The 41,400-nt window shown below is 53.4% G+C and carries 33 protein-coding genes, 2 tRNA genes, 3 rRNA genes and 1 pseudogene (1 of these 39 running past the window's edge); 24 read left to right on the top strand and 15 right to left on the bottom strand.

What is annotated here, in order from left to right:
* Window positions 1-2: 2 nt before the first annotated feature.
* Window positions 3-779 (top strand): annotated as a pseudogene (locus VW41_23685) (LysR family transcriptional regulator).
* A gap of 6 nt (window positions 780-785) precedes the next feature.
* Here the strand turns inward: VW41_23685 and dkgB are convergent.
* From dkgB to VW41_23655, 6 genes are all read right to left on the bottom strand, one after another.
* Complete coding sequence (gene dkgB / locus VW41_23680) at window positions 786-1,592, bottom strand: 2,5-diketo-D-gluconic acid reductase (protein AJZ91801.1); 807 nt, start codon at window positions 1,590-1,592, stop codon at window positions 786-788.
* Between the two features lie 177 nt (window positions 1,593-1,769).
* Window positions 1,770-1,846: transfer RNA gene (locus VW41_23675), tRNA-Asp, on the bottom strand.
* Window positions 1,847-2,038: 192 nt separating this feature from the next.
* Window positions 2,039-2,154, bottom strand: a 5S ribosomal RNA gene (locus VW41_23670).
* A 72-nt stretch (window positions 2,155-2,226) separates the two neighbouring features.
* Window positions 2,227-5,170 (bottom strand): 23S ribosomal RNA (locus VW41_23665).
* 203 nt (window positions 5,171-5,373) lie between these two features.
* Window positions 5,374-5,449 (bottom strand) — tRNA-Glu (locus VW41_23660).
* 76 nt (window positions 5,450-5,525) lie between these two features.
* Window positions 5,526-7,076: ribosomal RNA gene (locus tag VW41_23655) — 16S ribosomal RNA — on the bottom strand.
* The 16S, 23S and 5S rRNA genes sit together here with 2 tRNA genes alongside, the layout of an rRNA operon.
* 471 nt (window positions 7,077-7,547) lie before the next feature.
* Here VW41_23655 and VW41_23650 point away from each other — a divergent pair.
* Window positions 7,548-8,246 (top strand): GntR family transcriptional regulator, encoded by a 699-nt coding sequence (locus tag VW41_23650; protein AJZ91800.1) that lies wholly within the window; start codon window positions 7,548-7,550, stop codon window positions 8,244-8,246.
* 30 nt (window positions 8,247-8,276) lie between these two features.
* On the top strand, window positions 8,277-9,671 hold the full coding sequence (locus VW41_23645) for a major facilitator transporter (GenBank protein ID AJZ91799.1): 1,395 nt from the start codon (window positions 8,277-8,279) through the stop codon (window positions 9,669-9,671).
* On the opposite strand, the gene VW41_23640 is transcribed toward VW41_23645, so the two are convergent.
* The 7 genes from VW41_23640 to trkD all read right to left on the bottom strand — a co-directional run bounded on the left by VW41_23640 (window position 9,668) and on the right by trkD (window position 17,605).
* Window positions 9,668-10,660 carry a transcriptional regulator gene (locus VW41_23640; GenBank protein ID AJZ91798.1) on the bottom strand — a complete coding sequence of 331 codons (993 nt, stop codon included), beginning with the start codon at window positions 10,658-10,660 and terminating at the stop codon, window positions 9,668-9,670. The two genes, VW41_23645 and VW41_23640, sit on opposite strands and share 4 nt — an antisense overlap.
* Before the next feature lie 3 nt (window positions 10,661-10,663).
* The gene (locus VW41_23635; GenBank protein ID AJZ91797.1) at window positions 10,664-11,593 is read right to left on the bottom strand and encodes a ribokinase; all 930 of its coding nucleotides are present in this window, start codon (window positions 11,591-11,593) and stop codon (window positions 10,664-10,666) included.
* Window positions 11,594-11,661: 68 nt separating this feature from the next.
* Window positions 11,662-12,549, bottom strand: coding sequence for a D-ribose transporter subunit RbsB (locus VW41_23630; protein ID AJZ91796.1), 888 nt, complete (start codon window positions 12,547-12,549; stop codon window positions 11,662-11,664).
* A gap of 27 nt (window positions 12,550-12,576) precedes the next feature.
* Window positions 12,577-13,542, bottom strand: a complete 966-nt coding sequence (gene rbsC / locus VW41_23625; GenBank protein AJZ91795.1) for a ribose ABC transporter permease — start codon at window positions 13,540-13,542, stop codon at window positions 12,577-12,579.
* Entirely contained in the window at window positions 13,539-15,053 is a 1,515-nt protein-coding gene (locus tag VW41_23620) for a sugar ABC transporter ATP-binding protein (protein ID AJZ91794.1), read from the bottom strand. Before VW41_23620 ends, rbsC begins: the two co-directional genes overlap by 4 nt.
* A 10-nt stretch (window positions 15,054-15,063) precedes the next feature.
* Window positions 15,064-15,483 (bottom strand): D-ribose pyranase, encoded by a 420-nt coding sequence (locus VW41_23615; protein ID AJZ91793.1) that lies wholly within the window; start codon window positions 15,481-15,483, stop codon window positions 15,064-15,066.
* 253 nt (window positions 15,484-15,736) lie between these two features.
* Window positions 15,737-17,605: a potassium transport protein Kup gene (gene trkD, locus VW41_23610; GenBank protein AJZ91792.1), complete on the bottom strand. Its 1,869-nt coding sequence runs from the start codon at window positions 17,603-17,605 to the stop codon at window positions 15,737-15,739.
* Between the two features lie 224 nt (window positions 17,606-17,829).
* Between trkD and VW41_23605 the strand changes: the two genes are divergently transcribed.
* Window positions 17,830-19,323, top strand: a complete 1,494-nt coding sequence (locus VW41_23605; GenBank protein AJZ91791.1) for an ATPase — start codon at window positions 17,830-17,832, stop codon at window positions 19,321-19,323.
* Complete coding sequence (locus VW41_23600) at window positions 19,320-20,771, top strand: hypothetical protein (GenBank protein ID AJZ91790.1); 1,452 nt, start codon at window positions 19,320-19,322, stop codon at window positions 20,769-20,771. The genes VW41_23605 and VW41_23600 overlap by 4 nt, the downstream gene beginning before the upstream one ends.
* 3 nt (window positions 20,772-20,774) lie before the next feature.
* On the opposite strand, the gene VW41_23595 is transcribed toward VW41_23600, so the two are convergent.
* The gene (locus tag VW41_23595; GenBank protein ID AJZ91789.1) at window positions 20,775-21,767 is read right to left on the bottom strand and encodes an asparagine synthetase AsnA; all 993 of its coding nucleotides are present in this window, start codon (window positions 21,765-21,767) and stop codon (window positions 20,775-20,777) included.
* 155 nt (window positions 21,768-21,922) lie between these two features.
* Here VW41_23595 and VW41_23590 point away from each other — a divergent pair, with 155 nt between their 5' ends.
* The 15 genes from VW41_23590 to VW41_23520 all read left to right on the top strand — a co-directional run bounded on the left by VW41_23590 (window position 21,923) and on the right by VW41_23520 (window position 37,249).
* The gene (locus VW41_23590; GenBank protein ID AJZ91788.1) at window positions 21,923-22,381 is read left to right on the top strand and encodes a transcriptional regulator; all 459 of its coding nucleotides are present in this window, start codon (window positions 21,923-21,925) and stop codon (window positions 22,379-22,381) included.
* Window positions 22,382-22,470: 89 nt separating this feature from the next.
* Window positions 22,471-22,920: an FMN-binding protein MioC gene (locus VW41_23585; GenBank protein AJZ91787.1), complete on the top strand. Its 450-nt coding sequence runs from the start codon at window positions 22,471-22,473 to the stop codon at window positions 22,918-22,920.
* Window positions 22,921-23,290: 370 nt separating this feature from the next.
* A complete protein-coding gene (locus VW41_23580; protein AJZ91786.1) occupies window positions 23,291-25,180 on the top strand; it encodes a hypothetical protein in 1,890 nt (629 codons plus the stop codon).
* Between the two features lie 59 nt (window positions 25,181-25,239).
* The gene (gidB, locus tag VW41_23575) at window positions 25,240-25,863 is read left to right on the top strand and encodes a 16S rRNA methyltransferase (protein ID AJZ91785.1); all 624 of its coding nucleotides are present in this window, start codon (window positions 25,240-25,242) and stop codon (window positions 25,861-25,863) included.
* A 619-nt stretch (window positions 25,864-26,482) separates the two neighbouring features.
* On the top strand, window positions 26,483-26,863 hold the full coding sequence (locus tag VW41_23570) for an ATP F0F1 synthase subunit I (protein ID AJZ91784.1): 381 nt from the start codon (window positions 26,483-26,485) through the stop codon (window positions 26,861-26,863).
* An 8-nt stretch (window positions 26,864-26,871) separates the two neighbouring features.
* Window positions 26,872-27,690 carry an ATP synthase F0F1 subunit A gene (locus tag VW41_23565; GenBank protein AJZ91783.1) on the top strand — a complete coding sequence of 273 codons (819 nt, stop codon included), beginning with the start codon at window positions 26,872-26,874 and terminating at the stop codon, window positions 27,688-27,690.
* A 47-nt stretch (window positions 27,691-27,737) separates the two neighbouring features.
* A complete protein-coding gene (locus VW41_23560) occupies window positions 27,738-27,977 on the top strand; it encodes an ATP F0F1 synthase subunit C (protein ID AJZ91782.1) in 240 nt (79 codons plus the stop codon).
* Between the two features lie 61 nt (window positions 27,978-28,038).
* A complete protein-coding gene (locus VW41_23555; protein AJZ91781.1) occupies window positions 28,039-28,509 on the top strand; it encodes an ATP F0F1 synthase subunit B in 471 nt (156 codons plus the stop codon).
* Window positions 28,510-28,523: 14 nt separating this feature from the next.
* The gene (locus VW41_23550) at window positions 28,524-29,057 is read left to right on the top strand and encodes an ATP F0F1 synthase subunit delta (GenBank protein ID AJZ91780.1); all 534 of its coding nucleotides are present in this window, start codon (window positions 28,524-28,526) and stop codon (window positions 29,055-29,057) included.
* 12 nt (window positions 29,058-29,069) lie between these two features.
* Window positions 29,070-30,611, top strand: a complete 1,542-nt coding sequence (locus VW41_23545) for an ATP F0F1 synthase subunit alpha (protein ID AJZ91779.1) — start codon at window positions 29,070-29,072, stop codon at window positions 30,609-30,611.
* Window positions 30,612-30,661: 50 nt separating this feature from the next.
* Window positions 30,662-31,525: an ATP F0F1 synthase subunit gamma gene (locus tag VW41_23540; protein AJZ91778.1), complete on the top strand. Its 864-nt coding sequence runs from the start codon at window positions 30,662-30,664 to the stop codon at window positions 31,523-31,525.
* A 157-nt stretch (window positions 31,526-31,682) separates the two neighbouring features.
* A complete protein-coding gene (locus tag VW41_23535) occupies window positions 31,683-33,065 on the top strand; it encodes an ATP synthase F0F1 subunit beta (protein ID AJZ91777.1) in 1,383 nt (460 codons plus the stop codon).
* A gap of 19 nt (window positions 33,066-33,084) precedes the next feature.
* Complete coding sequence (gene atpC, locus VW41_23530; GenBank protein AJZ91776.1) at window positions 33,085-33,504, top strand: ATP synthase F0F1 subunit epsilon; 420 nt, start codon at window positions 33,085-33,087, stop codon at window positions 33,502-33,504.
* Window positions 33,505-33,801: 297 nt separating this feature from the next.
* Window positions 33,802-35,172, top strand: coding sequence for a bifunctional N-acetylglucosamine-1-phosphate uridyltransferase/glucosamine-1-phosphate acetyltransferase (gene glmU / locus VW41_23525; GenBank protein AJZ91775.1), 1,371 nt, complete (start codon window positions 33,802-33,804; stop codon window positions 35,170-35,172).
* A 247-nt stretch (window positions 35,173-35,419) separates the two neighbouring features.
* Window positions 35,420-37,249, top strand: coding sequence for a glucosamine--fructose-6-phosphate aminotransferase (locus VW41_23520; protein ID AJZ91774.1), 1,830 nt, complete (start codon window positions 35,420-35,422; stop codon window positions 37,247-37,249).
* Between the two features lie 103 nt (window positions 37,250-37,352).
* Here the strand turns inward: VW41_23520 and VW41_23515 are convergent, their stop codons facing one another.
* Entirely contained in the window at window positions 37,353-37,769 is a 417-nt protein-coding gene (locus VW41_23515; GenBank protein ID AJZ91773.1) for a hydroxyisourate hydrolase, read from the bottom strand.
* 398 nt (window positions 37,770-38,167) lie between these two features.
* Here VW41_23515 and VW41_23510 point away from each other — a divergent pair, with 398 nt between their 5' ends.
* The 4 genes from VW41_23510 to VW41_23495 form a co-directional block, all read left to right on the top strand.
* Window positions 38,168-39,208 carry a phosphate ABC transporter substrate-binding protein gene (locus VW41_23510; protein AJZ91772.1) on the top strand — a complete coding sequence of 347 codons (1,041 nt, stop codon included), beginning with the start codon at window positions 38,168-38,170 and terminating at the stop codon, window positions 39,206-39,208.
* A gap of 64 nt (window positions 39,209-39,272) precedes the next feature.
* Entirely contained in the window at window positions 39,273-40,235 is a 963-nt protein-coding gene (pstC, locus tag VW41_23505; GenBank protein ID AJZ91771.1) for a phosphate transporter permease subunit PstC, read from the top strand.
* Window positions 40,232-41,122, top strand: coding sequence for a phosphate transporter permease subunit PtsA (pstA, locus tag VW41_23500; GenBank protein ID AJZ91770.1), 891 nt, complete (start codon window positions 40,232-40,234; stop codon window positions 41,120-41,122). Before pstC ends, pstA begins: the two co-directional genes overlap by 4 nt.
* Window positions 41,123-41,169: 47 nt before the next feature.
* Window positions 41,170-41,400: the 5' end (the start) of a phosphate ABC transporter ATP-binding protein gene (locus tag VW41_23495; GenBank protein AJZ91769.1), read on the top strand. It continues 543 nt past the right edge of the window; the window shows 231 of its 774 coding nt (coding positions 1-231); its start codon is at window positions 41,170-41,172; the stop codon falls past the right edge of the window.

Here is a 41,400-nt window from a genome sequence, read left to right as displayed (position 1 = left end):
AGATGAAGCTGGGGGTGAGCCTACTCAACCGCACAACCCGGCAGCTAAGCCTGACGGAGGAAGGCGAACGCTACTTCCGTAATGTGCAGCAGATTCTGCAGGCGATGGCCGCCGCCGAAAATGAAGTGATGGAAAGCAAACAGACGCCGCGGGGATTATTGCGTATCGATGCCGCAACGCCGGTAATGTTGCATTTACTGATGCCGCTGATAAAACCGTTCCGCGAACGCTACCCGGAAATGACGCTCTCGCTTGTCTCTTCAGAAACGTTCATTAACCTCATTGAACGTAAAGTCGATGTGGCGATTCGCGTCGGCAATTTAACCGACTCGAGCCTACGTGCTCGTCCGCTCTTTAGCAGCTATCGCAAGATTATTGCTTCACCTGAGTATCTGGCGGCTCACGGCACGCCGGAGAGTGCCGCCGATCTGGTGAATCACGTCTGCCTCGGCTTTACAGAACCGTCCTCCCTTAACCGCTGGCCGGTTTCACAGGCGGATGGGCAGCTTTTTGAGATAAAGCCAGGGTTATCTTCGAATAGCGGCGAAACGCTTAAACAGCTGTGCCTGTCGGGGAACGGCATCGCCTGCCTGTCGGATTTTATGATTGATAGAGAGATTGAGAGCGGAGAATTTGTCGAGGTGCTTGCCGATAAGCTTTTACCGGTCAATATGCCTTTCAGCGCGGTGTACTACAGCGACCGTGCGGTCAGTACCCGTATCCGGGCCTTTATCGATTTTCTAAGCGAAGCGGTAAAACGGCCCCCTGAAGGGCCGTAATCTGGTTTAGTTATCCCACTCAGGAGCCAGGCCTTCAGGGCTTACCAGGCGGTCATTGCATTCCAGGGCAGCAATGGCCGCCATGTCTTCTGCATCCAGCTTTAGGTTCAGCGCCTGCAGGTTGCTTTCCAGATTCGCACGTTTGGTGGAAGAAGGAATAACCGCGTAACCCAGAGCCATCGCCCATGCCAGAATCACCTGTGCAGGCGTGGCCTGATGTTTCAGTGCAATGCGGCCAATGGTTTCATCCGCAAGTGCTTTACCATACGCCAGCGTCATATAGGACGTGATGTGGATGTTATGCTGTTTAGCCCATTCAACAACGGTGCGGTTTTGCAGGTATGGCGACAGTTCGATCTGGTTCGTCGCAATATTTTCAGCGCCAACAGCGTCAATGGCCTGCTGCATCAGCTCAACGGTAAAGTTTGAAATACCAATCTGACGAGTCAAACCAGCTTCTTTCGCTGCCAACAGCACCTGCATAAATTCAGCGACCGGTACGGCATCGTTTGGCGATGGCCAGTGGATCAGGGTCAGATCGACATAGTCAGTACGCAGTTTCGCCAGACTCTCTTTCAGACTTGGGATCAGTTTGTCTTTGCTAAGATTTTCAATCCAGATTTTGGTGGTGATAAACAACTCACCGCGTGGAATACCGCTCTCCTCCAGAGCCTGGCCAACGGCCGCCTCGTTATCATAGATTTGTGCAGTATCTACCGCGCGATAGCCCAGCTCCAGTGCAGTTTTAACCGATGCGATGACGACGTCGTCTTTCAGGCGGAAAGTGCCCAGACCGAATGCAGGAATTGCCATTATTAACCTCATTATAGGATGTGCGTTTGTATGAGGCTGAGTATGCCGGGGAGCACTTTGGTTAAAAAGACGGATAAATGCAGAAGATTTTTGCTAAATCAGCAACAATGTCGCGGTTGATGATGGAATTTAAAAGACAAAAAAAGCCCTGAGTCTAAGACTCAGGGCTTAAATAAGTGGCGGAACGGACGGGACTCGAACCCGCGACCCCCTGCGTGACAGGCAGGTATTCTAACCGACTGAACTACCGCTCCACCGAATTTTTCTACAACTACCGGTTTGTTGCCCCGGTTTACTGCTTAATTTGATGCCTGGCAGTTGATGAACTTCCGTTCACCCTACGGGCCGCTGCTTCGCAGCGTTCAGACTCACCTTTCGGTTCGTCAGTCCTACTCTCTGAGAGTAGTGAACTGCCTCGTATTACTGACCATTACTGCTAATTTGATGCCTGGCAGTTCCCTACTCTCGCATGGGGAGACCCCACACTACCATCGGCGCTACGGCGTTTCACTTCTGAGTTCGGCATGGGGTCAGGTGGGACCACCGCGCTACGGCCGCCAGGCAAATTCTGTTATTGACCGTCACTTCGTGACCATCAATATAATCCTGAACTAAGCTGAAAATCTCTCTCTAAAAACACCTTCGGTGTTGTAAGGTTAAGCCTCACGGATCATTAGTACTGGTTAGCTCAACGTATCGCTACGCTTACACACCCAGCCTATCAACGTCGTAGTCTTCAACGTTCCTTCAGGACTCTCAAGGAGTCAGGGAGAACTCATCTCGGGGCAAGTTTCGCGCTTAGATGCTTTCAGCGCTTATCTTTTCCGCATTTAGCTACCGGGCAATGCCATTGGCATGACAACCCGAACACCAGTGATGCGTCCACTCCGTCCTCTCGTACTAGGAGCAGCCCCCCTCAATTCTCCAGCGCCCACGGCAGATAGGGACCGAACTGTCTCACGACGTTCTAAACCCAGCTCGCGTACCACTTTAAATGGCGAACAGCCATACCCTTGGGACCTACTTCAGCCCCAGGATGTGATGAGCCGACATCGAGGTGCCAAACACCGCCGTCGATATGAACTCTTGGGCGGTATCAGCCTGTTATCCCCGGAGTACCTTTTATCCGTTGAGCGATGGCCCTTCCATTCAGAACCACCGGATCACTAAGACCTGCTTTCGCACCTGCTCGAGCCGTCACTCTCGCAGTCAAGCTAGCTTATGCCTTTGCACTAACCTCACGATGTCCGACCGTGATTAGCTAACCTTCGTGCTCCTCCGTTACGCTTTAGGAGGAGACCGCCCCAGTCAAACTACCCACCAGACACTGTCCGCAACCCGGATCACGGGTCTACGTTAGAACATCAAACATTATGGGGGGGGTGGGTCGAGGGGGGCTGGCGGGCAGGCTGGCGGGGGCGCGGGGGGGGCTCCGACGGATCCGAGGGGTCAAGGGTCAGTGTGGAGGGTGGAGCTAGAGTGGGGGGGGGGGGGTCTTTCCGTCTTGCCGCGGGTACACTGCATCTTCACAGCGCATTTCAATTTCACTGAGTCTCGGCGTGGAGACAGCCTGGCCATCATTACGCCATTCGTGCAGGTCGGAACTTACCCGACAAGGAATTTCGCGTACCTGTAGGACCGTCTATAGTTACGGCGCGCCGTTCTACCGGGGCTTCGATCAAGAGCTTCTCCTTACGGATAACCCCATCAATTAACCTTCCGGCACCGGGCAGGCGTCACACGCGTATACGTCCACTTTCGTGTTTGCACAGTGCTGTGTTTTTAATAAACAGTTGCAGCCAGCTGGTATCTTCGACTGCCTTCAGCTCCACCCGCGAGGGGTTTCACTTACCCGACAGCGTGCCTTCTCCCGAAGTTACGGCACCATTTTGCCTAGTTCCTTCACCCGAGTTCTCTCAAGCGCCTTGGTATTCTCTACCTGACCACCTGTGTCGGTTTGGGGTACGATTTAATGTTACCTGATGCTTAGAGGCTTTTCCTGGAAGCAGGGCATTTGTTAGCTTCAGCACCGGTAGTGCCTCGTCGTCACACCTCAGCGTTAACAGAAGTCCGGATTTACCTAAACTTCCCGCCTACATGCTTAAACCGGGACAACCGTCGCCCGGCTAACATAGCCTTCTCCGTCCCCCCTTCGCAGTAACACCAAGTACAGGAATATTAACCTGTTTCCCATCGACTACGCCTTTCGGCCTCGCCTTAGGGGTCGACTCACCCTGCCCCGATTAACGTTGGACAGGAACCCTTGGTCTTCCGGCGAGCGGGCTTTTCACCCGCTTTATCGTTACTTATGTCAGCATTCGCACTTCTGATACCTCCAGCAAACCTCACAGTTCACCTTCGACGGCTTACAGAACGCTCCCCTACCCAACAACACATAGTGTCGCTGCCGCAGCTTCGGTGCATGGTTTAGCCCCGTTACATCTTCCGCGCAGGCCGACTCGACCAGTGAGCTATTACGCTTTCTTTAAATGATGGCTGCTTCTAAGCCAACATCCTGGCTGTCTGTGCCTTCCCACATCGTTTCCCACTTAACCATGACTTTGGGACCTTAGCTGGCGGTCTGGGTTGTTTCCCTCTTCACGACGGACGTTAGCACCCGCCGTGTGTCTCCCGTGATAACATTCTTCGGTATTCGTAGTTTGCATCGGGTTGGTAAGCCGGGATGGCCCCCTAGCCGAAACAGTGCTCTACCCCCGAAGATGAGTTCACGAGGCGCTACCTAAATAGCTTTCGGGGGGAACCAGCTATCTCCCGGTTTGATTGGCCTTTCACCCCCAGCCACAAGTCATCCGCTAATTTTTCAACATTAGTCGGTTCGGTCCTCCAGTTAGTGTTACCCAACCTTCAACCTGCCCATGGCTAGATCACCGGGTTTCGGGTCTATACCCTGCAACTTAACGCCCAGTTAAGACTCGGTTTCCCTGCGGCTCCCCTATACGGTTAACCTTGCTACAGAATATAAGTCGCTGACCCATTATACAAAAGGTACGCAGTCACCCCATAAAGAGGCTCCCACTGCTTGTACGTACACGGTTTCAGGTTCTTTTTCACTCCCCTCGCCGGGGTTCTTTTCGCCTTTCCCTCACGGTACTGGTTCACTATCGGTCAGTCAGGAGTATTTAGCCTTGGAGGATGGTCCCCCCATATTCAGACAGGATACCACGTGTCCCGCCCTACTCTTCGAACTCACAGTATGTGCATTTTAGTGTACGGGAGTATCACCCTGTACCCTGCGACTTTCCAGACGCTTCCACTAACACACAAACTGATTCAGGTTCTGGGCTGCTCCCCGTTCGCTCGCCGCTACTGGGGGAATCTCGGTTGATTTCTTTTCCTCGGGGTACTTAGATGTTTCAGTTCCCCCGGTTCGCTTCATTACGCTATGTATTCACGCAATGATAGTGTGACGAATCACACTGGGTTTCCCCATTCGGAAATCGCCGGCTATAACGGTTCATATCACCTTACCGACGCTTATCGCAGATTAGCACGTCCTTCATCGCCTCTGACTGCCAGGGCATCCACCGTGTACGCTTAGTCGCTTAACCTCACAACCCGAAGATGTTTCGCTTCAGATTATGAAAATTTGAGAGACTCGAACATGTCTTAACCTCATTCTTTATTACGGAAGAACGAGACGACATGTCGTTTCAATTTTCAGCTTGTTCCGGATTGTTAAAGAGCAAATATCTCAAACGTGACTCTTTCAAGTCAGTTTTGAGATATAACGGCACGCAACTTTCACTTACATACCAGCAAGTGGCGTCCCCTAGGGGATTCGAACCCCTGTTACCGCCGTGAAAGGGCGGTGTCCTGGGCCTCTAGACGAAGGGGACACTGAAGTCTCAATCGCAAGACGCCTTGCTTCTCTACATCTATCAGACAATCTGTGTGAGCACTACGCGGGTTGTATCTATTAGGTAAGGAGGTGATCCAACCGCAGGTTCCCCTACGGTTACCTTGTTACGACTTCACCCCAGTCATGAATCACAAAGTGGTAAGCGCCCTCCCGAAGGTTAAGCTACCTACTTCTTTTGCAACCCACTCCCATGGTGTGACGGGCGGTGTGTACAAGGCCCGGGAACGTATTCACCGTAGCATTCTGATCTACGATTACTAGCGATTCCGACTTCATGGAGTCGAGTTGCAGACTCCAATCCGGACTACGACGCACTTTATGAGGTCCGCTTGCTCTCGCGAGGTCGCTTCTCTTTGTATGCGCCATTGTAGCACGTGTGTAGCCCTACTCGTAAGGGCCATGATGACTTGACGTCATCCCCACCTTCCTCCAGTTTATCACTGGCAGTCTCCTTTGAGTTCCCGGCCGAACCGCTGGCAACAAAGGATAAGGGTTGCGCTCGTTGCGGGACTTAACCCAACATTTCACAACACGAGCTGACGACAGCCATGCAGCACCTGTCTCAGAGTTCCCGAAGGCACCAATCCATCTCTGGAAAGTTCTCTGGATGTCAAGAGTAGGTAAGGTTCTTCGCGTTGCATCGAATTAAACCACATGCTCCACCGCTTGTGCGGGCCCCCGTCAATTCATTTGAGTTTTAACCTTGCGGCCGTACTCCCCAGGCGGTCGACTTAACGCGTTAGCTCCGGAAGCCACGCCTCAAGGGCACAACCTCCAAGTCGACATCGTTTACGGCGTGGACTACCAGGGTATCTAATCCTGTTTGCTCCCCACGCTTTCGCACCTGAGCGTCAGTCTTTGTCCAGGGGGCCGCCTTCGCCACCGGTATTCCTCCAGATCTCTACGCATTTCACCGCTACACCTGGAATTCTACCCCCCTCTACAAGACTCAAGCTTGCCAGTTTCGAATGCAGTTCCCAGGTTGAGCCCGGGGATTTCACATCCGACTTAACAAACCGCCTGCGTGCGCTTTACGCCCAGTAATTCCGATTAACGCTTGCACCCTCCGTATTACCGCGGCTGCTGGCACGGAGTTAGCCGGTGCTTCTTCTGCGAGTAACGTCAATCACTAAGGTTATTAACCTTAATGCCTTCCTCCTCGCTGAAAGTACTTTACAACCCGAAGGCCTTCTTCATACACGCGGCATGGCTGCATCAGGCTTGCGCCCATTGTGCAATATTCCCCACTGCTGCCTCCCGTAGGAGTCTGGACCGTGTCTCAGTTCCAGTGTGGCTGGTCATCCTCTCAGACCAGCTAGGGATCGTCGCCTAGGTGAGCCATTACCCCACCTACTAGCTAATCCCATCTGGGTTCATCTGATGGCAAGAGGCCCGAAGGTCCCCCTCTTTGGTCTTGCGACGTTATGCGGTATTAGCTACCGTTTCCAGTAGTTATCCCCCTCCATCAGGCAGATCCCCAGACATTACTCACCCGTCCGCCGCTCGTCACCCAGGAGCAAGCTCCCCGTGCTACCGCTCGACTTGCATGTGTTAGGCCTGCCGCCAGCGTTCAATCTGAGCCATGATCAAACTCTTCAATTTAAAAGTGTTTGATGCTCAAAGAATTAAAACTGTTTATAAAATCAGTAGTCACTCTTCAAGACTTGATATTTGTTTGCATCCTAAGATGCTGAGATATCAATCCTGCGAGTGCCCACACAGATTGTCTGATAAATTGTTAAAGAGCAGTGAGTCAGTCGCTTTCGCTTGCTAACTCGAGGTGGCGTATAATACGCTTTCCTCTTTCAGAGTCAAGCGTTTATTTTCGCTTTCATCTGACTGACTCCCGGGTTGTTAAGCCGCTTTTGAAGCCGCTTCGCCGTGTCAGTGGAGGCGCATTATAGGGAGTTCTCAGAGTCTGACAACCCCTAATTTGAAAAAACTTTCTGACCGCATTCTTTTTCACCAGCAGCGCGCAGAAAGCCAGCAAATACGGGATATTTGCTGCATAAATCACCGCAAAATCACTGCCGGTGGCATACTAGGGCAAGTAATACAGCTAAAGGAATTGCGTCATGTCTTTATCCACTCAACAACTCGCTGCCCAAAAAAACCTTTCTTATGTGCTGGCTGAGAAATTAGCCCAGCGAATTCTTAAGGGCGAATATGCGGCAGGCAGCATTCTTCCGGGCGAGATGGAGCTGGGTGATCTCTTTGGCGTCAGCCGGACCGCCGTTCGTGAAGCCGTAAAGACTCTGGCGGCAAAAGGCATGCTGTTACCTCGCCCAAGAATTGGCACTCGCGTCATGCCCCGCAGCCACTGGAACTTCCTTGATAAGGAACTGATAGCCTGGTGGATGACCAAAGATAACTTCAGCCATGTAGTAGAAGAGTTTTTGATTATGCGTAATAGCCTGGAGCCGCAGGCCTGCGCATTAGCCGCTATTAATAGTAATGAGCAGCAACGTACCAGGCTGGCTCAATTGATGACGCAAATGACGGAACTGCAGACGGCCTTTGACCGGCAGCGCTGGATTGAAGTGGATATGGCCTACCACGAGCTCATCTATGAAATGAGTGGTAACCCTTTCATGACATCTTTCGCGAACTTATTCAGGTCTATTTATTACAATTACTTCACCGCGATTACCGATAACGAAGTCATTAAGCTCGATTTACATCAGGCGATTGTTGATGCCATTACTCACGGAGAGGAGCAGGCCGCCTTTGACGCCTGCCTGGCGCTGTTAAAGGAACCCGTCGCTCATCGGTAGTCTAAGGCGTACATAACCTTCAGGATAATAATGACGAAAACAGCACGCAGCATGGCCGGCCTGCCATGGATAGCCGCGATGGCTTTCTTTATGCAGGCGCTGGATGCCACCATTCTTAACACCGCGCTCCCGGCAATAGCCCATAGCCTGAATCGCTCACCGTTGGCCATGCAGGCCGCCATTATTAGCTACACCTTAACCGTCGCAATGCTTATCCCGGTAAGCGGTTGGCTAGCCGATCGCTTCGGCACACGCCGCGTATTTATGCTGGCTGTTAGCTTGTTTACCCTTGGCTCCTTCGCCTGCGCCATGTCCGGATCGTTAACTCAACTGGTCATCTTCCGCGTGATTCAGGGGATTGGTGGGGCAATGATGATGCCGGTAGCCCGTCTGGCGCTACTTCGGGCTTATCCGCGCAGCGAATTACTCCCGGTGCTTAACTTTGTCACCATGCCAGGCCTGGTCGGCCCGATTATCGGCCCACTGCTCGGTGGCGTACTGGTGACCTGGGCAAGCTGGCATTGGATCTTTTTAATCAATATTCCGATTGGCATTCTGGGCCTGCTGTATGCCCGCAAATACATGCCCAATTTCACCACGCCTAAACGCGGATTTGATATGAGCGGCTTCCTGCTCTTTGGTGCGGGGCTGGTGCTGATCTCCAGCGGCGTTGAGCTATTTGGCGAGCGGATTGTTGCCAGCTATATAGGCATGTTGGTTATTCTGGGCGGTGTTTTGTTGCTACTGGCGTATGTCTGGCATGCTCGCCGCGTTCCAACCCCGCTTATTCCCCTGCCTCTGTTTAAGACGCGCACCTTCTCCGTTGGTATCGTCGGCAATATAGCCTCACGTCTCGGCACCGGCTGCGTGCCTTTTTTAATGCCACTTATGCTACAGGTGGGATTTGGTTATTCGGCACTGTTGGCTGGCTGCATGATGGCGCCTACGGCAGTTGGTTCGTTACTGGCCAAATCGACGGTGACTCAGGTGCTGCGCTGGCTAGGCTATCGTAAAACACTGGTCGGCATCACCCTCGTCATCGGCCTGCTTATTGCCCAGTTCTCGCTACAGTCACCGGGAATGGAAGTCTGGTTGCTGATCCTTCCCCTCTTTATATTAGGGATGGCGATGTCGACGCAGTTCACGGCCATGAATACCATCACGCTTGCTGACCTGACGGATGAGAACGCCAGCAGCGGCAACAGCGTGTTAGCGGTGACTCAGCAGCTTTCAATCAGCCTTGGGGTTGCGGTAAGCGCGGCAGTGTTGCGGGCATGGGAGGGTGTTGAGAGCGTCAATACCATCGAACAGTTCCATTACACCCTGCTGACGATGGGTGCGATAACGCTGGTCTCTTCGGCGGTATTTCTGCTGCTGCGCCCCAAAGACGGGCGCAACTTAATTAAAGAACGCCACAAACCTTAAACGGAGCTTCGCTCCACCAGCTCCGGCGTCAGCAGTAAACGCTGCTGCGCCAGATCGGGCTGCCCCATCCGGTGGATAAGCACATCCACGGCCAGTTCGCCAAGCTCATCTTTAGGCTGATGAATGGTCGTCAGCGGCGGCGTCATGTAACGCGCAAGTTCAATATCATCGTAGCCAATCACCGCCATGTCCTGGGGTATGCTGAGGCCAGCCTGATATAAAGCATGGTAGGCCCCAACGGCCATGGCATCATTCCCCATAAATACTGCGTCAGGCCTGTCCGCCAGAGTGAGCAGTTCGCTCATGGCGCTAAATCCACCCTGAAACTCGAAGTCGCCGATAATTTCATACCCGGGATAAATAGTCAGCCCGGCCTGCGCCATTGCTTTCCGGTACCCTTCCAGGCGTAGCCTGGCCGGCGTTTTGTCCTGCGGCCCGGCGATACAGGCAATGCGGGTATAGCCATTGTCGATAAGGTGCTGCGTGGCCATTTCCCCGCCGAGCAGCGAGTTATCCTGAATCACATCGCTTTGCCCTTCAAATGGCGCCCAGTCCATCATCACGGTCGGGATAGTCGGGTAGCGGTTGATGATTTCAGGCGAAGGCTGATGCGTTTCGGTACACAGCAGCAGTAATCCATCGACGCGCTTTTGCAGCAGCGTTTCCAGATTTCGGTTCATGCGCTGCTCATCGCCTTCGGTATTGCACAGCACCAGGCTATAGCCGCGTTCAAAGCAGCTGCGCTCCACGCCACGCACCAGTTCGGAATAGAAGGGGTTGCTACTCGCGGTGATCAGCATGCCAATAGTGTGCGTTTGATTGAGCTTGAGGCTGCGAGCCAGCGCAGAAGGGGCGTAGTTCAGCGTTTTTACCGCTTCCTCAACCTTCTGGCGAATGGCATCGCTAACAAAGCGATCGTTATTAATGACGTGAGAAACGGTAGAAGTAGAAACGCCCGCCAGGCGGGCGACGTCTTTCATGGTAGCCATGGCTTACCTCTGCTGCTGCAGAAACTCATCTATTTCCTGGCGCCACGGCACGGAAGGCTGAGCACCTTTTCGCGTCACGGCGATTGCAGCGGCAGCGTGAGCAAATCGCACGGCATCTTCCATCGACTTTTCTTCCAGCAATGCGGTAACCAGCGCACCATTGAAAGTATCGCCTGCGGCGATAGTATCGACAGCGTTAACCTTAAAGCCCGGCACACGTTTGCCGTGACCTTTTTCGCTTAGCCACACGCCACGGCTGCCAAGAGTAATAATTACTGTATCGATCCCTTTACCGTGAAGCACTTCAGCGGCTTTTGCAGCATCTGCATCGTTCTCAACGCGCACGCCGGTCAGCTTTTCGGCTTCAGTTTCGTTCGGGGTTATCATATCTAACAGAGACAGAAGCTCATCAGAGAGTTCACAGGCCGGGGCCGGATTCAGAATCACTTTGGTCTGGTGCTGATGGGCAATTTTCGCCGCAGCCAGAACGCTCTCAAGCGGGGATTCCAGCTGCATTAATAACGCTGAGGCATCGGCGATTTTCGGCTGTTGCGCTTCCACCAGCTCAGGTGTCAGGGCTGCATTCGCGCCAGCGTGAATGCCAATCACGTTTTCACCTGCGCCGTTGACAAAGATAAGTGCCACGCCGGTCGCTTCATCTTTAATGGTACTGATTGGCGAAGTATCGATATTATCGCTGGCAAGCTGCTTACAAACACGGCCGCCGGTATCGTCATCGCCCACACAGGCAATAAACGCAATGTCTGCCCCACTGCGCCCTGCCGCAACGGCCTGGTTCGCACCTTTACCGCCGAACGCCACCTGATATCCCTGCCCGGTGACGGTTTCGCCTGGCGTTGGGAAATGTTCGAGGTTGAGGATGTGGTCAGCATTGATGCTGCCAAGAACGACGAGTTTGCCTGTGCTTTTCATATCTTGATATCCAGTTTGAGTGCGCCACTCATGCCTGAGTGGCGCGTTGCCCTGCTTTTCTTTGATTCTTATTTGGCGATCAGTTTCAAATCAACCGGGATTTTCGCATCCACTTTTTCGCCTTTCAGCACTTTATCGGCGGTTTCCACACCGATAACGCCGATCTGGTCAGCCATCTGAGCAACTGTCGCCCCCAGTTTGCCGCCTTCAACGGCTTTCACGCCGTCGGCAGTGCCGTCGAAACCGACGACCAGCACATCAGACTTACCCGCAGTTTGCAGCGCACGCAGGGCACCCAGTGCCATTTCGTCGTTCTGAGCAAATACGGCCTGGACGTTAGGGTGTGCAGTCAGCAGGTTTTGCATAACGTTCAGACCTTTAGTGCGGTCAAAGTCAGCCGGCTGGCTGGCCAGAACGTCAAATTTATGAGCCGCCACAGCCTGTTTGAAACCTTCACCACGTTCACGGGCGGCGGAAGCACCGGCAATCCCCTGCAGTTCAATGACTTTAGCGCCGTCGCCCAGTTTCTTAGCGATGAAATCACCGGCCATTTTGCCGCCAGCAACGTTATCAGAAGCGATGTGGCTTACCACGGTGCCCTGGTTTGCCATACGGTCGAGGGTGATCACCGGGATTTTAGCCTGATTTGCCATTTTAACGGCATTACCCACAGCGTCTGAATCCGTTGGGTTAATCAGCATTAATTTGGTGCCGCGCACGGTTAAGTCCTGCACGTTTGCCAGCTCTTTTGCCGGGTTGTTTTGTGAATCCAGCACCACCAGGTTGTAGCCCAGCTTGTCGGCCTCTTTCTGCGCGCCATCTTTCAGCGACACGAAGAACGGGTTGTTCAGGGTAGACACCACCAGCGCGATGGTGTCTTTTGCCATAGCGTTTGCGCTTACGGTGGCGCTCAGAGCGACAGCGGAAACCAGGGTAGCCAGTTTTTTCATGTTCATAGTCAGATGTCCTGTAGGGTTATGGTTTTACTGCTTTTTATTGTCCACCAGTACCGCCAGCAAAATTACCACCGCTTTGACGATCATCTGGTAATAAGAAGAAACACCTAATAAATTCAGACCGTTGTTCAGGAAGCCGAGAATCAATGCCCCGATCAGCGTGCCGACAATCCGGCCTTTGCCGCCCGCCAGGCTGGTACCGCCCAGCACAACCGCCGCGATAGCATCCAGTTCGTATCCCGCACCCGCCGTTGGCTGAGCAGAGGAAAGACGCGCTACTTCGATGATCCCGGCCAGAGACGCCAGCAGACCACACAGAGAGTAGACGATGATTTTCACTTTGTTGACGCTAATGCCTGACAGGCGCGTCGCCGCCTCGTTACCGCCGAGCGCATAGATATAACGCCCCAGGCGAGTATGGTGCAGCATGTACCACGCGGCCAGGAAGACAATCGCCATGATCCAGACCGGCGTTGGGATCCCCAGCGGGCGGCCAATACCGAACCAGCCAAACAGGTCTGCATTGTCCGAGAAGCCGGTGTTCATCGGGCTGCCATTGGTATAAACCAGCGTTACACCGCGCAGCAGCAACATCATCACCAGCGTGGCGATAAAGGCCTGAACCCGTCCTTTTGCCACAATGACGCCCGTTACGGCACCAATTGCGGCCCCGAGAGCCAACGCAGCGGCAACGGCCACCAGCGCATTCACCTCAAAGCCTACAATCGAGGCGGCCACCGCCCCGGTTAGCGCCAGAAGGGAACCAACGGACAGGTCGATCCCGGAGGTCAGAATGACCAGCGTCATCCCCACCGCCATAATGGCGTTCACCGACGTTTGCTGCAGGATGTTGAACAGGTTATTCACGGTAAAGAAATTCGGGCTCAGGGCCGAGACAATCGCAATCAGCACCAGCAGAGCGATCAGCGATTTTTGCTCCATCAGCCACGCTTTGGTGAACCAGCGACGGGTGGACACGGTCTGGGTACTCATTTATCTAACTCCTGATTCACTCGATTAAGCTTACCAACGGCCGCAGCCATCAGCGCCTCCTGAGTGGCTTCTTCACGGGAAAACTCACCGCTCAGTCGCCCTTCGTGGATAACCATGATGCGGTCGCTCATGCCCAGCACTTCCGGCATCTCGGACGACACAAGAATGATGCTCAACCCTTCGGCTTTAAACTGGTTAATTAACTGATAAATTTCTTTTTTCGCCCCCACGTCTACACCGCGGGTTGGCTCGTCGAGGATCAATACTTTCGGGCGAGTCATCAGGCCGCGCGCGATGGCGACTTTCTGCTGGTTTCCGCCGGACAGCAGACCTATTGGCTGCTCCATAGAAGGTGTTTTGACGTTAAACAGGCGAATGAAGTCCTGCACTGCCTGTTGCTCATCTTTATGCTTCAGGCTGCCGGCCCCGCGGCTGAAATAACGCAGCGCGGTCAACGACATGTTCTCCTTCACCGACATCCCCAGCACCAGGCCATCACGCTTGCGGTCTTCGGAGATATAAACGATGCCGTTAGCCAAGCCATCCTGCGGAGAACGAGTCACCACCTCGCGGCCATCCAGCGCCACATAACCGGCGGTTCTCGGCAGCGCGCCATACAGTACTTTCATCAGTTCGGTACGCCCGGCGCCCATCAAGCCAGCCACGCCGAGAATTTCCCCCTGCCGCAGTGTGAAAGAGACATCCTTCACGCCGGGACCGGAAACGTTATCAACCCGCAGTCGAATATCGCCGGGCTGCTTGTCCAGATGCGGATACTGGTCTTCAAGCTTGCGGCCAACCATCATTTCGATCAGGGTATCTTCGGTGAGCGTAGAGACTTCGCGCTCGGCGATAAACTGCCCGTCACGCAGCACAGTTACGTCGTCGCACACCTCAAAAATTTCTTTCATACGGTGGGAGATATACACGATGCCGCAGCCCTGAGCCTTCAGCTCACGGATAACGCGGAACAGCGACTCGGTTTCCGTGTCGGTTAGCGCATCGGTTGGTTCATCCATAATGATGACTTTGGACTCAAAGCTCAGCACCTTGGCGATCTCAACCATCTGCTGATCGCCAATCGACAGCTCGCCCACCAGACGTTCGCTGGTGTAGCGTAAATTCAGCTTCGCCAGCAGCTTGTCGGCTTCGCGGTACATCCTCTTCCAGTCAATATTGCCAAAGTGCCCGACAAACTCACGGCCAAGAAAGATGTTCTCCGCAATGCTTAGCTGCGGGATAAGGTTAAGCTCCTGGTGAATAATCCCAATGCCCGCTTCCTGGGATGCCTTTGGCCCGCTAAAGGCGGTTTCTTTTCCCAGCCACAGCAGCGAACCCGCATCTTTGGTATAGATCCCGGTCAGGACTTTCATCATCGTGGATTTGCCGGCGCCGTTTTCACCCACCAGCGCCATTGCACGGCCGGGATAGACGTTCAGCGCCGCGCCAGACAGGGCTTTCACCCCTGGGAACGATTTATCGATCCCTTTAAGTTGCAGTAAGGGTTCCATGCTGACCTCCTCAGAAGGTTACGCCGGCACAGAGAATGATATTCGCATACGGGGAACACTCCCCGCTGCGAATAACCGCGTGTGCATCCGCGGTGTGCTGCTTGAACTGCTCATGACTGATGTAACGAATAGTTATGGTGTTTCCCTGGTGTTTTTGCAGCTGCTCAATATGGTTGAGCAACGTTTCGTGAAGCGCGGGATTATGTTGTTTGATTTCAGAAGCAATGATTGCCGCCTCAACCTGCATTTCCTGAGTTACCACGTCCACGACCTGCATAAAGCCCGGAACGCCGTGAGTTAATGCCAAATCGATGCGCTGGGTATTGCGCGGAATTGGCAACCCGGCATCGGCAACCACCAGCGTATCGGTGTGCCCCAGACGGGAGATAACGGCCGAAATATCAGCGTTAAGAACGGTACCTTTCTTCATTTTCCTGCTCCACTAGCGAAACGTTTCGCTGATAATGAGTGTAGGAAAAGAGATGGCGGTTAAACAACCACCAGGTTAAAGAAGTGTGATCAACATCGAAACGTTTCGACAGTAAAAGTAAAACGGCAACTTTGGTTGCCGTTTTTAGTGTTTGCACCCTCTCCTGTGGGAGAGGGTCGGGGTGAGGGCATCACCGCGCACCTATAAAAAAATTGCCCGGTAAGCATTGTGCCACCGGGCAATATTAGAGGACTTAAATCTCGACCTGGGTTCCCAGTTCGATAACCCTGTTCGGCGGGATCTCAAACTGGTCAGGCGCGCGCAGGGCATTTCGCTGCAGGGCCAGGAATAGCTTCCCGCGCAGGCGGAGATACCACGGACGTTTGCCGATAATCAGCGACTCATGCGACATGAAGAACGAGGTTTCCATCATCCGGCAGCTCAGGCCCTCCAGGCCACAGCGGTGGAAAATTTCTTCCACGTTTGGCGTTTCACGCCAGCCGTAACTGGCCACCACGCGCCAGAAGGTTGGCGACAGCTGCTCAATAGAAACCCGGCGAACGTTATGCACGTATGGCGCGTCTTCAGTGCGCAGCGTCAGCAGCACGACTCGCTCATGCAGCACTTTGTTGTGCTTCAGGTTATGCAGCATGGCAAACGGGATAACATTCAATGCGCGGGACATATATACCGCAGTGCCCGGCACGCGAACCGGGGGCGACTTCTCAAGGGACGCAATCATGGCTTCCAGCGAGTTCCCGTGCTCATGCATGCGACGCAGCAGGCGGAAACGCTCGCTCTTCCATGTTGTCATGATGGTAAACATGACAAGCCCCAGCGTGAGCGGCAGCCAGCCGCCGGAAACGATTTTCTCGAGGTTGGCAGAGAACAGCGGCACGTCGATAAACAGGAAGCCCACGCACATCAGCAGCACGGCAATTTTATTCCAGTGCCAGTTTTTGCGCGCTACGGTGCAGCAGAGAATCGAGGTCAGCACCATCGTGCCAGTTACCGCGATACCGTATGCCGCCGCAAGGTTGCTTGAGTGTTCGAAGCTAACGATGACGATCACCACGGCGATATACAGGATCCAGTTAATCGCTGGAATGTAAATCTGCCCGGACTCCATTTCCGAGGTATGGATGATGCGCATTGGCGAGAGATACCCCAGGCGAACCGCCTGACGCGTCAGCGAGAAAACGCCTGAGATAACGGCCTGAGAGGCAATCACCGTTGCCAGCGTCGCCAATACCAACAGCGGGATTAACGCCCAGTCAGGTGCCAGCAGGAAGAACGGGTTTTTGATCGCTTCCGGGTTCTTTAACAGCAGGGCACCCTGGCCAAAATAGTTAAGGACTAATGACGGCAGAACCGCAACAAACCATGCGATGCGAATCGGGAGCTTACCGAAGTGCCCCATATCGGCATACAGCGCTTCAACGCCGGTTATTGCCAGCACAACCGCCCCCAGAGCAACGAACGAAACGGCTTTATACTGCACGAAGAAATTCACCGCCCAGGCGGGGTTAAGCGCCTGCAGGACTTCAGGGTTGCCGATAATACTGCGGGCGCCCAGGACGGCGAGCGTCAGGAACCACAGCAGCATCACTGGCGCAAACAGCTTGCCCACGATGCCGGTGCCGTGTTTCTGAATCATAAACAGCAGCGTCAGCACAATAATAGAAAGGGGAACAATATACTGGTCAAGCTGCGGCGCGGCTATCTCAAGACCCTCTATGGCCGACATCACCGATATCGCCGGCGTGATAACCACCTCGCCGTAGAAGAAACTGCCGCCAATCAACCCCATGATCACCAGTACAGAGGTCATTCGCGCCGTCGTATTACGACCGGCAAGCGACATTAGCGTTAAGATCCCGCCTTCCCCGGCGTTATCCGCACGCATCACGAAGGTGAGATATTTGATGGAAACGACCAGTACCAACAGCCAAAAAATTAACGACAAAAAGCCAAACACAGCGTCGCGTTCAACGCCAAACCCAAACTGCCCGGACAGACATTCACGAAGGGTATAAAGCGGGCTGGTACCAATATCACCGTACACAACCCCGATAGCAGCCAGCGTAACGGCCGGCAACGATTGTTTATTATCAGCGCTCATAGACTAATCTTTTGTTGGAATCCCGAAAACGTGTGCTTAGTCCCTTGGCCCACAAAACGGCGCACAGTATGCACGATAATTGTGTAAATCGTACTCCTAAATGCATTTGACTTATCTCAGCTCAAACGCTGCATGCGGCATAATCAGCACATTAACTGGCTAAAAATAAACGCTATACTCGCGTTTCTCCACAGGGTTAACCGCGTAAGGATGCAAAGCTAATTATGGCTCAATCACATTTGCTGGCTGAAAGAATTTCTCGTCTCAGCCAGGCGCTGGAAAAGGGACTTTTTGAGCGTCAGCATGCCGTTCGTCTCTGTTTGCTGGCGGCGCTGAGCGGCGAGAGCGTCTTTTTACTTGGCCCGCCAGGCATTGCAAAAAGCCTGATCGCCCGCCGCCTGAAATTTGCTTTTCGCGAAGCGCGAGCCTTTGAATATCTAATGACTCGCTTCTCAACGCCAGAAGAAGTTTTTGGTCCGCTTTCTATTCAGGCGCTGAAAGATGAAGGCCGCTATGAGCGACTGACCGCCGGCTACCTGCCGGAAGCCGAAATCGTGTTCCTGGATGAGATCTGGAAAGCCGGCCCGGCAATTTTAAACACCCTGCTGACCGCCATTAACGAACGCCGCTTCCGCAACGGCGCCAGTGAAGAAAAAATCCCTATGCGCCTGCTGGTGGCCGCCTCCAACGAATTACCCGAAGCGGACAGCAGCCTGGAAGCGCTGTATGACCGCATGCTGATTCGCCTCTGGCTGGACAAAGTGCAGGACAAAGCGAATTTCCGCTCGATGCTTATCAGCCAGCACGACGAAAACTTCAATCCTGTCAGCGAAAATCTGCAGGTCACCGATGAAGAATATTTCAGCTGGCAGCAGCAAATCGGCGGCGTCACGCTGCCGGACGACGTTTTTGACCTTATCTTCACCCTGAGGCAGTTGCTTGAGGCGACGCCGGGCGCGCCTTATGTATCCGATCGTCGCTGGAAAAAAGCCATTCGTTTGCTGCAGGCCAGCGCCTTCTTTAACGGTCGCGATACCGTGGCGCCTATCGATCTTATCCTGCTCAAAGACTGCCTGTGGCACGACACGGCGACCATGAATTTGATGCAGCAGCAGATTGAAGTTTTGATGACCGGGCACGCGTGGCAACAGCAGACCATTCTTAGCAAACTCAGCGCCATCGTTCAGCGCCGCCTTCAGCTTCAGCAGCAAAGCAGCGATCGGGATGCTTTTACCGTACTCAAGCAGACCGGCATGTTCAGCCGCAAACCGCAGTACCAGCTCCCGGATGAGTTAACCGGCGAAACGCTGACGCTTTTACTGCAAAAACCGCTGAAGCTGCACGATATCGAAGTGATCCATATCACTCTGGCGCGAGAAGCGCTGGCACAGTGGCTTAATAAAGGCGGTGAGATCCGCGGTAAGCTGAACGGCATTGGCTTTGCGCAGTTGCTTAACCTGGAAGTGGACAACAGCCTGCACCTGACTATCCGCGATGTCAGCCTACAGGCCACGCGGCTTGCGCTACCGGGCCACCAGCAGCAGGGCGTGCCAGATGAGATCAAAAAACAGTTTGACGATCTCGATGCCGCGCTGCACCAGCAGCACGAACGTTTTAACGATCAGCAAAAATGTCTGTTTATTGAGAGCAACTGGCTGGGGAAAATTGAAGCCAGCCTGCAGGACGTTGCGGCGCAGCTGAAACAGGCCCGGCAATGATAAGCGTTGAAACGCTGGATATGATCCTGGCTATCGGTGAAGGTGAACTGATAGAAGAGATCATTATTACCCTGCTGGCTGCCCCGCAGCTGGCGGTGTTTTTCGAAAAATTCCCGCGTTTAAAAAAAGCCGTTAGTGAAGACTTACCTCGCTGGCGGGACCAGCTAAAAGGCCGCCTGAAGGACGGGCATGTTCCGGATGAACTGGCGCAGGAAGTCCTTTGCTACCAGCAGAGCCAGCTGCTTACTACAGGGCAGCTCATGGCGCGACTGCCGGATATTCTTCAACTGCTGCACAAACTCGGCTCGCCGTTCTATGAGCAGGCCAAAACGCTGGTGGCCGATAACCCACATTTCACCCAGGCGCAGCATACGCTGTTTCTACAGCGCTGGCGGTTGAGCCTGGTTGTACAAGCCACATCACTTAACCAACAGTTATTAGAAGACGAGCGCGACAAGCTGCTGGCGGAGATTCAGGCGCGGCTGGCGCTTAGCGGACAACTGGACCCCGCGCTTGCCGAGAACGACAAAGCGGCCGGCAAGCTGTGGGATATGAGCGGCGGCGCCCTGAAGCGCGGGGACTATCAGCTGATTGTGCAATACGGCGAGTTTCTCACCGGTCAGCCAGAATTAATGCAGCTTGCCGAACAGCTGGGGCGCTCTCGTGAAGCAAAATCCGTCCCGCGAAAAGATTCCCCCACGGAGCCCTGGCGTATGCTGGTTCGGGAACCGGCTACCGTGCCAGAACAGGTGGACGGTCTGCAGCGCAGCGACGATATCCTGCGCCTGCTGCCGCCAGAGCTGGCAACGCTGGGTATTACCGAACTGGAGTTTGAGTTCTACCGCAGGCTGGTGGAGAAGCAACTGCTCACTTACCGTCTGCACGGTGACGCATGGCGTGAAAAAGTCATCGAACGCCCGGTTGCTCATCAGGATTTTGATGAACAGCCCCGTGGGCCATTTATTGTTTGCGTGGACACTTCCGGCTCCATGGGCGGGTTCAACGAGCAATGCGCGAAAGCCTTTTGCCTGGCGCTGATGCGGATTGCTCTCGCCGATAACCGGCGCTGTTTCATTATGCTGTTTTCCAGCGAAGTAGTGCGCTATGAGGTCAGCGGGCGGGACGGGATCGATCAGGCGATCCGTTTTTTAAGCCAGCATTTCAGCGGCGGAACAGATCTTGCCAGTTGCTTCCGCTCGATCCTGGAAAAAATGCAGACCGGGGACTGGCACGATGCCGATGCGGTGGTGATTTCGGATTTTATCGCCCAACGGCTGCCGGACGATGTCGTCAGTAGCGTGAAGGCGCTACAGCGACAGTATCAGAACCGCTTTCACGCGGTCGCCATGTCGGGACATGGAAAGCCCGGCATCATGCGCATTTTTGACCATATCTGGCGCTTTGACACCGGGATGAGAAGCCGCCTGCTGCGTCGCTGGCGGCGCTGAGGCTTACAGCAGGTCGCTAACCTTAGCCTGCACCTCTGGCGACCAAACGCCGCACTGAACCTGGCCGATATGGGGCAGCTGAAGCAGCAGCATCGTCAGGCGGGACTGGCCGATACCGCCGCCGATGGTTTGTGGCATCTCGCCTTTGACCAGCGACTGATGCCACTCCAACTGAAGCCTGTCTTCATCTCCGGTGATAGCCAGCTGGCGCTTCAGGGTTTCAGCGTCCACGCGGATCCCCATAGAAGAAAGCTCCAGGGCATCTTCCAGCACCGGGTTCCAGACCAGGATATCGCCGTTTAGCCCCGGTAAACCTGCGTCTCCCCCCGTTGACCAGTCATCATAATCCGGGGCGCGAACATCGTGACGCTTTCCATCCGACAGTTTGCCCCCGATACCGATCAAGAAGACTGCGCCAAGCTCTTTAGCGATAGCCCGCTCGCGACCTTTCGCATCCAGACCAGGGAAGCGCTGCAGCAGCGTTTCGCTATGAACAAAATGAATTTTCTCCGGCAGCGAGGCGGCCAGGCCAAACCGCTCACTCACTTCAGCCTCGGTAGCCTTAATCGCCGCCCAGATGCTCTCGACGGTTTGTTTTAACGTGCCGGTATGACGTTCGCCGTCGCCCATCACGCGTTCCCAGTCCCACTGATCGACATAGACCGAGTGAATAGGGGATAAACGGTCTTCATCGGGGCGAAGGGCTTTCATGTGCGTGTAAAGCCCTTCACCCGCGCTGAAGTCATGCTGGCCTAGCGTTTTTCTTTTCCATTTGGCCAGCGAATGCACCACTTCAAACTGCGCCTGCGGCAAGGTTTTCACCTTAACCTGCACTGCTTTTTCGCTGCCAGAGAGGTTGTCCTGTGTACCATCTCCCACGCGGCTGAGGATCGGCGCCTGCACTTCAATCAGGCCAAGCTTCTCTTCCAGTTGACGGGAAAAATGCGTTTTCACAAAACTGATCTGACGTTGTTTAGCAATCCAGGCGGTTTTCATGGCTTTTCTCTTTGTTGTGATGTTTCTGTCATCGATTAAGCAACAGAAACGTCACCGTATTCAATAATCAACAATAAAAAAGGCCAACCTCTTTTTAATCGACGAATTTAAGGCTATAAAAAATGGAAAATCGGCATTTATCATAGGAAAAAGTGATGGATAATTATCAGATCGACAATCTCGATCGCGGCATACTCGAAGCATTAATGGCAAATGCCCGCACCGCATATGCAGAACTGGCCAAGCAGTTTGGCGTCAGCCCGGGCACTATTCATGTTCGCGTCGAAAAGATGAAGCAGGCAGGGATTATCACCGGCGCGCGCATTGACATCAGCCCTAAACAGCTCGGCTATGACGTCTGCTGCTTTATTGGCATTATCCTGAAAAGCGCCAAAGATTACCCCTCCGCCCTGACCAAGCTGGAAAGCCTCGATGAGGTGACCGAGGCTTACTACACCACAGGCCACTACAGCATCTTTATTAAGGTGATGTGCCGCTCCATTGATGCCCTGCAGCAAGTACTTATCAACAAGATCCAAACAATCGACGAAATTCAGTCCACTGAGACGTTGATCTCGCTGCAAAACCCGATAATGCGTACTATCCGGCCCTGATCGTTAATTTTAATACCCATATTATCCACAGGTAGATCCCCGCTCTTTCACAGCGTACAATACGCGACGATTTGAAAAGGCGGGACACAATGGCTGATATCACTCTGATTAGCGGCAGTACGCTGGGTAGTGCCGAATATGTAGCAGAACATCTGGCAGAGAAGCTTGAAGAAGCAGGGCATGGCACTGAAATGCTGCACGGCCCTCTTTTAGAGGATCTGAAAACCCGCGGTATCTGGCTGGTGGTCTCTTCCACGCACGGTGCTGGCGATCTGCCGGACAACCTGCAGCCTTTCTATGACGCTATAAATGAACAGCGCCCGGATCTGAGCGGCGTAAGCTATGGCGCGATCGGGATCGGCAGCCGTGAATACGATACGTTTTGCGGTGCTATAGAGAAGATCGACCAGCTTTTGACTGACTGTGGGGCAACCCGCTTAGGATCCTTGCTCAAAATTAACATCCTCGATCACGATATTCCTGAGGATCCGGCCGAGATTTGGGTTGGTTCCTGGATTAATTTACTCCCTGAAGTGTAAAGATTGCGCGATCGGATGTGGATAACTCTGGTTAAAAGCTTGGATTAAGCGGTAGTTATCCCAATAACAACCGTTGTTCACTTTTTGAGTTGTGCATAAACCTCAATTCTGATCCCAGCTTATACGGTCTGGGATCACCGGTAGTACACAGCAAACGATCCTTTCCAGGTTGTTGATCCTAAAATGGATAAATGGCTTATCCACAGAGGTGGTCGATCCTAATAAGAGATCATAATAAAGAGATCTTTAAATAAAAAAGATCTTCTTTTAATTACCGAAGATCCCGATGCTTTCTCGAAAGACTAAAGTTGAGTAGAATCCCCAGCCCGGGAAGTCACAAACCCTCATTCGCGAAACCGAGGCAGTTACCATGTTTTATCCAGATCCTTTTGACGTCATCATCATCGGCGGGGGTCATGCAGGCACAGAGGCGGCAATGGCCGCAGCTCGTATGGGTCAGCAGACCCTGCTTCTGACACACAATATCGACACGCTGGGACAGATGTCTTGCAACCCGGCTATTGGCGGTATTGGCAAGGGACATTTGGTTAAGGAAGTGGATGCCCTCGGTGGCCTGATGGCTACCGCGATCGATCATGCAGGTATTCAGTTTAGAATACTAAACGCCAGCAAAGGCCCGGCAGTCCGCGCTACCCGCGCTCAGGCAGACCGTGTGCTTTACCGTCAGGCCGTCCGCACCGCGCTGGAGAACCAACCCAACCTGATGATTTTCCAGCAGGCGGTTGAAGATCTTATCGTTGAGAACGATCGTGTCGTCGGCGCAGTGACCCAGATGGGGCTAAAATTCCGTGCCAAAGCGGTTGTGCTTACCGTAGGCACCTTCCTCGACGGGAAGATCCACATCGGGCTGGATAACTACAGCGGCGGCCGTGCGGGCGATCCACCTTCGATCCCATTATCACGTCGTTTACGTGAATTGCCTCTGCGCGTTAGCCGCCTGAAAACGGGCACGCCTCCGCGTATTGATGCCCGTACCATTGACTTCAGCGTACTTGCTCCGCAACACGGAGATAATCCGATGCCGGTCTTCTCGTTCATGGGAAATGTGAGCCAGCACCCGGAGCAGGTACCTTGCTACATCACGCATACCAACGAGCAGACGCACGAGGTCATTCGTAATAACCTCGACCGCAGCCCAATGTATGCGGGGATTATCGAAGGCATTGGGCCTCGGTACTGCCCGTCTATCGAAGACAAAGTGATGCGTTTTGCCGATCGCAACGCACACCAAATCTTCCTGGAGCCTGAAGGGCTGACCAGCAACGAGATATACCCTAACGGGATCTCCACCAGCCTGCCGTTTGACGTCCAGATGCAGATCGTCCGTTCTATGAAGGGGATGGAAAACGCGAAGATCGTTCGTCCTGGTTACGCCATTGAGTACGACTTCTTCGATCCGCGCGATCTGAAGCCGACGCTGGAAAGCAAATTTATTCAGGGTCTGTTCTTTGCTGGCCAGATCAACGGCACCACCGGTTACGAAGAAGCTGCAGCTCAGGGCCTGCTTGCCGGTCTTAACGCCGCCCGCTTCTCTGCTGAGAAAGAGGGTTGGGCACCACGTCGCGACCAGGCTTACCTTGGCGTGCTGGTGGATGACCTGTGTACTCTGGGGACCAAAGAACCGTACCGCATGTTTACCTCTCGGGCCGAATACCGCCTGATGCTCCGTGAAGACAACGCCGATCTGCGTTTGACTGCGGCAGGTCGTGAACTTGGGCTGGTGGATGATGCTCGCTGGGCTCGCTTCAACGATAAGCTTGAAATGATCGAGCGTGAGCGTCAGCGCCTGAAAGATATCTGGCTGCACCCGCATTCTGAGCAGGTGGCAGAGGTGAATGCACAGCTCAGCGCACCGCTTTCCAAAGAAGCTAACGGCGAAGATCTGCTGCGTCGCCCGGAAATGACCTATGCTTCGATGATGCAGCTGTCGACCTTCACGCCAGGCCTGGAAGATCCTCAGGCGGCCGAGCAGGTTGAGATCCAGGTTAAGTACGAAGGTTATATTGCGCGCCAGCAGGACGAGATTGAAAAACAGCAGCGCAATGAGAATACTGTGCTGCCTGCCACGCTCGACTATAGCCAGGTGAGCGGGCTGTCGAACGAAGTGATCGCGAAGCTTAACGATCACAAACCGGTTTCAATTGGTCAGGCATCCCGTATTTCGGGAATTACCCCTGCGGCAATCTCGATTTTGCTTGTCTGGCTTAAAAAACAAGGGCTGCTGCGACGCAGCGCCTGAAAATAATGGACGACAACAGGCCAGGCAATCCTGGCCTCTTTTTTTGATGGGTTTACGACGTGCTGACTAAATTATCTCGCCTGCTGAAAGACGCCGGCATCACCCTGCCAGAACATCAGCAGCAGCAGCTGGTAGGCTATGTCTCGCTGCTCGACAAATGGAACAAAGCATACAACCTGACTTCGGTGCGTAATCCTGATGAAATGCTGGTTCGGCATATCCTGGACAGCATAGTGGTCGAGCCGCATTTGCAGGGAAATCGGTTTATCGATGTCGGTACAGGTCCAGGCCTGCCGGGCATTCCGCTGGCAATCGTGCGCCCTGATTCGCATTTCACCCTGCTGGACAGCCTCGGCAAGCGTGTACGATTCCTGCGGCAAGTGCAGCACGAGCTGAAGCTGGAAAACATCACCCCGGTACAAAGCCGCGTGGAAGATTTCCCAGCGGAGCCACCGTTTGACGGCGTCATCAGTCGAGCTTTTGCCTCGCTGAGCGACATGGTGAACTGGTGCCACCATCTGCCGGGGGAACACGGGCGATTTTATGCGCTGAAGGGCGTACGCCCGGATGAAGAGATTACTGAACTGCCGACCGGATTCGCTGTGGAAGATATCGTCAAACTCAGCGTGCCAGGCCTGGAAGGGGAGAGGCATTTGGTGCTGATTAAGGCAAACAAAACTTAATATTTATCAAAAAACGGCGCGATTGAAATGTTTCACTGAGGTTAAAAAGGGGGAGGGTTACCGATGAAATGCCTGGTTACATTTAACCAATCTTTAACTCGGATTTATCCTGCTTTTAACCTCAAACCGATTAGTTACCAGGGTAATAATTTTATTTGAAAATATCATCCGACTAAAATTACGCCGAAAAATGGTCTCTTTCGAATGTTAAAAGTTTAACTGGAATGTCAATGAAAGGTTTTTATGACGTTTCAAGTTGTTTTAAACAGAGTGCGCATTAATCAGCTTAATTATCAATCATATGTAATTAGTGCTTTCTTAGGCGGCAAAATAGTGCCTGACGATAAGATGTTTAATTTGTGATCGTGTGCACGCTTTGCTGTCGGGGATTTCGGCTTATTTGCACTTTTTGAGGAAGCCGATGCGATTCATCAAAAGTCAGAAAATGGCTGTGCGGAAAATTAATTAAACATTTGTTCACCTTTTCGCTACTTATTGTTTGAAATCACTGGGCCGCACCGTATAATTTGCTCGCTTTTTGAGGCTTGACTCAGCGTCGCAAAGACAGTTTTATACGACACGCGACATACCTCATAGGTAGCAGGAGTTAGGAAACGTCATGTCTGTGTCGCTCTTGAGTAAGAACGTAGCCCGCAAGCTTTTGTTCATCCAACTTCTGGCTGTAGTAGCAATTGGACTGCTGTTTTGCCTTAAAGCTCCTTCTTGGGGCGCTTCCGCTCTCGGTGGAGGCCTGGCGGTTTGGCTGCCAAACGTGCTGTTTATGATTTTTGCCTGGCGCCATCAGGCGCATACACCCGCAAAAGGCCGTGTGGCCTGGACATTCGCTCTCGGCGAAGTGCTAAAGGTGATTGCGACCTTCATCATTTTAGTGGTGGCGCTGGCGTACTTTAAGGCGGTGGTATTGCCGCTAATAGTGACGTGGGTTTCGGTGCTGGTTGTGCAGATACTCGCACCAGCTGTAATTAACAACAAAGGGTAAGAGGCATCATGTCTGCAGGAGAAATCTCTACACCGCAGGAGTATATAGGTCACCACCTGAATAACCTTCAGTTGGACCTGCGTACTTTCTCGCTGGTGGATCCGCATAACCCCCCGGCTACCTTCTGGACGCTCAACATCGACTCCATGTTCTTCTCAGTATTTCTGGGTCTGGTGTTCCTGGTGTTGTTCCGTAAAGTGGCGAAAACCGCCACCAGCGGCGTCCCGGGTAAATTCCAGACTTTTGTAGAGCTGATTATTGGCTTTGTGCATGGCAGCGTGAAAGACATGTACCATGGCAAAAGCAAGGTTATCGCTCCACTCGCCCTGACGATTTTCGTCTGGGTCTTCCTGATGAACTTGATGGATCTGCTGCCTATCGATTTGCTGCCATACATTGGCGAGCACATCTTTGGCCTGCCAGCCCTGCGCGTGGTGCCGTCCGCGGACGTGAATATCACCCTGTCTATGGCGCTGGGCGTGTTTATCCTCATTCTGTTCTACAGCATCAAAATGAAAGGCATTGGCGGCTTCACGAAAGAGCTGACGCTGCAGCCGTTCAATCACTGGGCATTTATTCCTGTCAACTTAATCCTTGAAGGGGTAAGCCTGCTGTCCAAACCTGTGTCACTGGGTCTGCGACTGTTCGGCAACATGTATGCCGGTGAGCTGATTTTCATTCTGATTGCAGGTCTGTTGCCGTGGTGGTCACAGTGGATTCTGAATGTGCCGTGGGCCATTTTCCACATCCTGATTATTACGCTGCAAGCCTTCATCTTCATGGTTCTGACGATCGTCTATCTGTCGATGGCGTCTGAAGAACATTAATTTACTTACCACTACTGCGTTTAACTGAAACAAACTTGGAGACTGTCATGGAAAACCTGAATATGGATCTGCTGTACATGGCTGCCGCTGTGATGATGGGTCTGGCGGCAATCGGTGCTGCGATCGGTATCGGCATCCTCGGGGGCAAATTCCTGGAAGGCGCTGCACGCCAACCAGATCTGATTCCACTGCTGCGTACTCAGTTCTTTATCGTAATGGGTCTGGTGGATGCAATCCCAATGATCGCTGTTGGTCTGGGTCTGTACGTGATGTTCGCCGTCGCCTAGTGAGCGATGTTTGAGTCATCTAGTAATATCAGAACGTTAACTAACAAAGAGGCATTGTGCTGTGAACATTAACGCAACAATCCTCGGCCAGGCCATCGCGTTTGTCCTGTTTGTTCTGTTCTGCATGAAGTACGTATGGCCGCCATTAATGGCAGCCATCGAGAAACGTCAGAAAGAAATTGCTGACGGTCTTGCTTCTGCAGAACGTGCTCAAAAGGACCTTGACCTTGCACAGGCCAACGCGACCGACCAGCTGAAAAAAGCCAAAGCGGAAGCTCAGGTGATCATTGAGCAGGCGAACAAACGCCGTGCCCAGATCCTTGATGAAGCCAAAACTGAGGCAGAGCAGGAACGTAATAAAATCGTTGGACAGGCTCAGGCAGAAATCGACGCTGAGCGTAAACGCGCTCGTGAAGAGCTGCGTAAGCAGGTCGCTCTGCTGGCAATTGCCGGTGCCGAGAAGATAATCGAACGTTCCGTAGATGAAGCTGCTAACAGCGACATCGTCGATAAACTGGTCGCTGAACTGTAAGGAGGGAGGGGCTGATGTCTGAATTTGTTACTGTAGCTCGCCCCTACGCCAAAGCAGCTTTTGACTTTGCCGTCGAACACCAGAGCGTAGACCGCTGGCAGAACATGCTGGCGTTTGCTGCCGAGGTAACGAAAAACGAACAAATGGAAGAGCTACTTTCCGGTGCACTGGCACCCGAGACGCTCGCAGATTCGTTCATCGCCATTTGCGGCGAGCAGCTGGACGCCAACGGCCAGAACCTGATTAAGGTGATGGCTGATAACGGTCGTTTAAAAGCGCTCCCGGATGTTCTCGAGCAGTTTGCGCATTTACGCGCGCTGAGTGAAGCGATTGTAGAGGTTCAGGTAACCTCCGCGGCTGAGCTGAGTAATGAGCAACTCGCGAACATTACGACCGCAATGGAAAAACGTCTGTCACGCAAAGTTAAGCTGAATTGCAAAATCGATAAGTCTGTTATGGCGGGCGTTATCATCCAGTCGGGTGATATGGTCATTGATGGTAGCGTACGCGGCCGTCTTGAACGCCTTGCAGACGTCTTGCAGTCTTAAGGGGACTGGAGCATGCAACTGAATTCCACCGAAATCAGCGAACTGATCAAGCAGCGCATTGCTCAGTTCAATGTTGTGAGCGAAGCTCACAACGAAGGTACAATTGTTTCTGTAAGTGACGGTATTATCCGCGTTCACGGCCTGGCCGATTGTATGCAGGGTGAGATGATTTCCCTGCCGGGTAACCGTTACGCTATCGCACTGAACCTGGAGCGCGACTCCGTAGGTGCCGTAGTTATGGGTCCATACGCTGACCTTGCCGAAGGCATGAAAGTTAAGTGTACTGGCCGTATTCTGGAAGTACCGGTTGGCCGTGGCCTGCTGGGCCGCGTGGTGAACACCCTGGGTGCACCAATCGACGGTAAAGGTCCGGTTGATAACGATGGCTTCTCGCCAATCGAAGTTATCGCACCAGGCGTAATCGAACGTCAGTCCGTCGACCAGCCGGTGCAGACCGGTTATAAATCCGTCGATGCGATGATTCCAATCGGCCGTGGCCAGCGTGAGCTGATCATCGGTGACCGTCAGACCGGTAAAACCGCGATGGCAATCGATGCCATCATCAACCAGCGTGACTCCGGCATTAAATGTGTGTACGTGGCTATCGGCCAGAAAGCGTCCACCATTTCTAACGTGGTTCGTAAACTGGAAGAGCACGGTGCACTGTCCAACACCATCGTTGTTGTGGCAACTGCTTCTGAATCCGCTGCACTGCAATATCTGGCGCCATACGCCGGTTGCGCAATGGGCGAATACTTCCGTGACCGCGGTGAAGATGCGCTGATCGTATACGATGACCTGTCTAAACAGGCCGTTGCTTATCGTCAGGTTTCCCTGCTGCTTCGTCGTCCACCAGGTCGTGAAGCCTTCCCGGGCGACGTGTTCTACCTCCACTCCCGTCTGCTGGAGCGCGCATCCCGCGTTAACGCGGAATACGTGGAAGCTTTCACCAAAGGTGAAGTTAAAGGTAAAACCGGCTCCCTGACCGCTCTGCCGATTATCGAAACCCAGGCGGGTGACGTTTCTGCGTTCGTTCCAACCAACGTAATTTCGATTACCGATGGTCAGATCTTCCTGGAAACCAACCTGTTCAACTCCGGTATCCGTCCGGCAGTTAACCCAGGTATTTCGGTATCTCGTGTTGGTGGTGCTGCTCAGACCAAGATCATCAAGAAACTGTCCGGTGGTATTCGTACCGCGCTGGCACAGTATCGTGAACTGGCTGCGTTCTCTCAGTTCGCATCCGATCTGGACGAAGCCACCCGTAAACAGCTGAGCCACGGTCAGAAAGTGACCGAGCTGCTGAAACAGAAACAGTATGCCCCAATGTCTGTTGCACAACAGGGCCTGGTGCTGTTCGCGGCTGAACGCGGTTACCTCGAAGACGTGGAACTGGCGAAAATCGGTAGCTTCGAAGCCGCTCTGCTGGCTTACGCTGACCGTGATCACGCTCCGCTGATGCAAGAAATTAACCAGACCGGTGGCTATAACGACGAGATCGAAGGCAAGCTGAAAGGCATCCTCGACTCCTTTAAAGCAACCCAGTCCTGGTAACGTCTGGCGGCTTGCTCTAGGGCAAGCCGCGAGGCATTGAGGAGAAGCTCATGGCCGGCGCAAAAGAGATACGTAGTAAGATCGCAAGCGTCCAGAACACGCAGAAGATCACCAAAGCGATGGAAATGGTCGCCGCTTCCAAAATGCGTAAATCGCAGGATCGCATGGCGGCCAGCCGTCCTTATGCAGATACCATGCGCAAAGTGATTGGTCACCTTGCTAACGGTAATCTGGAATATAAGCACCCATACCTGGAAGAACGCGACGTTAAGCGCGTGGGCTACCTGGTGGTGTCGACCGATCGTGGTTTGTGCGGCGGTTTGAACATTAACCTGTTCAAAAAAGTGCTGGCGGATATGAAAGAGTGGTCCGATAAGGGCGTTCAGAGCGAACTCGCGATGATCGGCTCCAAGGGCGTTTCTTTCTTCAACTCCGTTGGCGGCAACGTGGTTGCTCAGGTTACCGGCATGGGAGATACCCCTTCCCTGTCTGAACTGATCGGCCCGGTGAAAGTGATGCTGCAAGCCTACGACGAAGGTCGTCTGGACAAGCTGTACGTTGTCAGCAACAAATTTGTTAACACCATGTCTCAGGTTCCGACCATCACTCAGCTGCTGCCGTTACCGGCATCAGAAGATGAGGAGCTGAAGCGTAAATCCTGGGACTACCTGTACGAACCAGACCCGAAAGCGCTGCTGGACACCCTGCTGCGTCGTTATGTCGAGTCTCAGGTTTATCAGGGCGTCGTAGAAAACCTGGCCAGCGAGCAGGCCGCACGTATGGTGGCGATGAAAGCCGCAACCGATAACGGCGGCAGCCTGATTAAAGAGCTGCGGTTGGTATACAACAAAGCTCGTCAGGCCAGCATTACTCAGGAACTTACCGAAATCGTCGGTGGCGCGTCCGCGGTTTAAACCAGGTTATTACCCTAAATAGTTCGGTTTGCAGAAAGGCGGCAACTGAGCGAATCCTCAAGAGCTTACTTAAGTAAGTGACTGAGGTGAGGGAAGGCAGTCAACGCATCTGCAAGTTGAAATATGACGGGTAAACGAATTACGTAGAGGATTCAAGATGGCTACTGGAAAGATTGTCCAGGTAATCGGCGCCGTGGTGGACGTCGAGTTCCCTCAGGACGGCGTACCGCGCGTTTATGACGCGCTTGAGGTACAGAACAACAATGAGAAGCTGGTGCTGGAAGTTCAGCAGCAGCTCGGCGGCGGTATCGTGCGTACCATCGCAATGGGTTCCTCCGACGGTCTGCGTCGCGGTCTGCAAGTAAATGACCTCGAGCACCCGATCGAAGTCCCGGTAGGTAAAGCGACCCTTGGCCGTATCATGAACGTGCTGGGTCAGCCGATCGACATGAAAGGCGACATCGGCGAAGAAGACCGTTGGGCGATTCACCGCGCAGCACCTTCCTACGAAGAGCTGTCCAGCTCTCAGGAACTGCTGGAAACCGGCATCAAAGTTATCGACCTGATTTGTCCGTTTGCTAAAGGCGGTAAAGTTGGTCTGTTCGGTGGTGCGGGCGTAGGTAAAACCGTAAACATGATGGAGCTGATCCGTAACATCGCGATCGAGCACTCCGGTTATTCCGTGTTTGCGGGCGTGGGTGAGCGTACTCGTGAGGGTAACGACTTCTACCACGAAATGACCGACTCCAACGTTCTGGATAAAGTAGCACTGGTTTACGGCCAGATGAACGAGCCACCAGGTAACCGTCTGCGCGTAGCGCTGACCGGTCTGACCATCGCGGAAAAATTCCGTGACGAAGGCCGTGACGTTCTGCTGTTCGTTGATAACATCTACCGTTATACCCTGGCCGGTACTGAAGTATCCGCACTGCTGGGTCGTATGCCTTCTGCGGTAGGTTATCAGCCAACTCTGGCAGAAGAGATGGGTGTTCTTCAGGAGCGTATTACCTCCACCAAGACCGGTTCTATCACCTCCGTACAGGCCGTTTACGTTCCTGCGGATGACTTGACTGACCCGTCTCCGGCGACCACCTTTGCGCACCTGGACTCAACCGTTACGCTGAGCCGTCAGATCGCATCTCTGGGTATTTACCCGGCCGTTGACCCGCTGGACTCCACCAGCCGTCAGCTGGATCCGCTGGTTGTTGGTCAGGAGCACTACGATACCGCGCGTGGCGTTCAGTCTATCCTGCAGCGTTACCAGGAGCTGAAAGACATCATCGCGATTCTGGGTATGGACGAACTGTCCGAAGAAGACAAACTGGTTGTTGCTCGTGCGCGTAAGATCCAGCGCTTCCTGTCTCAGCCGTTCTTCGTAGCAGAAGTCTTTACCGGTTCTCCAGGCAAATACGTTTCGCTGAAAGATACCATCCGTGGCTTCAAAGGCATCATGGACGGCGAATACGACCATCTGCCAGAGCAGGCGTTCTACATGGTTGGCTCCATCGACGAAGCTGTTGAGAAAGCGAAAAAACTTTAACGCCTAATCGGAGGGTGACATGGCTATGACTTACCACCTGGACGTCGTCAGCGCGGAGCAGCAAATGTTCTCCGGTCTGGTCGAGAAGATCCAGGTAACGGGTAGCGAAGGTGAACTGGGTATTTACCCGGGCCACGCACCGCTGCTCACCGCCATTAAGCCTGGTATGATCCGCATCGTTAAGCAGCACGGACATGAAGAGTTTATCTACCTGTCCGGTGGTGTTCTGGAAGTACAGCCGGGTAACGTAACCGTCCTGGCTGACACCGCGATTCGCGGCCAGGATCTCGACGAAGCGCGTGCCCTGGAAGCGAAACGCAAAGCTGAAGAGCACATGCACAGCTCCCACGGTGACGTGGATTACGCTCAGGCTTCTGCTGAACTGGCTAAAGCGATCGCCAAACTGCGCGTTATCGAGTTAACCAAAAAAGCGATGTAACTACCTGCTTGAAAAGACAAATGCCAGTCCGGGAAACCTGACTGGCATTTTTTTTATTCTTCAGCTTTATTCCATACTCAAAATAACCATAAAACCAGCGAGATAGCGCAATCTACGGGGGATATAGCCCATATTTTGGCCTTAATTCCCATGGATTCTAGCGAGATTGCTGCTATAAAAGACGCAGATAATCTCAAGACGGTGAAATTAGCTGCAGCGTATTTTTTGATGCAAAATATGTAGAATTTTCAAGGCTAAATCGCTTTACTTCACACACTAAACAGATTCAGGACACGTATGTCAAACAGCGCAATGAGCGTGGTTATCCTTGCTGCCGGCAAAGGAACCCGCATGTACTCAGACCTTCCAAAGGTGCTGCACACGCTGGCTGGGAAGCCAATGGTCCAGCATGTCATTGATGCCGCAAATAAATTAGGTGCCCAGCGGGTTAACCTGGTTTATGGCCACGGCGGCGACCTGCTCAAGCAGACCCTGAATGACGGCGCGCTTAACTGGGTGCTGCAGGCAGAGCAGCTGGGAACCGGCCATGCGATGCAGATGGCGGCCCCGTTCTTTGGCGATGACGAAGACATTCTGATGCTGTACGGCGATGTGCCGCTGATCTCTATCGAGACGTTACAGCGCCTGCGCGAAGCTAAACCGCAGGGCGGCATCGGCCTGCTGACCGTTAAGCTTGAAGATCCTACCGGCTATGGACGCATTGCGCGTGAAAACGGCAAGGTCGTCGGCATCGTGGAACATAAAGATGCGAGCGAAGAGCAGCGTAGAATCAATGAAATCAACACCGGGATACTGGTGGCTAACGGTGCAGATCTGAAGCGCTGGCTCGGTAAGCTGGATAACAACAACGCGCAGGGCGAGTTCTACATCACCGATATTATTGCCCTGGCTCACGGTGAAGGGCGTGAAATTGCCGCTGTTCACCCGGATCGCCTGAGTGAAGTTGAGGGCGTGAATAACCGCCTGCAGCTTTCTCGCCTGGAACGCGTCTACCAAACAGAGCAGGCCGACAAGCTGCTGCTGGCGGGGGTCATGCTGCGCGATCCGGCTCGTTTCGATCTGCGCGGTGAATTAACGCACGGGCGCGATGTTGAAATAGATACTAATGTCATTGTGGAAGGCCGCGTTACGCTGGGCAACCGCGTGAAGATAGGCACTGGTTGCGTGATTAAAAACGCGGTTATCGGCGATGACTGCGAAATCAGTCCGTACACCGTCATTGAGGATGCGACGCTTGAAGCTGCCTGCACCATCGGGCCATTTGCCCGACTGCGTCCAGGCGCTGAGCTGGCGGAGGGCGCGCATGTTGGCAACTTCGTTGAGATGAAGAAGGCGCGTCTGGGTAAAGGCTCTAAAGCGGGCCACCTGAGCTACCTCGGTGATGCTGAAATTGGTGATAACGTTAACATCGGTGCCGGCACCATTACCTGCAACTACGATGGGGCGAACAAACATAAAACCATCATTGGTGATGACGTATTTGTAGGCTCTGATACTCAGCTGGTGGCCCCGGTCACCGTGGCCAGTGGTGTCACGATTGGTGCCGGGACGACAGTAACGCGCGATGTTGCTGAAAATGAGCTGGTGATCAGCCGCGTAAAACAGAAACACATCCAGGGCTGGCAGCGGCCGGTGAAGAAGAAGTAACGGATTTATACCCCTCACCCTAACCCTCCTCCCACAGGGGAGAGGTGATCGTTCGGTGCGGTGTTTTTCTCCCTCGCCCCTTTGGGGAGAGGGCCGGGGTGAGGGGATAACATAATCCTCCCCCCAAAAGCAGTACCCATAAAAATAACCCCACTCTCTACAAGGCTCGGGGCTCCGGAAATACCGGATTAATACAAACAGGTCAGCGACAACACATGGCTAACGCCATTCTCAGGACTTAAAAATTATGTGTGGAATTGTTGGCGCAGTGGCGCAACGTGATATCGCTGAAATCCTTCTTGAAGGACTACGTCGTCTGGAATACCGCGGGTACGACTCTGCGGGCCTGGCGGTTGTGGACGACAAAGGTCAGATGACCCGTCTGCGTCGTCTGGGGAAAGTACAGAAGCTGGCGGAAGCGGCGGAAGAAACCGCTCTGCATGGTGGCACCGGGATTGCCCATACCCGTTGGGCAACGCACGGCGAACCTTCAGAAATAAATGCTCACCCACATGTCTCCGACCATATCGTGGTCGTACACAACGGTATTATTGAAAATCACGAACCGCTGCGTGAAGCGCTGCAATCTCGTGGCTACACGTTCGTCTCCCAGACGGATACCGAAGTTATTGCTCACCTGGTGCATTGGGAGCTTGAGCAGGGTGGTACGCTGCGAGAGGCGGTTCTTCGCGCTATTCCTCAGCTGCGTGGCGCTTACGGCACCGTGATCATGGACACCCGTAACCCGGATGTCCTGCTGGCCGCACGCTCCGGTAGCCCAATGGTTATCGGCCTGGGCATGGGTGAAAACTTTATCGCGTCCGATCAACTGGCGCTGCTGCCGGTAACCCGCCGCTTTATCTTCCTTGAGGAAGGCGATATCGCCGAAGTGACCCGCCGCGCGGTCACTGTTTTTGACACCAAAGGCGAGCAGGTTAAGCGCCCGGACATCGAATCTAATCTGCAGTATGACGCTGGCGACAAAGGCATTTACCGCCATTACATGCAGAAAGAGATTTATGAGCAGCCGAATGCTATCAAAAACACCCTTGCCGGGCGTATCAGCCACGGTGAAGTGGATTTGACGGAGCTGGGGCCAAAAGCCAATGAAATGCTCTCTCAGGTTGAGCATATTCAAATCGTAGCCTGCGGCACCTCCTATAACTCAGGTATGGTTTCCCGCTACTGGTTCGAAGCGCTGGCCGGCGTGCCTTGTGATGTCGAAATTGCCTCGGAATTCCGTTACCGCAAATCTGCCGTGCGCCGCAACAGCCTGATGATCACCCTTTCCCAGTCTGGTGAAACGGCGGACACCCTGGCGGCGCTGCGCTTGTCTAAAGAGCTGGGCTATCTTGGCTCACTGGCGATTTGTAACGTGGCCGGCTCTTCTCTGGTGCGTGAATCTGACCTGGCGCTGATGACCAACGCCGGAACAGAAATCGGCGTGGCGTCAACCAAAGCGTTCACCACCCAACTGACCGTTCTGTTGATGCTGGTGGCTAAGCTGAGCCGCCTGAAAGGCGCTGACGCGCAGGTTGAGCAAGATATCGTGCACGGCCTGCAGGCGCTGCCGAGCCGCATCGAGCAGATGCTGTCCCAGGACAAGCGCATTGAGCAGCTGGCGGAAGATTTCTCCGACAAACATCATGCGCTGTTCCTCGGCCGGGGCGATCAGTACCCGATTGCCATGGAAGGTGCGCTGAAGCTGAAAGAGATCTCCTACATTCACGCTGAAGCCTATGCGGCCGGTGAGCTGAAGCACGGCCCGCTGGCATTGATCGACGCCGATATGCCGGTCATTGTTGTGGCACCGAACAACGAGCTGTTGGAAAAACTGAAATCCAACATCGAAGAAGTTCGCGCCCGCGGCGGCCAGCTGTATGTCTTCGCCGACCGTGACGCCGGCTTTACCAGCAGCGACAACATGCACATCATCGAGATGCCGCATGTGGAAGAGGTGATTGCCCCTATCTTCTACACCGTCCCGCTGCAGCTGCTGTCTTACCACGTGGCGCTGATCAAAGGCACCGACGTGGACCAGCCGCGTAACCTGGCGAAATCGGTAACGGTGGAGTAATTTTCTTGACGTTAATCCGTTGTGATTAATTGGCGAAAAAACGTTAATTACCAGCCAGAAAAGCCCCGGCCATAACGGTCCGGGGCTTTTTTATATTGATTGGTTAGCTGCCGCGGTAGGTCGAATAACCGAAGGGGCTAAGCAGCAACGGCACATGATAATGCTCGCCTGATTTGCTGACGTGGATCACCACCGGCACATCCACAAAGAACGAGTCCTGCTTATGTGCCTTGTAGTATTCGCCGGTTTCAAATGTCACTTTGTAATTACCCGGCTCAATGTCTTTTCCGGCAGGATAAAGTGCGCTAATGCGGCCGTCTGTGTTAGTCAGCCCCTCGCCCAGCCTTACCCATTTTTCACCGTCCTGTTTATCCAGAGTGACTTTTACACCTTCAGAGGGGGTGCCTGTCTGCTGGTTCAGGACATGAACGCTCAATGGATTCTTTGCCGGTACATCGGCTGCAAACGCGGAAACCGAACTGGTAATCAGAGATAAGAAAAAAGCTTGTTTTAATGTCATCCTTAAACCCTCTTTGTTGTGGTTTTTTTATCTTAGTGGCAAAGGAAAGAATAAAAATTAAACAATCTGTGATACTTAACCGCGGACGCCATGGCGAAGAAATGTATGGCGCTTAGGAAGTGCGATAAAGGCCGTGAGCCAAAAGCGTGAGTAGGGATGTCATAATTAGTGAGGGTGAACACAAATTGAACAAATATATTTTCAATGTTTGTTCTTATTTTTAGGTAGGTGTTTATTAAAAAGAAAATAATAAACAATGGGTTATTGTTATTTTGCTCAGCAAAAGTGCATTGTCATAAAACTGTCATAATTCGTACATTTAACTGTCACCAAACTGTCCTATTTTCTACCCTGTATTTAATTAAACAACAATTTACGAACATCTGGCAGGAGACATTATGAACGTTATGCGTACCACTGTCGCAACTGTTGTCGCCGCGACCTTATCTCTGAGCGCTTCTACTGCGTTTGCAGCTGCAAGCCTGACTGGCGCTGGTGCAACTTTCCCTGCGCCGGTGTATGCCAAGTGGGCAGATACCTACCAGAAAGAAACTGGTAACAAGGTGAACTACCAGGGTATCGGTTCCTCCGGCGGCGTGAAGCAAATCATTGCTAACACCGTTGACTTCGGCGCTTCTGACGCCCCTCTGGCGGATGACAAATTACAGCAAGAAGGCCTGTTCCAGTTCCCTACCGTAATCGGTGGCGTAGTGCTGGCGGTTAACCTGCCGGGCTTCAAGTCTGGCGAGCTGGTTCTGGACGGCAAAACCCTGGGTGACATCTACCTGGGCACCATCAAAAAATGGAACGACCCGGCGATTGCTAAGCTGAACCCAGGCCACAAACTGCCGGATCAGAACATCGCGGTTGTTCGTCGTGCTGACGGCTCCGGTACTTCCTTCGTGTTCACCAGCTACCTGTCTAAAGTGAACGAAGAGTGGAAATCTAAAATTGGCGCAGGCTCTACCGTTAACTGGCCAACCGGTCTGGGCGGTAAAGGCAACGACGGCATCGCGGCCTTCGTACAGCGTCTGCCAGGCTCCATTGGTTACGTTGAATACGCTTACGCTAAGCAGAACAACCTGACTTACACCAAGCTGATGTCCGCTGACGGTAAGCCAGTAAGCCCGACTGAAGCAAACTTTGCTAACGCGGCTAAAGGCGCTGACTGGAGCAAATCCTTCGCACAGGATCTGACTAACCAGAAAGGTGACGAAGCGTGGCCAATCACCTCCACCACCTTCATCCTGGTCCACAAAGAGCAGAAAAACCCTGAGCAGGGCGCAGAAGTGCTGAAGTTCTTTGACTGGGCATACAAATCTGGCGCGAAAGAAGCTAACGCTCTGGATTACGCAACGCTGCCAGCCTCCGTGGTTGAGCAAGTTCGCGCTGCATGGAAGACCAATGTAAAAGACAGTTCCGGTAAGGCGCTGTACTAAGTGCAAAAATCTGGGGTAACAGGTATGTTACCCCGGTTTATTCAGCAACTACGAAGAGTACGCTATGGCTGTGACTAAGCCGACGTTTAAAGCCCCTGGCAAACAAGGCGATGTAATTTTCAGTGCGCTGGTAAGACTGGCTGCGCTGATTGTGCTATTTCTGCTGGGTGGGATTATCATCTCGCTGTTTATCTCCTCGCTGCCGAGTATTGAGAAGTTTGGCTTCTCCTTCCTCTGGTCCAAAGAGTGGGATGCCCCTAATGAAGTCTTCGGCGCGCTGGTGCCGATTTACGGAACCCTCGTGACCTCGTTTATCGCGCTGCTGATTGCGGTGCCGGTGAGCTTTGGTATCGCCCTGTTCCTGACAGAACTTGCACCCGGCTGGCTGAAGCGCCCGCTGGGTATCGCCATTGAACTGCTGGCGGCCATTCCAAGTATCGTGTACGGCATGTGGGGCCTGTTTATCTTTGCTCCCCTGTTCGCGACTTACTTCCAGGAGCCTGTAGGCAACGTGCTTTCTGCCGTGCCTATCGTTGGCGCCCTGTTCTCTGGCCCTGCGTTTGGTATCGGCATTCTTGCCGCCGGTGTGATCCTCGCGATTATGATCATCCCGTACATCGCCTCCGTGATGCGCGATGTCTTCGAACAAACGCCGGTAATGATGAAAGAATCGGCCTACGGTATCGGCTGCACCACCTGGGAAGTTATCTGGCGCATCGTTCTGCCGTTCACCAAAAACGGCGTGATCGGCGGTGTGATGCTCGGCCTTGGGCGTGCACTCGGCGAAACCATGGCGGTGACCTTTATCATCGGTAACACCTACCAGCTCGACAGCGCTTCGCTGTATATGCCGGGCAACAGTATTACCTCTGCCCTGGCTAACGAATTTGCCGAAGCGGAATCCGGCCTGCATACCGCCGCGCTGATGGAGCTTGGCTTAATCCTGTTTGTGATTACCTTTATCGTACTGGCTATCTCTAAGTTCATGATTATGCGCCTGGCGAAAAACGAAGGGGCTCGCTCATGACCACGATGGAAATGCAAAGCAGCGCGGCGCTGGCCGAATCACGCCGCAAAATGCAGGCGCGCCGCCGCATGAAAAACCGCATCGCCCTGACGCTCTCCATGGCGACTATGGTGTTCGGTCTGTTCTGGCTGGTCTGGATCCTGTTCTCCACGGTAACTCGCGGTATTGACGGTATGTCGCTGGCGCTGTTTACCGAAATGACGCCTCCGCCAAATACTGCGGGCGGTGGCCTGGCGAACGCCCTGGCGGGCAGCGGCCTGCTGATTCTGTGGGCGACCGTTATCGGTACGCCGCTGGGCATCATGGCCGGGATTTACCTCGCCGAATATGGTCGTAAATCTGCCCTGGCCGAAGTCATCCGCTTTATTAACGATATTCTGCTGTCCGCGCCGTCGATTGTGGTCGGTCTGTTTGTTTACACCATCGTGGTGGCGAAAATGGAGCACTTCTCCGGCTGGGCGGGCGTGATTGCGCTGGCGCTGCTGCAGGTGCCTATCGTCATTCGTACCACTGAAAACATGCTGAAACTGGTGCCGGACAGCCTGCGAGAAGCGGCTTACGCGCTGGGGACGCCAAAATGGAAGATGATCTCCGCGATTACGCTGAAAGCGTCCGTCTCCGGGATTATTACCGGCGTGCTGCTGGCGATTGCCCGTATCGCTGGCGAAACCGCGCCGCTGCTCTTCACCTCCCTCTCCAACCAGTTCTGGAGCACGGACATGATGCAGCCTATCGCCAACCTGCCGGTGACCATTTTTAAATTTGCTATGAGCCCGTTTGCCGAGTGGCAACAGCTGGCCTGGGCAGGGGTGCTGATCATTACCCTCTGCGTGCTGCTGCTGAACATTCTGGCGCGCGTGATTTTCTCGAAGAGTAAACACGGTTAAATTTTACGGCGTGGCCCTCGCGACGCCGGACGGAGATTAAGACACAGATGAGTAAGGTTGATTTAGCCCCAGGCAAAATCCAGGTTCGCGATCTGAACTTCTACTACGGTAAGTTCCACGCGCTGAAGAACATCAATCTGGATATCGCGAAGAACCAGGTTACCGCCTTCATTGGGCCGTCAGGCTGTGGTAAATCCACCCTGCTGCGTACCTTTAACAAAATGTACTCGCTCTACCCGGAGCAGCGTGCAGAAGGTGAAATCCTGCTGGATGGGGAA

This window comes from Klebsiella michiganensis (genome assembly GCA_000963575.1).
In the GTDB taxonomy this organism is placed as follows: Bacteria; Pseudomonadota; Gammaproteobacteria; order Enterobacterales; family Enterobacteriaceae; genus Cedecea; species Cedecea michiganensis_A.
Note: the sequence above shows the minus strand (reverse complement) of the source record. Positions and strands in the feature narration are given on the sequence as shown.

What these genes read in the sequence shown, in the direction of transcription:
- VW41_23650 (AJZ91800.1), top strand. Translation starts at nt 7,548, where the DNA reads ATGTCTTTATCCACTCAACAACTCGCTGCCCAAAAAAACCTTTCTTAT.
- VW41_23580 (AJZ91786.1), top strand. Translation starts at nt 23,291, where the DNA reads ATGTTTTATCCAGATCCTTTTGACGTCATCATCATCGGCGGGGGTCAT.
- trkD (AJZ91792.1), bottom strand. Translation starts at nt 17,605, where the DNA reads ATGAGCGCTGATAATAAACAATCGTTGCCGGCCGTTACGCTGGCTGCT.
- VW41_23550 (AJZ91780.1), top strand. Translation starts at nt 28,524, where the DNA reads ATGTCTGAATTTGTTACTGTAGCTCGCCCCTACGCCAAAGCAGCTTTT.
- VW41_23600 (AJZ91790.1), top strand. Translation starts at nt 19,320, where the DNA reads ATGATAAGCGTTGAAACGCTGGATATGATCCTGGCTATCGGTGAAGGT.
- VW41_23510 (AJZ91772.1), top strand. Translation starts at nt 38,168, where the DNA reads ATGAACGTTATGCGTACCACTGTCGCAACTGTTGTCGCCGCGACCTTA.
- VW41_23605 (AJZ91791.1), top strand. Translation starts at nt 17,830, where the DNA reads ATGGCTCAATCACATTTGCTGGCTGAAAGAATTTCTCGTCTCAGCCAG.
- VW41_23635 (AJZ91797.1), bottom strand. Translation starts at nt 11,593, where the DNA reads ATGAAAAGCACAGGCAAACTCGTCGTTCTTGGCAGCATCAATGCTGAC.
- VW41_23640 (AJZ91798.1), bottom strand. Translation starts at nt 10,660, where the DNA reads ATGGCTACCATGAAAGACGTCGCCCGCCTGGCGGGCGTTTCTACTTCT.
- atpC (AJZ91776.1), top strand. Translation starts at nt 33,085, where the DNA reads ATGGCTATGACTTACCACCTGGACGTCGTCAGCGCGGAGCAGCAAATG.
- VW41_23565 (AJZ91783.1), top strand. Translation starts at nt 26,872, where the DNA reads ATGTCTGCAGGAGAAATCTCTACACCGCAGGAGTATATAGGTCACCAC.
- VW41_23520 (AJZ91774.1), top strand. Translation starts at nt 35,420, where the DNA reads ATGTGTGGAATTGTTGGCGCAGTGGCGCAACGTGATATCGCTGAAATC.
- VW41_23645 (AJZ91799.1), top strand. Translation starts at nt 8,277, where the DNA reads ATGACGAAAACAGCACGCAGCATGGCCGGCCTGCCATGGATAGCCGCG.
- VW41_23560 (AJZ91782.1), top strand. Translation starts at nt 27,738, where the DNA reads ATGGAAAACCTGAATATGGATCTGCTGTACATGGCTGCCGCTGTGATG.
- rbsC (AJZ91795.1), bottom strand. Translation starts at nt 13,542, where the DNA reads ATGAGTACCCAGACCGTGTCCACCCGTCGCTGGTTCACCAAAGCGTGG.
- VW41_23630 (AJZ91796.1), bottom strand. Translation starts at nt 12,549, where the DNA reads ATGAACATGAAAAAACTGGCTACCCTGGTTTCCGCTGTCGCTCTGAGC.
- VW41_23620 (AJZ91794.1), bottom strand. Translation starts at nt 15,053, where the DNA reads ATGGAACCCTTACTGCAACTTAAAGGGATCGATAAATCGTTCCCAGGG.
- VW41_23595 (AJZ91789.1), bottom strand. Translation starts at nt 21,767, where the DNA reads ATGAAAACCGCCTGGATTGCTAAACAACGTCAGATCAGTTTTGTGAAA.
- VW41_23590 (AJZ91788.1), top strand. Translation starts at nt 21,923, where the DNA reads ATGGATAATTATCAGATCGACAATCTCGATCGCGGCATACTCGAAGCA.
- pstC (AJZ91771.1), top strand. Translation starts at nt 39,273, where the DNA reads ATGGCTGTGACTAAGCCGACGTTTAAAGCCCCTGGCAAACAAGGCGAT.
- glmU (AJZ91775.1), top strand. Translation starts at nt 33,802, where the DNA reads ATGTCAAACAGCGCAATGAGCGTGGTTATCCTTGCTGCCGGCAAAGGA.
- dkgB (AJZ91801.1), bottom strand. Translation starts at nt 1,592, where the DNA reads ATGGCAATTCCTGCATTCGGTCTGGGCACTTTCCGCCTGAAAGACGAC.
- VW41_23515 (AJZ91773.1), bottom strand. Translation starts at nt 37,769, where the DNA reads ATGACATTAAAACAAGCTTTTTTCTTATCTCTGATTACCAGTTCGGTT.
- VW41_23615 (AJZ91793.1), bottom strand. Translation starts at nt 15,483, where the DNA reads ATGAAGAAAGGTACCGTTCTTAACGCTGATATTTCGGCCGTTATCTCC.
- VW41_23535 (AJZ91777.1), top strand. Translation starts at nt 31,683, where the DNA reads ATGGCTACTGGAAAGATTGTCCAGGTAATCGGCGCCGTGGTGGACGTC.
- pstA (AJZ91770.1), top strand. Translation starts at nt 40,232, where the DNA reads ATGACCACGATGGAAATGCAAAGCAGCGCGGCGCTGGCCGAATCACGC.
- VW41_23545 (AJZ91779.1), top strand. Translation starts at nt 29,070, where the DNA reads ATGCAACTGAATTCCACCGAAATCAGCGAACTGATCAAGCAGCGCATT.
- VW41_23585 (AJZ91787.1), top strand. Translation starts at nt 22,471, where the DNA reads ATGGCTGATATCACTCTGATTAGCGGCAGTACGCTGGGTAGTGCCGAA.
- VW41_23540 (AJZ91778.1), top strand. Translation starts at nt 30,662, where the DNA reads ATGGCCGGCGCAAAAGAGATACGTAGTAAGATCGCAAGCGTCCAGAAC.
- VW41_23570 (AJZ91784.1), top strand. Translation starts at nt 26,483, where the DNA reads ATGTCTGTGTCGCTCTTGAGTAAGAACGTAGCCCGCAAGCTTTTGTTC.